Origin of the sequence: Pseudoalteromonas luteoviolacea H33-S, assembly GCF_001625695.1 — a bacterium.
GTDB lineage: Bacteria > Pseudomonadota > Gammaproteobacteria > Enterobacterales > Alteromonadaceae > Pseudoalteromonas > Pseudoalteromonas luteoviolacea_B.
In genome coordinates this window covers 173,015-230,685 of the sequence record NZ_AUXY01000122.1, presented here as the reverse complement: position 1 = coordinate 230,685, position 57,671 = coordinate 173,015, and the positions used below count along the sequence as shown (strand labels likewise).

At 43.1% G+C, this 57,671-nt stretch carries 51 protein-coding genes and 1 other RNA gene (2 of these 52 running past the window's edge); 31 read left to right on the top strand and 21 right to left on the bottom strand.

The features are described 5' to 3' along the window. The 5 genes in view from N477_RS23395 to tldD are tightly spaced (at most 45 nt apart) and all read left to right on the top strand, a layout consistent with a single transcriptional unit that may run on beyond the window. A protein-coding gene (locus N477_RS23395; RefSeq protein WP_063361366.1) for a Maf family protein crosses the window boundary here: on the top strand, positions 1-576 show its 3' portion. 3 nt of this gene lie to the left of the window's left edge; only the last 576 of its 579 coding nucleotides appear in the window; its start codon lies off the left edge, out of view; it ends in the stop codon at positions 574-576. Further along, positions 569-2,041 (top strand): ribonuclease G, encoded by a 1,473-nt coding sequence (rng, locus tag N477_RS23390; protein ID WP_063361367.1) that lies wholly within the window; start codon positions 569-571, stop codon positions 2,039-2,041. Before N477_RS23395 ends, rng begins: the two co-directional genes overlap by 8 nt. A gap of 6 nt (positions 2,042-2,047) precedes the next feature. Continuing rightward, the gene (locus N477_RS23385) at positions 2,048-6,079 is read left to right on the top strand and encodes a YhdP family protein (protein ID WP_063361368.1); all 4,032 of its coding nucleotides are present in this window, start codon (positions 2,048-2,050) and stop codon (positions 6,077-6,079) included. A gap of 45 nt (positions 6,080-6,124) precedes the next feature. Beyond that, positions 6,125-6,952, top strand: a complete 828-nt coding sequence (locus N477_RS23380) for a carbon-nitrogen hydrolase family protein (RefSeq protein WP_063361369.1) — start codon at positions 6,125-6,127, stop codon at positions 6,950-6,952. Continuing rightward, positions 6,949-8,388 (top strand): metalloprotease TldD, encoded by a 1,440-nt coding sequence (gene tldD, locus N477_RS23375; protein WP_063361370.1) that lies wholly within the window; start codon positions 6,949-6,951, stop codon positions 8,386-8,388. Before N477_RS23380 ends, tldD begins: the two co-directional genes overlap by 4 nt. A 43-nt stretch (positions 8,389-8,431) precedes the next feature. Here the strand turns inward: tldD and yjgA are convergent, their stop codons facing one another. Continuing rightward, positions 8,432-8,956 carry a ribosome biogenesis factor YjgA gene (gene yjgA, locus N477_RS23370; RefSeq protein ID WP_063361371.1) on the bottom strand — a complete coding sequence of 175 codons (525 nt, stop codon included), beginning with the start codon at positions 8,954-8,956 and terminating at the stop codon, positions 8,432-8,434. Between the two features lie 148 nt (positions 8,957-9,104). On the opposite strand from yjgA, the gene pmbA reads away from it, so the two are divergent. Further along, positions 9,105-10,454, top strand: coding sequence for a metalloprotease PmbA (gene pmbA, locus N477_RS23365; RefSeq protein ID WP_063361372.1), 1,350 nt, complete (start codon positions 9,105-9,107; stop codon positions 10,452-10,454). Positions 10,455-10,485: 31 nt separating this feature from the next. On the opposite strand, the gene mgtE is transcribed toward pmbA, so the two are convergent. The 12 genes from mgtE to N477_RS23305 form a co-directional block, all read right to left on the bottom strand. Further along, positions 10,486-11,844, bottom strand: a complete 1,359-nt coding sequence (gene mgtE / locus N477_RS23360) for a magnesium transporter (RefSeq protein WP_063361373.1) — start codon at positions 11,842-11,844, stop codon at positions 10,486-10,488. A gap of 300 nt (positions 11,845-12,144) precedes the next feature. After that, positions 12,145-12,423, bottom strand: coding sequence for an HPr family phosphocarrier protein (locus tag N477_RS23355; protein ID WP_063361374.1), 279 nt, complete (start codon positions 12,421-12,423; stop codon positions 12,145-12,147). Then, complete coding sequence (gene rapZ, locus N477_RS23350) at positions 12,423-13,265, bottom strand: RNase adapter RapZ (protein WP_063361375.1); 843 nt, start codon at positions 13,263-13,265, stop codon at positions 12,423-12,425. The genes N477_RS23355 and rapZ overlap by 1 nt, the downstream gene beginning before the upstream one ends. Before the next feature lie 9 nt (positions 13,266-13,274). Further along, complete coding sequence (gene ptsN, locus N477_RS23345) at positions 13,275-13,733, bottom strand: PTS IIA-like nitrogen regulatory protein PtsN (RefSeq protein ID WP_063361376.1); 459 nt, start codon at positions 13,731-13,733, stop codon at positions 13,275-13,277. 2 nt (positions 13,734-13,735) lie between these two features. Next, entirely contained in the window at positions 13,736-14,023 is a 288-nt protein-coding gene (gene hpf / locus N477_RS23340) for a ribosome hibernation promoting factor (protein ID WP_023397244.1), read from the bottom strand. A 26-nt stretch (positions 14,024-14,049) separates the two neighbouring features. After that, entirely contained in the window at positions 14,050-15,561 is a 1,512-nt protein-coding gene (locus tag N477_RS23335) for an RNA polymerase factor sigma-54 (protein ID WP_063361377.1), read from the bottom strand. A 41-nt stretch (positions 15,562-15,602) separates the two neighbouring features. Beyond that, the gene (gene lptB, locus N477_RS23330; protein WP_063361378.1) at positions 15,603-16,328 is read right to left on the bottom strand and encodes an LPS export ABC transporter ATP-binding protein; all 726 of its coding nucleotides are present in this window, start codon (positions 16,326-16,328) and stop codon (positions 15,603-15,605) included. Further along, positions 16,325-16,855, bottom strand: coding sequence for a lipopolysaccharide transport periplasmic protein LptA (lptA, locus tag N477_RS23325; RefSeq protein WP_063361533.1), 531 nt, complete (start codon positions 16,853-16,855; stop codon positions 16,325-16,327). Before lptA ends, lptB begins: the two co-directional genes overlap by 4 nt. Then, positions 16,845-17,399 carry an LPS export ABC transporter periplasmic protein LptC gene (gene lptC, locus N477_RS23320; RefSeq protein WP_063361379.1) on the bottom strand — a complete coding sequence of 185 codons (555 nt, stop codon included), beginning with the start codon at positions 17,397-17,399 and terminating at the stop codon, positions 16,845-16,847. The genes lptA and lptC overlap by 11 nt, the downstream gene beginning before the upstream one ends. Then, on the bottom strand, positions 17,396-17,947 hold the full coding sequence (gene kdsC, locus N477_RS23315; RefSeq protein ID WP_063361380.1) for a 3-deoxy-manno-octulosonate-8-phosphatase KdsC: 552 nt from the start codon (positions 17,945-17,947) through the stop codon (positions 17,396-17,398). The genes lptC and kdsC overlap by 4 nt, the downstream gene beginning before the upstream one ends. Positions 17,948-17,949: 2 nt before the next feature. Further along, complete coding sequence (locus N477_RS23310; protein WP_419555253.1) at positions 17,950-18,807, bottom strand: KpsF/GutQ family sugar-phosphate isomerase; 858 nt, start codon at positions 18,805-18,807, stop codon at positions 17,950-17,952. A 122-nt stretch (positions 18,808-18,929) separates the two neighbouring features. Beyond that, on the bottom strand, positions 18,930-19,892 hold the full coding sequence (locus tag N477_RS23305) for a calcium/sodium antiporter (RefSeq protein ID WP_063361382.1): 963 nt from the start codon (positions 19,890-19,892) through the stop codon (positions 18,930-18,932). 234 nt (positions 19,893-20,126) lie between these two features. On the opposite strand from N477_RS23305, the gene N477_RS23300 reads away from it, so the two are divergent. Genes N477_RS23300 through murA form a run of 7 tightly spaced genes read left to right on the top strand, consistent with a single transcriptional unit; the run spans position 20,127 to position 24,799 of the window. Beyond that, the gene (locus N477_RS23300; protein ID WP_063361383.1) at positions 20,127-20,942 is read left to right on the top strand and encodes an ATP-binding cassette domain-containing protein; all 816 of its coding nucleotides are present in this window, start codon (positions 20,127-20,129) and stop codon (positions 20,940-20,942) included. Between the two features lie 2 nt (positions 20,943-20,944). Further along, on the top strand, positions 20,945-21,721 hold the full coding sequence (mlaE, locus tag N477_RS23295) for a lipid asymmetry maintenance ABC transporter permease subunit MlaE (RefSeq protein WP_063361384.1): 777 nt from the start codon (positions 20,945-20,947) through the stop codon (positions 21,719-21,721). Between the two features lie 12 nt (positions 21,722-21,733). Next, positions 21,734-22,279: an outer membrane lipid asymmetry maintenance protein MlaD gene (mlaD, locus tag N477_RS23290; protein WP_063361385.1), complete on the top strand. Its 546-nt coding sequence runs from the start codon at positions 21,734-21,736 to the stop codon at positions 22,277-22,279. A 6-nt stretch (positions 22,280-22,285) separates the two neighbouring features. Further along, entirely contained in the window at positions 22,286-22,972 is a 687-nt protein-coding gene (locus N477_RS23285) for an MlaC/ttg2D family ABC transporter substrate-binding protein (protein ID WP_063361386.1), read from the top strand. Continuing rightward, positions 22,965-23,258 carry an STAS domain-containing protein gene (locus N477_RS23280; protein WP_063361387.1) on the top strand — a complete coding sequence of 98 codons (294 nt, stop codon included), beginning with the start codon at positions 22,965-22,967 and terminating at the stop codon, positions 23,256-23,258. The genes N477_RS23285 and N477_RS23280 overlap by 8 nt, the downstream gene beginning before the upstream one ends. 5 nt (positions 23,259-23,263) lie before the next feature. Continuing rightward, the gene (locus N477_RS23275; protein WP_046355780.1) at positions 23,264-23,521 is read left to right on the top strand and encodes a BolA family protein; all 258 of its coding nucleotides are present in this window, start codon (positions 23,264-23,266) and stop codon (positions 23,519-23,521) included. Between the two features lie 12 nt (positions 23,522-23,533). Next, positions 23,534-24,799: a UDP-N-acetylglucosamine 1-carboxyvinyltransferase gene (gene murA / locus N477_RS23270; protein WP_063361388.1), complete on the top strand. Its 1,266-nt coding sequence runs from the start codon at positions 23,534-23,536 to the stop codon at positions 24,797-24,799. 39 nt (positions 24,800-24,838) lie between these two features. Here the strand turns inward: murA and N477_RS23265 are convergent, their stop codons facing one another. The 3 genes from N477_RS23265 to N477_RS23255 all read right to left on the bottom strand — a co-directional run bounded on the left by N477_RS23265 (position 24,839) and on the right by N477_RS23255 (position 27,987). Then, positions 24,839-25,912, bottom strand: coding sequence for a trypsin-like peptidase domain-containing protein (locus tag N477_RS23265; protein WP_063361389.1), 1,074 nt, complete (start codon positions 25,910-25,912; stop codon positions 24,839-24,841). A 103-nt stretch (positions 25,913-26,015) separates the two neighbouring features. Continuing rightward, on the bottom strand, positions 26,016-27,368 hold the full coding sequence (locus tag N477_RS23260) for a DegQ family serine endoprotease (protein WP_063361390.1): 1,353 nt from the start codon (positions 27,366-27,368) through the stop codon (positions 26,016-26,018). A 163-nt stretch (positions 27,369-27,531) separates the two neighbouring features. Then, a complete protein-coding gene (locus N477_RS23255) occupies positions 27,532-27,987 on the bottom strand; it encodes a YhcB family protein (protein WP_063361391.1) in 456 nt (151 codons plus the stop codon). Between the two features lie 137 nt (positions 27,988-28,124). On the opposite strand from N477_RS23255, the gene zapE reads away from it, so the two are divergent. The 8 genes from zapE (at position 28,125) to N477_RS23215 (ending at position 34,575) form a co-directional block, all read left to right on the top strand. Then, positions 28,125-29,213: a cell division protein ZapE gene (gene zapE, locus N477_RS23250; protein WP_063361534.1), complete on the top strand. Its 1,089-nt coding sequence runs from the start codon at positions 28,125-28,127 to the stop codon at positions 29,211-29,213. A 222-nt stretch (positions 29,214-29,435) separates the two neighbouring features. Beyond that, complete coding sequence (gene rplM, locus N477_RS23245; RefSeq protein WP_023397225.1) at positions 29,436-29,864, top strand: 50S ribosomal protein L13; 429 nt, start codon at positions 29,436-29,438, stop codon at positions 29,862-29,864. Between the two features lie 8 nt (positions 29,865-29,872). Continuing rightward, positions 29,873-30,265, top strand: a complete 393-nt coding sequence (rpsI, locus tag N477_RS23240) for a 30S ribosomal protein S9 (protein ID WP_155732008.1) — start codon at positions 29,873-29,875, stop codon at positions 30,263-30,265. A 480-nt stretch (positions 30,266-30,745) separates the two neighbouring features. Then, a complete protein-coding gene (petA, locus tag N477_RS23235; protein WP_063361393.1) occupies positions 30,746-31,336 on the top strand; it encodes a ubiquinol-cytochrome c reductase iron-sulfur subunit in 591 nt (196 codons plus the stop codon). A 104-nt stretch (positions 31,337-31,440) separates the two neighbouring features. Further along, complete coding sequence (locus tag N477_RS23230; RefSeq protein WP_063361535.1) at positions 31,441-32,664, top strand: cytochrome b; 1,224 nt, start codon at positions 31,441-31,443, stop codon at positions 32,662-32,664. Further along, complete coding sequence (locus N477_RS23225) at positions 32,661-33,398, top strand: cytochrome c1 (RefSeq protein ID WP_063361394.1); 738 nt, start codon at positions 32,661-32,663, stop codon at positions 33,396-33,398. Before N477_RS23230 ends, N477_RS23225 begins: the two co-directional genes overlap by 4 nt. Before the next feature lie 98 nt (positions 33,399-33,496). Continuing rightward, the gene (sspA, locus tag N477_RS23220; RefSeq protein WP_063361395.1) at positions 33,497-34,120 is read left to right on the top strand and encodes a stringent starvation protein SspA; all 624 of its coding nucleotides are present in this window, start codon (positions 33,497-33,499) and stop codon (positions 34,118-34,120) included. Then, positions 34,120-34,575 carry a ClpXP protease specificity-enhancing factor gene (locus N477_RS23215; protein ID WP_063361396.1) on the top strand — a complete coding sequence of 152 codons (456 nt, stop codon included), beginning with the start codon at positions 34,120-34,122 and terminating at the stop codon, positions 34,573-34,575. Before sspA ends, N477_RS23215 begins: the two co-directional genes overlap by 1 nt. Before the next feature lie 41 nt (positions 34,576-34,616). Here the strand turns inward: N477_RS23215 and dolP are convergent, their stop codons facing one another. From dolP to N477_RS23195, 4 genes are read right to left on the bottom strand one after another with little or no spacing between them, the layout of a single operon-like run. After that, positions 34,617-35,183 (bottom strand): division/outer membrane stress-associated lipid-binding lipoprotein, encoded by a 567-nt coding sequence (gene dolP, locus N477_RS23210; RefSeq protein WP_063361397.1) that lies wholly within the window; start codon positions 35,181-35,183, stop codon positions 34,617-34,619. A gap of 1 nt (position 35,184) precedes the next feature. Further along, complete coding sequence (locus N477_RS23205; protein ID WP_063361398.1) at positions 35,185-35,769, bottom strand: SIS domain-containing protein; 585 nt, start codon at positions 35,767-35,769, stop codon at positions 35,185-35,187. Position 35,770: 1 nt separating this feature from the next. Then, positions 35,771-36,136 carry a YraN family protein gene (locus N477_RS23200; RefSeq protein WP_063361399.1) on the bottom strand — a complete coding sequence of 122 codons (366 nt, stop codon included), beginning with the start codon at positions 36,134-36,136 and terminating at the stop codon, positions 35,771-35,773. Positions 36,137-36,180: 44 nt separating this feature from the next. After that, a complete protein-coding gene (locus N477_RS23195; protein ID WP_063361536.1) occupies positions 36,181-38,055 on the bottom strand; it encodes a penicillin-binding protein activator in 1,875 nt (624 codons plus the stop codon). A gap of 62 nt (positions 38,056-38,117) precedes the next feature. Between N477_RS23195 and rsmI the strand changes: the two genes are divergently transcribed. The 4 genes from rsmI to N477_RS23175 all read left to right on the top strand — a co-directional run bounded on the left by rsmI (position 38,118) and on the right by N477_RS23175 (position 49,090). Further along, positions 38,118-38,978, top strand: coding sequence for a 16S rRNA (cytidine(1402)-2'-O)-methyltransferase (gene rsmI, locus N477_RS23190; RefSeq protein ID WP_063361400.1), 861 nt, complete (start codon positions 38,118-38,120; stop codon positions 38,976-38,978). A gap of 46 nt (positions 38,979-39,024) precedes the next feature. After that, positions 39,025-39,385, top strand: an RNA gene (rnpB, locus tag N477_RS23185) — RNase P RNA component class A. Between the two features lie 359 nt (positions 39,386-39,744). Continuing rightward, positions 39,745-46,911 (top strand): LamG-like jellyroll fold domain-containing protein, encoded by a 7,167-nt coding sequence (locus N477_RS23180; protein ID WP_063361401.1) that lies wholly within the window; start codon positions 39,745-39,747, stop codon positions 46,909-46,911. A 487-nt stretch (positions 46,912-47,398) separates the two neighbouring features. After that, on the top strand, positions 47,399-49,090 hold the full coding sequence (locus tag N477_RS23175; RefSeq protein WP_063361402.1) for an alkaline phosphatase: 1,692 nt from the start codon (positions 47,399-47,401) through the stop codon (positions 49,088-49,090). Between the two features lie 62 nt (positions 49,091-49,152). On the opposite strand, the gene N477_RS23170 is transcribed toward N477_RS23175, so the two are convergent. Then, positions 49,153-52,161 carry an EAL domain-containing protein gene (locus N477_RS23170; protein WP_231098084.1) on the bottom strand — a complete coding sequence of 1,003 codons (3,009 nt, stop codon included), beginning with the start codon at positions 52,159-52,161 and terminating at the stop codon, positions 49,153-49,155. Between the two features lie 440 nt (positions 52,162-52,601). Between N477_RS23170 and mraZ the strand changes: the two genes are divergently transcribed. The 6 genes in view from mraZ to N477_RS23140 are tightly spaced (at most 22 nt apart) and all read left to right on the top strand, a layout consistent with a single transcriptional unit that may run on beyond the window. Then, positions 52,602-53,060 (top strand): division/cell wall cluster transcriptional repressor MraZ, encoded by a 459-nt coding sequence (gene mraZ / locus N477_RS23165; protein WP_063361403.1) that lies wholly within the window; start codon positions 52,602-52,604, stop codon positions 53,058-53,060. A 22-nt stretch (positions 53,061-53,082) separates the two neighbouring features. Next, on the top strand, positions 53,083-54,018 hold the full coding sequence (gene rsmH / locus N477_RS23160; protein ID WP_063361404.1) for a 16S rRNA (cytosine(1402)-N(4))-methyltransferase RsmH: 936 nt from the start codon (positions 53,083-53,085) through the stop codon (positions 54,016-54,018). Next, the gene (gene ftsL, locus N477_RS23155; protein ID WP_063361405.1) at positions 54,019-54,342 is read left to right on the top strand and encodes a cell division protein FtsL; all 324 of its coding nucleotides are present in this window, start codon (positions 54,019-54,021) and stop codon (positions 54,340-54,342) included. Next, positions 54,339-56,153, top strand: a complete 1,815-nt coding sequence (locus N477_RS23150) for a peptidoglycan D,D-transpeptidase FtsI family protein (RefSeq protein WP_063361406.1) — start codon at positions 54,339-54,341, stop codon at positions 56,151-56,153. The genes ftsL and N477_RS23150 overlap by 4 nt, the downstream gene beginning before the upstream one ends. Beyond that, positions 56,146-57,615: a UDP-N-acetylmuramoyl-L-alanyl-D-glutamate--2,6-diaminopimelate ligase gene (gene murE / locus N477_RS23145; RefSeq protein ID WP_063361538.1), complete on the top strand. Its 1,470-nt coding sequence runs from the start codon at positions 56,146-56,148 to the stop codon at positions 57,613-57,615. The genes N477_RS23150 and murE overlap by 8 nt, the downstream gene beginning before the upstream one ends. After that, positions 57,612-57,671: the beginning of a UDP-N-acetylmuramoyl-tripeptide--D-alanyl-D-alanine ligase gene (locus tag N477_RS23140; protein ID WP_063361407.1), read on the top strand. It continues 1,323 nt past the right edge of the window; only the first 60 of its 1,383 coding nucleotides appear in the window; the start codon lies at positions 57,612-57,614; its stop codon lies beyond the right edge, outside the window. The genes murE and N477_RS23140 overlap by 4 nt, the downstream gene beginning before the upstream one ends.

The window sequence follows — 57,671 nt, the reverse complement described above, 5'->3', positions numbered from 1 at the left end:
ACCGTAAAGTTATATTTGGCTTCGGCATCCCCACGCCGCAAAGAGTTATTGAGCCAGCTTGGTTACGATTTTGAGCAATTTTCTGTCGATGCGGATGAGCGAGCTTTGCCAAATGAAGCACCTGAAGCTTTAGTTGAGCGCTTGGCTAGGTTAAAAGCACAAAGTGGCGTTGGTATAGGCAGTGAGAACCGTCCAGTTTTAGGTAGTGATACGATTGTTGTCGCTAATGGAGAAGCGCTCGGTAAGCCTGTGAACAAAGACGACTTTATCTCTATGATGTCTAAGCTATCAGGCAACACGCATCAAGTGATGACTGCGATTGCACTGGCAGATAATCAGACAGTGATGAGTAAAACAATCATCACAGAGGTGACTTTCAAAGTACTTTCAGCTGCGGAAATAGAACAATATTGGTCAAGCCAAGAGCCACAAGATAAAGCAGGTGGATATGGTATACAAGGTCTAGGTGGGCGATTTGTAACACAGCTTAAAGGTAGTTATTTTGCTGTAGTCGGACTACCTTTATATGAAACAGACGAATTAATTCAAGCATTTATGGCGGGTCGAGATGAGTAGCGAATTATTGATCAATGTAACACCAAGTGAAAGTCGAGTCGCACTCATTGAAAATGGTGTGCTGCAAGAAGTACAAGTTGAACGCGTCGGTAACTTAGGCATTGTTGGCAATATTTATTTAGGCAAGGTGAGCCGAGTTCTACCGGGTATGCAAGCCGCATTTGTCGATATTGGCCTAGAAAAAGCTGCTTTTTTACATGCTTCAGACATTGTCAGTAGTGCTTCTATTGAAGAAGCGGTTGATCATCAGCCAATTAAAAAAGTGCAGGATATTAGAGAGCTAGTTAAGCAAGGTCAGTTCATTATGGTACAGGTGGTGAAAGACCCGATCGGTACCAAAGGGGCGCGTTTAACCACGGACATTACTATCCCTTCTCGCTACTTAGTCTTTATGCCAGATGCAACGCACGTTGGTGTTAGTCAAAGAATTGAAACAGAAGAAGAGCGCGATCGTCTTAAACATATTGTTGCCCAATATAATGATGAAAATGGTGGCTTTATTGTTCGTACTGCCGCTGAAGGCGCTGCGGAAGCTGAATTAAAACATGATGCAGAGTTCCTAAAAAAACTTTGGCAAAAAATTGTTAGCAAGCGAAGAAAAACTAGCAAAGCAAGTATCTTGCATGAGGACTTGACGCTGGCGTTCCGTACTCTACGCGATTACGTTGGTGAAGACATGGAGCGTATTCGTGTTGATTCCAAATTAACGTATCAGCAATTGAAGGCGTTTACAGAAGAGTTTGTTCCTCAGCTATCAGAGACGTTGGAGTATTATCCTGGCGAGCGTCCGATCTTTGATCTTTTTGATGTTGAAACAGAGATACAAAAAGCGCTACACCGTAAGGTTGAACTGAAATCAGGTGGCTATTTAATCATAGATCAAACAGAAGCCATGACGACCGTAGATGTGAATACTGGGGCGTTTGTTGGCCATAGAAACTTAGAAGAAACCATTTTCAATACGAATGTCGAGGCAACTTCTGCTATTGCGCGTCAGCTTAGGTTAAGGAACCTAGGCGGTATTATCATTATTGACTTTATTGATATGGTTTCAGATGAACATAAACGCCGAGTACTGCATTCACTTGAAGCGGCATTGGCAAAAGACCGCGCCAAAGCAAATATTAACGGGCTGTCAGCGCTTGGCTTGGTTGAAATGACGAGAAAGCGCACAAGAGAAAGTCTAGAGCACATTTTATGTGATGTATGCCCTTCATGCTCTGGTCGAGGATCTCTGAAAACCGTAGAAACGGTTTGTTATGAGATATTGCGTGAAATTGTCCGAGTAAATCGTGCATATGATGCGGATAAGTTCATGGTGTATGCCTCTGCGGCTGTGAGTGAGGCGTTAGTTAATGATGAATATCATAATTTGGCTGAGCTGGAACTGTTTATCGGAAAGCAAGTGAGTATCCAAACTGAAAACTTGTACAGCCAAGAGCAGTTTGATGTGGTAATGATGTAGGCCGATATGCACCCCAAAACAATTTGCTTTTTTTGTATTCGAAAGGTTTGGCAAGCTTTTGCTGTAACCTTGGTTATGCTTGCGGTATTGGTTTCTCTGTTGAAGCTGAGCTTGCCGTACGCTAACGATTACAAAAATAGCATTGAATCTCTGATTTACCGTCAACTTAACGTTGAGTTGAGTATTGGCTCAATCAGCGCCAGTTGGCAGGGTACTGGGCCTGCCCTTGTGCTTGAAAATGTGAGTTTTGAAGATAATCAAAACGCACCTATCTCTCTTCATATTGACAATACCAGCTTGCAAGTCAACGTTGTTCAGTCTTTGCGGCAGTGGCAGTTAGTTTCCAATTATTTTGTGCTTGATGGTTTTAAAGCAAATATCCACCTCAATAGGCTCAACTTAGATGATAGTGCTAATGCAGGAGAGTTTGAGCAGCAGGCACTTATCGAAGGGTTATTTTTAGGGGAAACTGGGCACTTCTCAGTTCAAAATAGTGAAGTTAATTTATTGGGTGCACATGATTTGCATCATACAATACTGATCCAAGATATGGTTTGGCAAAATAGCGCCAATGCACATCATGGTGAGGGGCGACTTATTTTCCCTAGCTTATCTCAAGGTAGTTTGAATACCCGAGTTAAGCTTTCTGGACAAACTTTACAAGAAATTGAAGGCGATATTTATCTACAAGCCAATGATTTGAATGTATTAGACTTAATCAATGAGCATTTAGACGACAGTTATCGAAATCTGAGTGCTAGCATCAATGGTCAACTCTGGACCCAATTGCAGCATGGAAAATTAACTGACGTTTTGGTGCAAGTTGAACCCAGCTACGTTACCTGGAGTGATAAAAACCAGTTAAATAAATTAGGTCTAGAAAGTGGTCAGGTATTAATTGAACCGTCTGAGAGTGGTTGGTCACTGAACAGCTCTGAGTTTATATTTATCAGCAACGAACATGATTATCAGCCAACGCAATTTCAAGGCCAGTGGTCGAGTACACAGCGCACACTTTGGTTACAGCAGTTTGATTTAGCGCCAATAGCAGAGGCGCTCGCACTGACTCGATACGAGTGGGCGAAAGGCATAGAAAAAAGCCAGTTTCAAGGTGAACTTAATAAAGCCAGAGTAACTTGGCAGGCAGACACTGGCATTAATGTATGGGGTCTTGCAAAAAGTGTAGTGTGGCTTGAAAGTGATGCTGCACCTGGTTTAACAGGGCTAGATCTTGAAATTAACTGGCAGGGGCAGCGTGGTGTTGTCAGCGTGAGCGCACATCAACAACAGCTCATGACTGGAGCGCGCTTTATCAAACCCATTGATATTGAAGAGCTCAACGGCGACATACATTTTTGGCAAGGTGTAAACGGGCATTGGCAAGTGAATTCAGATAACTTGTGGGTGAGTAATGAACACCTTGCTGTGGCGCTAGAATTCCATACTCGTTTATTCTCTCAACCTGAATTAGATTTGTATGCTGAAGTATATGGTCAAGATGCATCGATTGCGGGGCATTACTTTCCATTGGACTTAATGCATAGCAATTTGGTTGAGTATTTAGACAGAGGGATTATTGCTGGTGAAGACGTACGTGCTCAAGTACTGCTGTCAGGGCCATTAAGTGCTTTCCCATATCGCGATAGACAAGGGCAGTTTGAAGTGTTGGCGCATATTGATGGCGCCGAGTTTTTATTTGCACCTGATTGGCAAAGTGTAAAAAATGCCGGCGTTGAACTGCATTTTCACAATGAACGCATGGATATCACAGCGGGCTCAGGCCAGCTGTCTAATCAGGATATTCTCGGGAAGGTTGTGGTGAGCTTGGCTGACCTTGAGCAAGCCGATAATCTCATTGTTAAAATCAACCAGCAAACAGAAGCATCTAGCTTAGGCGCTTTTTTTGCAGATACACCAATCGCCGATCCGTTAGTTAATGTGCTTGATATTGTCCAAGGTAAGGGCACAGCCAATGGGGAGATAGAACTCGATATCGACTTACATAATCTAGATGTTGTTGCGAAAGGAACAGTACAATTAAATGGCAACCATATCTACCTTAGTAAACCGGGTATGCAACTTAATGATGTGCATGGCGAATTAATATTTCATGATGATGAGATTAAACTCCAGAATGCAAAAGCGACTTGGCTAACTATGCCGATTGATTTCTCCGTTATGGGTAATGGTGATCAACAAGGTTATGAAGTAAATATAGAAGCAGCTTTACAGGCCAGTAGTGAAGCCTTATTGCCACATGGTGATGGGCTATTGGATGGTTTTATTGCCGGTAATGCGCTGTTAGGTACTAATATCTCATTAAACTTTACTGAGCAAGGGTTCAATTATTTAGCGAGTTTCAGTTCAGATTTAGCTGGCGCGTCAGTGATGTTACCTCCTCCTTATCATAAAGCTGCGGCCTCTACTGGAAAATTGATTGGTGAAGTGAGAGGTGATGACATTTCTAACCTGATCACAGCCAATGTGAATGATCTACTCTATTTCAATGGTATTTTAGACAATAACAAAGGGCGTTTTGATAAAGCGCACTTGGTAGTCGGGTCACAAAATCGAGGGCTTGATCCGTCAGGCTTTACAGTGACGATCGATCAACCTGACATTCAGTTAGATGCATGGTTTGCTTTTATTGATAGGATTATCGAGAAGAGCACATCATCGTCGCAAAATAACACCAGTTTATTACCAGAACTGAATGAAATAAGAGCGAATTTTGGTGAGCTTCTGGTTGGTAATATCCTGTTTAATGACATTGAAATGCAGATGAAGCCAGAAAGTGATGGCTGGAAAATGCGCTTGAATGGAAAGGAGCTCAGAGCACAGGTTCTGCTGCCTACAGAGGAAACTGCTGCAATTGATATACAGGCAGACTATCTGCGTTTGAATTCACAGCAGTCAGAGGTGCCTGAAGCAGAAGAATCGACAGATTTGAGCTGGTTGACGCGTATTCCAGCCATAGAGTTTGGTTGCGATGATTGCCGTATTAATCAGTATCAACTTGATAGAGTCACTCTTTCAATTGTGGGCAATGGTGAACAACTTACGATTGGCAACCTCAATGTAGATAAAGGCGCCCATGCGCTATCGGCGAAGGGGAGCTGGCGAGACGGTTTGTCCCGCATAAATGGTAATTTAAGTAGCGCCGACTTTGGTGACTTAATGGAAGAGTTTGATATCACGTCAACCGTGAAAGACTCTCAAGCTAATATCGATTTTAATTTGAGCTGGCAAGCAGCGCCTTATGACTTCCAATGGGAAACATTGGCTGGAGATATTCAGTGGCAACTGGGCGAAGGTCATTTGACAGATATTAGCGATCAAGGTGCACGTGTTTTTTCTTTGCTGAGTTTGGACTCTTTGGTACGTAAGTTGAAGCTTGATTTTAGGGATGTTTTTGCGAAAGGGTTTTTCTACAATCAAATGGAAGGCAGCTTGCAGATCGATAATGGTGTTGCGTTTACTCAAGATACTAAAATGGATGGTGTGCCAGCTGATCTGAGTATTTCTGGGTACGCGAACTTAAAGACGCACGAGATTAACTATGATTTAGCGATTGCGCCACAGGTCACGTCGAGTTTACCTGTGATAGTGGGTTGGATGGTTAATCCGGTGACTGGACTGGCAGCGCTTGCAATTGACAAGGTTATTCATTCGGCACGTGTGATATCAGAAATTAATTTTAAGGTGACAGGCACAATGCAAGAGCCTGTTGTGACCGAAGTAGAGCGTAAGAGTCGCGAGGTTACGTTACCTGGCGTGAAGCCGCCAGAGTCACCATCACCTGAAATCCCAAATGACGCACCCATGCCTAAAGATGTTGAAGGAAATGAGTCAGAGTCAGGTCAGCCGATAGTGTTAAGCACGGAGCGTGTGCAATCGAGCACCGAGCAAACGGTGACACCAAAGCAGAACAAATCAGTGCCGATAAAGCCAAAGCAAACTGAGTTAGAAATGGGTCAAACTCAGCCGTCAGAGCAGGAAAAGCCGATAAATGACGAGTCCCAAGGGAATGGACGCTAGACCTTGGAAAAGTGCTGTGTGTTTAAAAGAGTGGTATAAAGCATTATGAAATCTGACTACGCCAATATTGTCGTGATCCCAATGTGCTCGGCTGTGGCACCTGAAGAGAATTTTAAATATCTCACTCAACAATTAGAGACTTTGACATTGACGCCGCCCAGTTTGGTGTGTTTGCCAGAAGCCTGGCTGGCATTTTGTGCAAATGGTTTAGACTCGCTTTCAATTGCAAAGCGCAGCGACGAGTGGATAGAAAAAATTGCACAACTTTGCAAAGCTAAAGGTATATGGCTGAGCGCAGGTACCATGCCAATTTCGGCGACGGGCGATAAATATTTCGCTGCAAGTTGCCTGTTTGACGATAGCGGTAAGCTTGTAGCTCAGTATAACAAAATCCATTTATTTGATGCAGATGTCAGCGACAAAGCAAAGCGCTACCGAGAATCCGAGTTTACAGCAGCGGGTGATCAAGTTGTTGTTGTAGATAGTCCCTTTGGTAAGCTAGGCTTAAGTGTGTGTTATGACATGCGCTTTGCAGGGTTGTATCAGGCTCAACGTGAGCAAGGGGCCAATATACTCCTAATTCCAAGTGCGTTTACCACGGTAACAGGTCAGGCTCATTGGCTGCCATTACTACAAGCAAGAGCCATAGAAACACAAAGTTTTGTGGTTGCTGCAGCGCAAGTTGGGCAACATCAAAACGGGCGAGAAACATACGGACATAGCGTTATTATTTCCCCATGGGGAGAAGTGCTAGATAACAGTGCGTTATCTTTAGAGCCGATACAAAGACGGTTAGATTTAACCGAGCTACACAGTACAAGGCAAGCAATGCCTGTATTGCAGCACAACCGATTTAAGAGCAATATGATATGAATCAAGTTGAAAAAAGCTTGTTAGCTGACAGCCAGTTAACTAGAGAGCAACTGGAAAAAACACTTAATTATATTCATCAGTACAATGTTGATTATTCCGATCTTTATTTTCAGTCTAGTTACAATGAAACATGGGTTCTCGAAGATGGCAAGGTAAAGGAGGGCAGCTACAACATCGAACGAGGTGTTGGTGTGAGGGCCGTCAGTGGTGAGCAGACTGGTTTTAGTTACTCTGATGCAATTAACTTAGAAGCGATTAATCAGGCTGCACAAGCGGCGCGTTCCATTGCGCAGCAAGGTGAGTCTAAGCGTGTGCAAGTGTTTACTGATGTAAAAGCACCTGTTCAGTTCCAGCCTGTACAGCCATTGCTGAGCATGACGGATGAAGAAAAGATCACGTTACTTAAAGAAGTCGATGCCGCAATCAGAGATTTAGCGCCAGATGCTCAGCAAGTTGTCTGCTCGATTGCTGCAGTGTATGAAGAAGTGCTCATTGCTGCAAGCGATGGCACGTTTGCAACTGATATCCGCCCACTAGTTCGTTTAAATTGCTCTGTATTATTAGAGAGTAATGGGCGAAGAGAGCGTGGTAGTGCGGGTGGTGGTGCGCGCTTGGACTACGGGTATTTTAAAGAATTAGAAAATGGTCAACCACGCTGGATGACCTATGCAAAAGAAGCGGTGAGACAAGCACGTGTAAACTTAACTGCTATTGATGCTCCTGCAGGCACAATGCCGGTTGTGTTGGGTTCTGGCTGGCCAGGCGTTCTTCTGCACGAGGCGGTTGGGCATGGCTTAGAGGGCGACTTTAACCGTAAAGGGGCGTCAGCTTTTAGTGGCCGTGTAGGCGAACAAGTGGCTTCATCACTATGTACTGTGGTTGATGATGGTACGATGGCCAATCGTCGTGGTTCTTTAAATATCGATGATGAGGGGACACCCGCCGGATATAACGTTCTAATTGAAAATGGCATCTTAAAAGGCTACATGCAAGACAAGACCAATGCTCGCTTAATGGACACTCAGCCGACAGGTAATGCACGTAGAGAGTCATTTGCGCATCTGCCCATGCCGAGAATGACAAATACTTATATGTTGGCTGGACAAAGCACCCAACAAGAGATCATCAGCTCAGTGAAAAAAGGTATATTTGCCAGCAACTTTGGCGGTGGTCAAGTGGATATTACTTCAGGTAAATTTGTATTTTCTGCATCAGAAGCCTATTTAATTGAAGACGGTAAAGTAACGCAGCCCATTAAAGGTGCAACGCTGATTGGTAATGGCCCAGAAGCCATGCAGCAGATCTCTATGGTTGGCAATGATTTATCGCTAGATAGAGGGGTTGGTGTGTGCGGTAAAGATGGCCAAAGTGTGCCGGTTGGTGTCGGTCAACCTAGCCTTAAGATTGATCAATTGACGGTGGGTGGTACCGCTTAATTTACCAATCATGAGTGGGGGGAGCGGGCTCCCCTCAAAAAAATTAAGGTAAGATCGCTTCTTTTAAGTATTGAAACAACTCTTTATATCCTTTGGCAGGCTTTTCTGCTTTAAGTTCTTTGTTTGCTTGGCGAACTAACTGACGCAGTTTTTGGCGTTCCATTGTTGGATGTGCTTCAATTAATTCGTTAATTTTGCTATCCCCAAGCTTAAGCACTTCATCACGCACTCTTTCTACTTGGCCAAGTAGCACTTCTGCTTGATTATTTTTATTGAGTAACATGTCCAAAGCGAGCTGCAATTGTTCAACATTCTCTGTCGTACGAAGTACTTTAGCAATGTAATTCATGTGGCGACGATACGCGTCATGTTTGCCACGGATCTTATCTGCAAGTGCCATCGCCTCGATAAGTTCATTTGTCAACGGCAGTTTGTCCCGTTGCTTTTTGCCAAGTTCAGCGATATCAATACCAAGCTGCTGATATTGTTGAGCATCTCGTTTAAGCTCGCTTTTGGATACATAGATGATTTCTTCATCATCAACATTGTGATCTGGTTTTTTTGCCATAATAAAGGCCACTTAATATTACAATTATATTGATTATACCAAGAAGCGCAGAAAAATATTGTAATAGTGAGGTCATTTACGATTATCACGGCGAAATGCTCACTCCTGTGTTAGGATTGTAGAGTTTACAAGTATTTGGAAAAGCAACATGAATGATAACCAAGCGGGTTCTGTATACCAACAAATCGACGAAGTAAAAGAGGCGGTATCTGAGGTTTTGACGATGGCGTCAAAGTTAGGGGCTACGTCTGCTGAAGCGGCGATGAGTCGCACCTCTGGACTGTCAGTGAGCACGCGAATGGGCGAAGTCGATACCATCGAATTTAATCAAGATGGTAGCTTGGGGATCAGTGTTTATGTTGGTAATCACAAAGGCTCAGCTTCAACTGCTGACTTGAGCGAGCAAGCGTTACGTTCAGTTGTGCAAAAAGCCATTGAAATTGCCAAGTATACGGCGGACGATGAATGCAATGGCTTGGCTGACAAGGCCTTAATGGCACAAGATATTCCTGAACTTGATTTATATCACCCGTGGGAATTATCTCCACAAGAGGCGATTGAATCTTGTATCGAAGCAGAAAAATCTGCGCTTGAATTCGATAGTAGAATTGTAAATTCGGATGGTGCAAGTATTGCTTCACACCAAGGCCTTAGGGTGTATGGTAATAGCCATGGCTTTTTAGCAGGTTTCCCTCGAACACGTCACACTTTGAGCACTATGGTGATCGGCCAAGAAGGCGATATGATGCAAAGGGACTCCGCATTTAGTATCTCGAGAAAGCATGATTTATTAAAAGCGCCGCAAGCGGTTGGCATAGAGGCTGCTGAGTCGACACTGGCTAAGCTGAATAGTCAGAAGCTTGCGACAATGAAGGTGCCGGTGGTATTTAGAGCTGACATTGCAAATAGCTTGTTTGGACACCTTGTTTCAGCAATCGGTGGTGGTGCTTTATATCGTAAATCTAGTTTTTTATTGGATACGCTTGGTAAGCAGGTTTTTAATTCTTGTGTCAATATCCATGAAAAGCCACATTTGTTGCAAGGTTTAGCCTCCAGCCCGTTCGATAGTGAAGGGGTATATACACAGGATAGAGATATTATCGTTGGTGGTGAGCTGCAAACCTATTTAATGGCAAGCTATGCTGCGAGAAAAATGGGCATGCAGGCTACAGGCCATGCTGGTGGGATACACAATTGGTTAGTTCAAAAGACCCATGAAGATCTGGCTGCCATTTTAAAAGAAATGGGGACGGGATTATTGGTGACTGAATTGATGGGGCAAGGTGTGAACACTGTCACGGGTGATTACTCTCGTGGCGCTGCTGGTTTTTGGGTCGAAAATGGAGAAATACAATACCCTGTGAGTGAGATAACCATTGCAGGTAACTTAAAAGAGATGTTCCACAATATTCAGGCAATCGGCGGAGATGTTGAATTACGTGGTGCAGTGCAAACTGGCTCTGTATTAATTGATAGCATGCAAGTGGCTGGTCAATAGAGCTGATTAATTTGCTTACTCTGAGCTAGGCTCAGAGTAAAAACCAAGTAGCAGTACCTAAAAACGCGAAAATACCAACTATATCTGTTACGGTTGTGAGTACTACGCTACCAGCTAGTGCTGGGTCTATCTTCATACGCTTTAGGATCAAAGGTATGCTTGCCCCTGCTATCCCTGCTGCAACCAAGTTCATGAACATAGCAAATGCGATAACTGCGCCAAGTTTAAAGTCCCATTGCCAAACCGCGACAACACCAGCTATTAACAGAGACCAGAGAACGCCATTGAGTGCGCCAATTGCAAGCTCTTTACCGAGTAAGAACTTTTGGTTGGTTTGATTGACATGCCCAAGTGCAATACCCCTGATAACCAAGGTCAATGTCTGACTGCCAGCAACGCCTCCCATGCTAGGCACAATGCCATTGAGGACCGCTAAAATAGGGAGGATATCGAGCGTACTTTCGAAAAAGCTTGCGACAAAGGCAGCGAGTAGAGCAGTGAGCAAGTTGATCCCAAGCCAAATTGAGCGCCGCTGGCTACTTTTCATGACTGGTGCAAAGGTATCTTCTTCATCTTCAAGACCTGCCATACTCATTAGACTATGCTCAGCGTCTTCTCTGATCACATCAACAATATCATCAATGGTTATACGCCCCAATAATTGCGTTTGATCGTCAACTACGGGTGCTGATATCCAGTTATGTCGCTCAAAAAGCTGGGCTACTTCGCTTTCCGGCATACCGACTGGGATCGTTTCCCTGTCTTCATTCATTAGCTCTTGAACAAGTTTGTCAGGGGGGTTAGTTAATAAGATCCCTATAGGCAAAGATCCTAAAAAGCGGTTTTCTTTGTCTACGACATAGAGATCATCTGTGCCTTGCGGTAGTTCCTCTTTTAGACGTAAGTATCTTAATACCACATCTAGACTGACATCGGGACGAATGGTGATGGTGTCGCCATTCATTAATGCCCCTGCAGAGTCTTCATTATAAGATAAAGCAAGCGTGGCCCTTGCTCTGTCTTGGCTGTCCATGGCACTGATAACATCTTGGTAGACAGGCACAGGTAAGCTTCTGAGTACCTCACCCAAGTCGTCATCGTCCATATCCTCAGTCGCAGCGGCGATTAACTCAGGCTCCATTTTGGCAATGATGCTTAAACGAACATCTTCAGAGAGCTCTTCAAGAACATCACCTTGGATATCTGGATCGACCAATTGCCAAAGTGTAGTTCTTATTTTATGAGGGGAAGACTCAAGTAACAGTGCGGTATCGCACGGAGGTATCTCAGCTAATGTCTGTCTTACTTGAACAAACTGCCCACTGTTTATTGCTTTGGTTACTTGTTGTAATTGTTCCAGTGTATAGTCTTGCTCAAAAACGTCAGGCATAGGCTTCCAAATTTTAGATTAAGAAAAGGCAATTATATGTTTTGAATAGTCATTTTAATAATTTAATCGCATTTTTTTGTAGCACGAAAATTGCTCTCTAAGCTGTTATGTACAGAATAAAGCTCATAAATTCGAGCTAAGATATATGCACAAAACACATTATCAATGTGACTTATCATATTGTAATAGATAAAATAATATTTGATTATAGCTGCTTAAAATAAAAATACGCTATTGCAGTATTATGACAAGTACAGAAGTAGTAAGTTATCTTACGAAAGAGATTAAATAAAAACCAAGTTACTCCGTTTCATGAAACTTGTCTTCAATAAGGTCGCCAATAGCAATTAAGGCATTCTTTGCGTCAGGGCCTGTACAACTCACTTTGACTTCTTTGCCCTGGCTGCTCTCCAACAGGAGCAATGCTAACACACTATCTCCAGGTGCGCTTTTATCACCCTGATAAAGCGTTATTTCTGCATCAAATTGAGTTGAGAGTTGCGCCAATATAGTTGCTGCTCGGGCATGCAAACCCAATTTGTTTTTTATTAGAAAAACGCCTTGGTATTGCTGTTGCATCACTCTTGTTCTCGGTGGCGAATTTTGACGTTAGAGTGTGTTCTTTGAAAGCGCTCACCGAGTGTTTGAGCTAAGTATACTGAACGGTGCTGGCCACCGGTACAACCAATAGCGATAGTTAAATAGCTGCGATTATTACGCTCCAAGTGTGGCAGCCAAGTTTGCATAAAGGTTTGTATTTGCCATACAAACTTTTGCACTATGCTGTGACTCGATAAGTAATCGATAACCGGTTGGTCTAAGCCTGTTAGGGGTTTTAATTCTGGTTCCCAGTGTGGGTTTGGTAAAAATCGCGCGTCAAATACGTAATCTGCTTCTTTGGGAATTCCATGTTTAAAGCCAAACGATTCAAAGGTAATTATTAGCTGTTTATCTTTTTGACCTAAGATTTTCTCCCGAACGCTTTCTGCTAATTGATGGACGCTCAAGTCTGTTGTGTCAATGGTGATATCAGCACGACGTATCAAGACGTCTAATAAAGTTCTTTCTTGTTTTATCGCCAAGTCTAGCGGTAAGTCATTGAGTGAAAGTGGATGCAACCGTCGTGTTTCTGAAAAGCGTTTGATTAGTGTTTGGTCATCACAATCAAGATAAAATACTTTTGGTTTAGCAAAGCCTGGTAAGTACTCTAAAATATCATGAAACTCTTGCTGTTCTTTTGGCAGGTTTCTCACATCGATACTGACGGCAATTTTATTATAGCTGTCTGAAACACTGCGTACTAAAGCCGGTAATAAGTTGACTGGAATATTATCAGCGCAGTAATAGCCTAAGTCTTCCAATACTCTTAATGCGACGGATTTACCTGAGCCAGAGCGGCCACTGATAATTATGAGCTCCACGATTGATTCCTATTGTTTATCAAACTCAACAAGGACTTGGTAAAGCTCATTATCGTTACTTGCTTGTCTAAGTCTCTTGCAAAAATGCTTATCATTAAGTTTACCAGCGATACTCGCTAAGGTCTCTAAATGTTGCTTATTTTCATCTTCTGGTACGATGAGTGCAACAAAAATATCTACATTGCGATCGTCAACAGCATCAAATGGAATAGGCTGTTGATTTACAAGCAAGATGGCAACGATATTATCTAATCCTGCCAATCTCCCATGTGGAATAGCGATACCCTTTCCAATACCTGTACTGCCTAGTTTTTCGCGACTTAACAGTGCTTCGAGAATATCGTGTTGATTGGCGTTTGGAATTTTTACTTGTGCCAATTCACTGATGTATTGGAGTATTCTTTTTTTACTATTAAAAAGGACCGCAGCCTTGCTGCAGTCCTCAGGGATCAGTGTGCTAAGTTTCATGGTTAATGTCGAGTTAGCTTCTCTTTATGTTTAATGACTTGCCTGTCTAGCTTATCGATCAAACCATCGATAGCAGCATACATGTCTTTGTGTTCTGTTGAAGCGAATAGCTCGCCGCCATTTACATGCAATGTGGCTTCGGCTTTTTGAATGAGTTTTTCGACATCTAGGATTACATGAACGTTGTTGATGTGATCAAAATGCCTTTCTAGCTTCGCAAACTTACTTGTTACGTAGTCTCTTAATGAATCGGTAATTTCTACATGGCGACCAGTTAAATTTAGTTGCATAAGCATTTTTCCTTCTTTTGTTACGCCTAGATCAAGCTTTTACGCTGATTAGACGGTGGAATAGCCAAAGACTCTCGGTATTTGGCAATAGTACGTCTTGCCACCTTAATACCTTGATCAGCTAATACATCTGCAATTTTGCTATCACTTAAAGGCTTAGCTGAGTTTTCTGCAGCAATTAACTTTTTGATGAGTGCTCTGATTGCTGTTGAAGAGCATTCCCCACCGTTCTCGGTACTAACATGGCTCGAGAAGAAGTATTTCAATTCATAAATGCCGCGAGGCGTGTGCATAAATTTTTGTGTTGTTACCCGAGATATTGTCGACTCGTGCATATCAACCATTTCAGCAACATCATTGAGGACCATTGGTCTCATTGCCTCAGGGCCATGTTCAAAGAATGCCTGTTGTTGTTGAACAATGCAATTGGTAACTTTCAATAAAGTTTCATTTCTGCTTTCTAAACTTTTAATAAACCACTTCGCCTCTTGTAAATGCGAGCGAATAAACTGACTGTCACTGCTTGATTTAACTGAGCGTGACATGGCAGCATAATGGTCATTAACTCTAATTTTGGGCATTGAGTCAGGATTGAGTTCAACGACCCAACGTCCTTTTATCTTTTTGACAGAGACATCTGGGATAACATAATCAGCTTCTTCTTGAACGATACTTGCAGCAGGCTTGGGATTCAAACTGTGGATTAGCGTCATCACTTCTTTGAGCTCGCCTTCTTTGAGCTTCGTTTTCTTCATGATAGTACGATAATCACGATTTGCTAATAGGTCTATGTGCTCCTCAATTACATGTTTTGTTTGTTCAAGCCAAGGTGTATCTATAGCAAATTGATTTAGTTGCACAATTAAGCATTCTTGCAGACTGCGTGCCGCAATACCAACAGGGTCAAATAATTGAATACGTTTTAAGACGGCTTCAACCTCATCTAATTCAACCAGCTCTTGGTCATTATCTTTATTCAAGCTATCGACAATATCTTCGCAAGATACTGTGAGGATCCCTGAATCATCAACCCCTTCAACGATTGACAGTGCAATTAGTCTATCTGTTGCGCTAAAAGGAGTGAGCTCCAATTGCCACATCAGGTATTCTTGAAGACTTTCAGTCGTTTGGCCTTGATAGATACTTTCATCCTCAGGCATTGGACCGGAAGAGCTGACCGGTGCGGCACTGATATATTCATCCCAAGTGACATCCATCGCCATCTCATCGCTGAGCGTTTCTTTATTGAGCGCTGTATCCGTATCTTGCTCATAGTCACTTAGCTGTGTTTCAGCTGTGTCTTCAACACTAGATTCTGTTTTGTCTGCGGCCTGAGCTTGTTCATGGGTTTTATCTAGACCGTTATCAATAGACTCTTGTTCATTTTCTTCTACTTCCAATAAAGGATTGCTATCCAGCGCTTCTTGAATTTCTTGCTGGAGGTCTAATGTGCTCAGCTGCAGTAGGCGTATTGCTTGCTGCAGTTGCGGTGTCATTGTTAATTGCTGCCCCATGCGCAGCTGTAGCGATTGCCTCATGTATCTCTAACAATCCTTTTCGTTGTTACGCTTATTCTTAACTATAGCCTGAATTGCTCGCCTAAGTAGACATCTCGGACGGTTTGATCCGCTAAAACATGTTCAGGTGTGCCTGATGCAATTAATTCACCATGGGAAACAATATACGCCTTTTCACATACATCTAAGGTTTCGCGAACATTATGATCTGTGATCAATACGCCGATCCCACGGTTTTTTAAATGCTCGATAATTTTCTTTATATCTAACACTGAAATCGGATCAACGCCAGCAAAAGGCTCATCTAAAAGAATAAATTTAGGATTTGCGGCTAAAGCGCGAGCAATTTCTACTCGACGACGCTCTCCACCAGAAAGTGCCATTCCCAAACTTGAGCGAATATGCTGAATATTAAATTCATCAAGTAAGTCGTTTAATACCGTTTCTCGTTGGGCTTTATTGAGATCTTTTCTGGTCTCAAGAATCGCCATTAGATTGTCATAAACGGTTAGCTTTCTAAATATCGAAGATTCTTGTGGTAAATACCCAATACCTAACCGGGCTCGGCTGTGCATCGGTAACAAAGTAATGTCTTGTGAATCAATATGAATACTGCCCTTGTCGCTTGGTACTAGGCCAACAATCATATAAAAAGTGGTGGTTTTACCTGCGCCATTTGGACCGAGTAGACCTACAATGCTGCCTGCTTCAACGCTTAGTTCAACATTTTTTACAACCTGTCTGCCTTTATAACTCTTAGCCAGTGCCGTCGCTTTTAGTGTGCTCACTGTGGCTCCTTGTTACCATCTTGCTCTTTATCTACAGGGAGTAAAACAGTTCTCACTCGTTTACCTTCATCATTGGCTTTTTGCGCGCTAATAAGTTGTTTTTCCATATCATATAGGATCTCTTGGGCAGAAATCTTTTGACCTGCTTGGCTTATTTCGGCATTGCCTTTAATTGTGAGCAAGCGATTTGCAACGTCATAGCGTACTTCTTGGGCTGAGGCTTTTAATAAGCTGCCATCGGTCTGCTGCTCTTGGAAAATTGCAGGAGATCCCGTTGCAACTAATAATTGCTTATTTTCACCTAAATCTTCTCTGCGGTGGACTTCGAGTCGATCTGCGAATATTTTGCGTTGGCCATGAATAATCTCAACGTTTTCTTCAAAAACCCCTATATTTGTTTGTAATTGCGCCTGCTGCTTACCTGAACTGATGATCACCTGCTCAGACGTGTTATTGGCAAGGGCACTTTGTGGCAAAAGTGCGATAGCACATGTAAATAATAGGGTTGCACTTAATTTATTGCTTATCATAAATCGTTTCAGTGTGGTTAATGAGTTCAATAACCTCAATATTGAGGTCGGCGATTAGCCCTTTACCTGTAATGGTTAAGCTCGGGCCTGTAATGATCACTGGTTGTTCTGAACGCATTGTTCGATTACTGATTTCTAGTCGAAGGTTATCTGCGTCAATCTCTGTGATCATGGCATTGTCGTTCAAGTTTGTCGCTTTTACGTTGCCTTCTAAAATCAGCGTGTCGTTTTCATACAAGGTGGCCTCGTTTGCAGTGAGCTGCCAATTATGTTGCCCGTTATGTAAAACAAAAATGGGTAATTCAAAGTGACTAAACCCCAACTCTTGATATAACTCCATTCTCTGTGCCGTAATTTGATAACTTAATTGTCCATTTTCAGCAAATGAAGTCTGTTTTAAATCAATAGCAACGTAGTCTGGCTGAGCGATTGTTTCCTGTTCTTGCTGCGATGACTGTTCTGTTTGCGTCAAAAAGGGGTACCAAAGCCATAGCATGGCAGCACCGAAAACTACGAGTAAAATAACTCGTAAATTGGTCATGTACTGCTCCCCTTAGAGAGTAACTCATTACCCTGGCTTAGCATTAATAAGTCGGTTAGCTCTCTGACAGCGCCAAACCCACCTGGTAACATGGTGGTATAATGGGCTAAGCTTTTTACCAATGGGTGTGCGTCAGCAACTGCAACAGCAAACCCAACTTTCTGCATGACAGGTATATCTGGACCATCATCGCCAATATACGCAATTTGGTTATCTGATAAATTTAATTGGCTTTTCAATTCTTCGTAAGCTTTAACTTTATCTTCTTGACCTTGGTAAATGTGCTTTACGTTTAAGCTAGTCATACGTTGCTTAACTATTTCTGAATGTCGTCCAGTAATGACGGCAACTTCAACACCGGTTTCAATTAAGGCTTTGATCCCGAAACCATCTTTGGTGTTGAATGCTTTTAATTCTTCACCTTGGTTACCCAGATAAATACGACCATCTGAAAATACACCATCAATATCGCAAATTAGCAGCTTGATAGATTTCGCTTTGTCACTTGTCTGTACAGAGATTGCTTGATAAAGCTCACTAAATTGCATGTTTATAGTACTCCTGCTCGCAGTAAATCTTGAGTATTGAGTGCCCCGATAGGGTGTTTATTTTCATCAATGACGATTAGGCCATTAATGCGCTTTTTTTCCATGATATTAAGGGCTTCAGCAGCCAGCATATCAGGCGATGCCGTAGTACAACAAATAGTCATCACTGAATCAATAGTATCATTATGCAAATCGGCTTTTTGTTCGATAACACGGCGCAAATCGCCATCAGTAAATATACCGCATAGCTGCTTTTGCTCATTTACGATAGCAGTCATGCCTAGGCCTTTAGCTGACATGTCAAATAATGCATCTTTGATAGAGCTCCCCAGCGGAGTCATTGGCACATCACTGCCGCTATGCATGATGTCTTGTAGCGTTAATAATAGTCTTTTACCTAAGCTGCCACCTGGATGAGAGAGTGCAAAATCATCCGCGGTAAAGCCTCTTGCTTCAAGTAAAGCAACCGCCAATGCATCTCCCATTACCAGCGTCGCGGTGGTACTAGCTGTAGGGGCTAGACCGAGTGGGCAGGCTTCTTTTGAAACTTTAATACACAGGTGAATATCTGCTTGCTGTGCCATTGTGGAGTTTGCGTTGCCAGTCATGCTGATCACGCGTGCGCCAATTCTTTTTATGACAGGAATAATGCCGACAACTTCTCCAGTTTCACCTGAATTGGAAATAAGCAAAACGACGTCTTCAGCGGTGATCATACCTAAATCCCCGTGGCTCGCTTCACCTGGGTGAACAAAGAAAGAAGGAGTGCCTGTACTGGCTAGGGTCGCAGCAACTTTGTTGCCAATGTGACCTGATTTTCCCATACCGATGACAATCACACGGCCAGTGCAATTAAGCATCAGCTCACAAGCTGAGATAAAACTGTTGTCTATATACTGATTGAGCTCGCTAATCGCTTGTTGCTCAATATCTAGTACGCGTTTTGCGGACTCAATAAATACGTGTTTATCCATACTTACTCCTAGATAATTGCATACATGTAGCCAACAAACGCGGCAAGCAGTACGCCGCCTTCAACGCGGTTAATTTGTCGTTTACCTCTGAGGTTAACACTCATGATAATGAGCGCAGCAGTTGCACCTAACATGACGTAAATATCGCGTTGGGAAATATTCATATCCAGTTGAGCCGGGTTTAATATGCCCGCGATTGATAATACTGCGAGGATATTGAAAATATTGGAACCTATGATGTTACCCAGAGCAAGGTCATCTTCATTTTTTAATACGCCGGCTACACAGGCCGCAAGCTCAGGTAAGCTGGTGCCGATTGCAATGATTGTCAAACCAATTAATAAGTCGCTCATACCAAAGAATTTTGCAATATCGACAGCAGAGTCAACCAATAAGTCTGCACTGACAGGCAGTACTATCATGCCAACAACGAGCCACAACAGGGCATTTTTGGTCGGGACATTATCTGGTACTTCGTCACATGCCTCTGAAACGAGGGGGTCATCTTCTTGGTCTTTACCGCTATTTTTGGTGATATAAATCAGGCCAAGAATGAAACTTGCAAAGCCAGCTAATAAAACAAAGCCTTCAGTAGCACTAAAGTAGTTATCGCTGATGATATACCAAGCGCCTAGTGACACGATGATAAGCAGTGGCATTTCTCGGCGTAAAATGCCAGAACCAACAGCAAGGGGGCGAAGCAGAGCAGTGATACCTAAAACAAGTAAAATGTTGGCAATATTGGAGCCAACGGCATTACCGACGGCGGTGTCTGTTTTATCTGATAAAGCAGCTTGTGCTGCGACCATCATTTCGGGAGCTGAAGAGCCCATAGCAACAATCGTTAGGCCGACAATTAAAGTGGGGACGCCGAAGTTTTTCGCCAAGGCGGCTGCGCCAAACACAAACCTATCCGCGCTCCAAACCAGTGCAATAAAACCTAAGATGAGAATGACAAAAGATAAAACCATGAAACCTATGCCGAGCAACTAAATTACAGTGCGGTAAATATTACCAAATGCGTTGTCAAATGTATAAATAATCTGACCTAGTTACTGGGTCTGTCCCCGATTAAATTACATTCTATTACCAAGAATGATGACAAATAACTTTTTTTAACTATGCCTATTACAAAATTTTACCAATTTGCATTTTCCATCTTGGTTGAAAAAAACGTATTATTCACCCATTGGTGAAATCGATATATGGAGAGCGACTTGTCGCAGTCAATCGTTGAAGTCAAGGATGTAACCTTTTCTCGCGGTGAAAGAGTCATATATAAAAATATGAGCTTTTCAGTGCCGAGGGGTAAAATTACAGCCATCATGGGGCCGAGTGGGATTGGTAAAACCACCATGTTGCGCTTAATAGGTGGTCAACTTCGTCCAGACAGTGGTGATATTACATTTATGGGCTCAAGTGTGCCCGCCATGACTCGAACGGAGTTATATCAAGCACGAAAGCAAATGAGTATGTTGTTTCAAAGCGGTGCATTATTTACTGACATGTCAGTGTTTGACAATGTTGCTTTCCCGCTGCGCGAACATACGCAATTAAGCGAAGATCTCATTCGTTTGATTGTTTTAATGAAACTACAAGCTGTAGGCCTTCGAGGCGCAAAAGATCTGATGCCTGCCGAGTTATCTGGTGGTATGGCGAGACGCGCTGCCTTAGCGCGAGCTATTGCTCTAGACCCAGAACTTATCATGTATGATGAGCCGTTTGCTGGTCAAGACCCTATTTCAATGGGGGTTTTGGTAAGGATGATAAAGTCACTTAATGAAGTGTTAGGTTTGTCATCCTTGATTGTTACGCACGATGTCACCGAAGTGCTCAGTATTGCTGACCACGTGGTCATTATCGCTGAGCAAGGTGTAATTGGCAGTGGTACTCCTGAGCAAATGTTGGCTCATAGTTCGCCACTTGTGCAGCAGTTTTTGCAGGGGTTATCAGATGGTCCAGTACCATTTCATTTCAATGCAGCACCTTACGATGAGGAATTATTGGATGGAGGCGTGTAAGCGTGGACTTTTTACAAAAGCTAGGACATAAAACGCTCAACCGCTTTGCATCAATCGGGCGAGCTACGCGCATGTTATTAGGTGCATTGCTAAATATGCCCAATATCCGTCAAGGAACACCATTGCTGATCAAGCAGCTTTACATGGTTGGTCATCAATCTCTTTTGATTATCATGGTATCTGGGTTGTTCATCGGTATGGTTTTGGCACTACAAGGCTACACTGTATTAGTTGGTTATGGCGCCGAAGACAGCTTGGGCCCGCTCGTTGCTTTGAGCTTATTGCGAGAATTGGGGCCCGTGGTGACTGCGCTCTTATTTGCAGGTCGAGCGGGAAGTGCACTAACCGCCGAAATAGGCTTGATGAAAGCGACAGAGCAGCTATCTAGTTTAGAAATGATGGCGGTTGATCCGTTAAAACGTGTTGTTGCGCCTCGCTTTTGGGCGGGTTTTATAAGTATGCCTTTGCTTGCACTGATATTTTCAGCAGTGGCAATATTAGGTGCGCATTTAGTCGGCGTTGACTGGCTTGGAGTCGACTCTGGCAGTTTCTGGTCAATCATGCAATCTCAGGTTTCTTTACAGCAAGATATCATGAATGGTCTGATCAAAAGTTTTGTTTTTGCGTTAATTGTGACGTGGATAGCACTGTATAAAGGTTATGATTGTGTCCCGACCTCAGAGGGGATCAGCAAAGCAACAACGGAAACCGTTGTGCATTCTTCATTGGCTGTTTTAGGTTTTGACTTTGTACTAACAGCAGTGATGTTTTCGAGTTAAGGGTTAGGAAAAATGAATACACGGAAAATAGAAATTTTGGTTGGCTTATTTGTCGCTCTAGGCGTCGCTGCATTTGTGATGTTAGCCATGAAAGTAGCCAATGCGGGGATCAGCGGCAATGGTGAAACATATCAATTAGACGCTAAATTTGACAATATCGGCTCATTGAAAACTCGTGCGCCAATCAAAGTAGGTGGTGTTGTGATTGGTCGCGTCGATGGCATTCGCATTCATCCGCAAGAGTTTGTGCCAGTAGTGAGCATGAGCATTGATAAGACGTATGAATGTCAGTTTTCGGATACAACGTCTGTTGCCATCTTAACTTCAGGTATTTTAGGTGAGCAATATTTAGGTATTTCACCTGTCATCGCGTCTGAGTCTGCCAAGCAAACATGTTTAGGTAATGAAGTATCTACGCAAGATGAGGTAGATTTAGATGACTTATTTGGCGTTGAGAGTCTCGCGCTCAAAGACGGTGACACGATTACAGATACTAAATCTGCACTGGTACTAGAAGAGTTGATTGGCCAGTTCCTATTTAATCAAAGCAGCGAGTAAGTCACCATGCTAAAGAATTATTTCGTTATCGCTATCAGTGTGTTAACACTGGCATTATTTAGTGCAGTTGCTAATGCCGCACAGGTTGATTTGAAAGACCCTTATAAGATGGTTCAACAAGTTGCGGACAATACGTTTAAGCGCGTGGCAAAAGACCAGAGCATCATTGCAAAAGATAAAGAGCATTTACGAGTTATCGTAGAGCAGGAGCTACTGCCATATATTGATTATAAATATGCTGCTTATCGCGTGTTAGGCAGCTATATACAAAAAGTGCGTAATATCAAAGATAAGCAAGAAAAGGCGCAAGCAGTCAAAAACATTCGCGCATTTATCGAGGTATTTAAATCATATTTGGTGGCGACATATGCTGGTGTATTTACCCAATATACCGACCAGAAAGTGGAGTTTGAAGCATCGCGTCCTTTTGCAGATGTTAATGTCGCGACTGTGAGAACCAAGATTGTTGAAGCAGGTAAACCAGACATTAAGATTGACTTTAAAGTACGTCAAAACAAGCAAGGTGAGTGGCGCGCTTTTGATATGATGGCTGAGGGGATCAGTTTGTTAGATGCTAAGCAAAGTGAATTACACGGTATTTTGCGTCAGCAAGGCATTGAGCATGTTATTTCTCTGTTAGAGAAGAAAAGCCAGCTGCCAGTGCAGTTCAGAGGGGATGATGGAAATGCCTAATCTGCACTTCAACAAAGTTGCTGATGACACGGTGGCGGTGAAAGGGGAATTGACCCGTGACACCTTAATAAATGAATCACTTCTTAACCAATTGTTAGAAAATGCGCAGTCAGTGCTGTATTTTGACCTTTGTGAGGTCTCAAGGGTTGACACCGCGGGCTTAGCTTGGTTAATTCACTCTTTAGGCAAATTAAAACGACAAGGCGTGCGCCTTGAGTTGCAGAATAGACCTGAGCAATTGCAAAATTTGATGGAATTGGGGCAGGTCACAACCTTATTTGAGTGAGTCCGATGGAAACAAATCAAGTCGAAACTGTTTTACAGCAAACTTTGACCTTAGAAGAAGTAAAAGTAAAAGCAAATGGCAGTCACTATGAAGTGATTGCTGTTGGCGAGTGTTTTGATGGACTAAGACGCGTAAAAAGAGAGCAAATGGTGTACGGCCCATTAATGGAAGTGATCAAAGACGGGACAATCCATGCTGTAAGCATTAAAGCTTTCACACCTACCGAGTGGCAACGCGAGCAAAAGTTTATCTTGCCACAATAATTAGGAGCCACAATGGATCAGTTTGTTATCCAAGGTGGCACCACTTTAAACGGTGAAGTCACTATCTCTGGAGCCAAAAATGCGGCTCTACCTATCTTATTTGCAGCATTGCTTGCTGATGGCAAAAGCATTTTCAGCAATGTGCCTCAATTACGCGATATTGTTACCACTGAAGCTTTACTACGCACACTCGGTGCTGAGGTAACATGGCGCGGCGACTTACTTGAAGTAGATGGTCGCTGTGTTGATAAAGTGCTGGCACCCTATGAGCTTGTGAAGCAAATGCGCGCGTCTGTACTCGCACTAGGACCTCTGCTTGCTCGCTTTGGTCAGGCACAAGTATCTTTGCCAGGTGGATGTGCAATTGGCGCAAGACCGGTGGATTTACACATCTCGGGCCTTGAGAAAATGGGCGCTCAAATTACAGTTGAAAATGGCTATATCAATGCGCAGACACCTCAAGGTAAGCGTTTGCAGGGCGCAGAAATTTTCATGGAAACTGTGTCAGTTGGTGCAACAGAAAACCTACTTATGGCTGCAACGCTCGCAGAGGGGACTACGGTATTAGAAAATGCCGCGCGCGAACCTGAAATTATCAACCTTGCTGAGTGTTTAACGGCGATGGGTGCGAATATTCAAGGGGCGGGCTCTAGTCGTATTGAAGTGCAAGGTGTTGAGAAGCTAAACGGTTGTGAGCATAAAATTCTTCCGGATCGTATTGAAACAGGCACTTTTTTGGTGGCTGCAGCAATGAGCAAAGGTGAAGTATTGTGTCGTAACACAGATCATACGAGTTTGGAGCCTGTGCTTGAAAAGCTTCGTCAAGCCAATGTCGCTGTTGAAGTGAATGACGACAGCATATTCGTCAGCATGAAAAACCGAGATTTAAAGGCGGTTAATATCAAGACCATGCCTCATCCTGGTTTTCCAACTGATATGCAAGCGCAGTTTACAGCGCTTAACGTTGTTGCCAATGGCAGCGCGACTATCACAGAGACTATATTTGAAAATCGCTTTATGCATGTGCCAGAGTTACAGCGAATGGGCGCAAATATTCGTTTGGAAGGCAACACAGCGATCTGTGATGAGACTCTGCGCCTATCTGGTGCTCAGGTAATGGCGACAGATCTTCGTGCTTCGGCAAGTTTGATCTTAACGGGGATTATTGCCGAAGGTGAAACTGTGGTGGACCGTATTTACCATGTGGATAGAGGTTATCAAAAAATAGAAGATAAGCTCAGTCGACTGGGTGCGAACATTCGCAGAAAACACAATTAAAAAAAGCGAGCTTAGCTCGCTTTTTTATTTAAAAGAGGCCTAGTAAATAGGGGTCTCTAATTCCATGACTTCGACCATAAATGATAAGCGCTGTCCATTTCGGTTTACTTCAAACTCCAATACTGTACCAGGTTCTGTATTACCTATGGTGCGAAGCGTTTGCTGTGGGTTAGTTATGGCTTTACCTGCCACTTTAGTGACTATATCCCCGTCTTTCATGCCTACTTGCCAAGCAGGACCAAGTGGGTCTAAGTCTCTGATGCGAAGTCCCATTATGGGGGTGTACACGTCTGTGATTATTTGGCCTTTGTTATCAACCGCGGTGCCTTTAAAACCGAGGTAGCCTCGAATGACGCGGCCATCTTCTATGATTTTAGTCATTACATCTTTGGCTAATCGATAAGGAACAGCAAAAGAGATCCCCTCAATATCGATATTATAGCGGGTGGTAAATTGTGCTGACGTGATCCCCACTAAGGTACCATTTGAATTGACCAATGCACCGCCTGAATTACCCACATTCACAGCGGCATCAGTTTGCAATAAGCTGTTGTATTGGCTCTCAGTCAGCGCTTGCTTTCCGGTTGCACTGATGATCCCTTGGGTAATGGTTTGCCCCAAGTTAAGTGGGTTGCCAATAGCGAGTACAACATCACCGATACGCGGCAATAGGTTATCATCCATGGGGATGACTGGGAGGTGGTTGTCTTCCACTTTAATAACTGCAAGATCCGTAATGGTATCAAAGCCGATAAGTATGCCGTAATATTGTCTACCGTCAGGTAATAACACGATAATTTGGTCTGCGCTGTTAATGACATGGTAGTTCGTTAAAATATAGCCATCCGTACTCATAATCACGCCTGAGCCGAGCTCTTGGATGCGATTTTGCCTTTTAAAGCGGGGGACGGAGCTAAAGCTTTCGGAAAAAATAGTGACCACGGCAGGTGCTGCGCGACTAACGCCATTGGCAAAGCTCATTTGCTCTACCGTATAAGGTACATTGAGGTTGGCAGCTCTTTCTTTTAATTCTGGCTTTAACCAGAGAATTAAAAACGCGATACCAAGCCCAATCAAGACTGGGGCAAGGATAAATCTAATAAATTGCAACACGGTTTATTATTATACATAGTTTATTTTGCGATAAATCTATGATGACACAAAACAACGCAGCGGCAAGAGCCGCTGCGTAATTCTGAGGCTTTTTTTGTGTTATTTATTGAATTAAATAGAAAACAGAATCTCTGCCTCGTTTAATACCTAGCACTATATTACCTTGAATGTCGTCGATTAGTCGCTTCATATCACGTACTGTGGTGACGCGTTGGCGATTCACCTGCATGATCACATCACCTTCTTGCAGTCCGACACGGGCTGCAGGTGAGCGCTCTTCTACGCTGACGACCACGATACCTTGATTACCGTTTCGCTCGTTACTTTCAAGTACGGCGCCTTGCAAGCTTGGGTGAATACGGTCAGCTTGTGCTTGTCGCTCGTTTTGACCTTGCAGCTTTACATCAAGGGTACGCTTTTTACCATCACGGTAAATGCCGACTTCAATTTCTCGTCCTTCACCGAGCGTCGCAATTTTCCCTCGTAATTCGTCAATGCTTTCCACATTGTCGCCATCAATACTGATGATAACATCGTTCGCCTTTACGCCTGCCTTTGCTGCCGCTGAGTCTTTAGTCACCTCTTGGATAAACACACCTTGCTTAACATCAAAGCCCTGTGCCTCAGCGAGTCCAGCGTTAAGTGTACGGCCAACGACGCCAAGAGAACCACGCCTTACTTGCCCGTACTCAATAATTTGATCAACGAGGTTCTTCATCATATTGGACGGGATAGCGAAGCCGATCCCAACATTACCGCCAGACGCTCCCAAAATGGCCGTATTGATGCCAATCAGTTCACCTTTTAAGTTGACCAGCGCGCCACCTGAATTACCTTGGTTGATGGCCGCATCTGTTTGAATAAAGTCTTCGTAGCCTTCGATATTTAAACCACTACGCCCCAGCGCGCTGACAATGCCAGAGGTGACGGTATGACTTAAGCCAAATGGGTTGCCTATGGCAACAGAGAAATCACCAACACGTAATTTATCAGAATTGGCGAGTTTCACTTCTGTGAGGTTGTCATTGTCGATTTGTAATAATGCAATGTCAGACTCTTTATCAGCACCGATCAGCTTTGCTTTAAACTCTCTACCATCTTCTAGTGTGACAAGGATATTGTCAGCTTCATCTATTACATGGTTATTTGTGACCACATAGCCTTCATCGGCATCAATGATCACCCCTGAACCTAACCCACTGAAAGGGCGTTTTTGAGTACGTGGTGGGGGATTGCCAAAGAAAAAATCAAATGGGTCAACACGGCGGCGCACTTCTTTAGCGCCAGAAACTTGAATGCTCACGACCCCCGGGGTTACGCGTTCTAACATTGGAGCCAGTGTGGGGAGTTGTTGACCATCAACCGCAACGGGTAGCCTTGCTTCTGCACTTTGTGGTGCTAAAAGTAAGCTTGAAGAAAAAAGCGCTGCGGATAATAAAGTTAATTTTAATTTCATAGTCTGGAAATTCTCCTAAATAACAGCGTTAAACACATCATTTTGGTCAACTCAAAACAGTTGTTTTCGTTCAAAATGACATGAGTTAGTTTTGTGAGCGGGGAGTACCCGCTCAGTTATTTGGTAGTTATTTCTAAAGACTATGGGGTCAAAAAAAAGTTCATCAAGAAGTTTTTAATTGCTCACTTTTTGCTCGCTCATCATTGAATAAACCGCTTTCTCCTTCTGCATAATCGGCAGGAGGTGCATTGTGTACAGATTCTGAATTCCGTCTTTTTTCAGGTCTTGCGCGCAAAGAAGCTTGAAGCTGCTCTGTGGTTTCTTTTGAGAAGAAAGGTTCATTTGATTGACTGCGCTTTTCTTCTAGTAACAGTTGATTTGTATCTTCAACATGCTGAAGCAGTTGGCTGTAATTGTCGTGCATTTTACCCACTAGCTTTTTAGTATTGGCTAAGTGGTCTGCCACATCTTGCCGGTATTGCTCCAAGTTTTGCTCTGCTTGTTGTGCTTGCTGTTCTAACTCTTCATGCTTGAACTGCTTTTTGGTAAAGAGTGAACCTAAGAAGAATGCACTGATCGCTACGATGATTAATAAGCCCAACCATGCAATTGTTGTCATATTTACTCCTGTGTAAGGTGAGTGACACCTGTTACTTTTACTAAAATACTCTCAATCGATAGGTTAAATATACGCTGAGAATGGATGCGTGTTAATATATTGGGCAAAGAAAACTGCTCAGTTTAATAAAAAATATGATGACGCCTTGGGAAAAGTATCAAGAAGACCTTAAAAGAGATGACTTTCAGTACGACAGTGCACAAGAAAACGCGGTCAAGCACTTGCAGCGTTTATATGATGATTTAATCGCACAACCTCCTGAGCCCAAAGGCTTCTTTGCAAAGCTGTTTGCAAAGAAGCAAGTAGAGCCGGTGAAAGGACTCTATTTTTGGGGCGGAGTAGGTCGTGGAAAAACGTATTTAGTGGATACTTTTTACGAGGCGTTGCCGAGCGATAGAAAAATGCGCGTACACTTTCACCGCTTTATGCATCGGGTTCATGATGAGCTCAAAAAGCTTAAAGAAGTGAAAAACCCTCTGAATGTGGTCGCAGATATTTTTAAAGCTGAAACGGATATCATCTGCTTCGATGAATTTTTTGTCCAAGACATTACGGATGCCATGCTACTTGGCGGATTAATGGAAGCCTTGTTTGAGCGCGGGATTGTGTTAGTTGCAACATCTAACATTGTGCCTGATGAATTATATCGAAATGGTTTGCAGCGCGCACGCTTCTTGCCAGCGATTGCATTGGTGAAAGCGAACACTGAAATTGTAAATGTTGACTCGGGTATTGATTATCGTCTGCGTACACTAGAATCAGCAGAAATCTTTCATAGTCCACTTGATACACAAGCGGATGCTAACTTGTTTGAGTACTTTGATAAGCTGTCACCAGAGCCGGGTGTACTTGATGCTGAGATAGAGATCGAAGGACGAATGATTAAAACTCGCAAGGTATCTGATTGCATTGCGATGTTTGATTTTACTCAATTATGTGAAACGGCCCGCTCACAAGTGGACTATATGGAAATTAGCCGTTTATATAACACGGTTATCTTATCGAATGTGAAGCAAATGGGACAATCTAACGACGATGCGGCAAGACGATTTATCGCTTTAGTTGATGAGTTTTATGAGCGTAATGTCACCTTGATCATATCTTCTGAAGCGCCTATCGACGAAATCTATACTGAGGGGACATTAAACTTCGAATTTAGACGTTGTATCAGTCGTTTACAAGAGATGCAGTCATTAGAGTATCTATCCAGAGAACACTTAGCTTAGTAAAATCACATTTCTGGCGGAAAAATCGGCCATACGCTGGTTTTTCCCAACTACCCTTGCTATAATCCGCGGCCTGCCACGTTGCGTTCTATAGCCCTCGTCGGCTTAGCCACCGACTTGAGGGGCAAAAAAGTCTTAAACTCGAAGGGGTTGAAGCACCATTAGTAGAGCGGTAGTCCTCTGACTACCTGTGGTTTTAACTGAAAACTTTGGATTTTATAAATGAAAACGTTTGTTGCTAAACCAGAAACTGTAAAACGTGACTGGTACGTAGTTGACGCTGAAGGTAAAACTTTAGGTCGTATTGCTACTGAAATCGCTGCTCGCCTACGCGGTAAGCACAAGGCTGAGTACACTCCACATGTTGACACTGGTGATTACATCATCGTTATCAACGCTGAAAAAGTTACTGTAACTGGTAACAAAGCTCAGCAAAAAATGTACTACGCTCACTCTGGTTACCCAGGTGGTCTTAAGTCTGTTAACTTCGAAAAACTTCAAGCTAAAAAGCCTGAAATGATCATCGAAAAAGCAGTTAAAGGCATGTTACCTCGCGGTCCTCTAGGTCGTGAAATGTTCCGTAAACTTAAAGTTTACGCTGGTAACGAGCACAACCATGCGGCACAACAGCCTCAGGTTCTAGACATTTAAGGAGCACTATCATGGCAAATCAATACTACGGTACAGGTCGTCGTAAAAGTTCAAGTGCTCGCGTATTCTTACGCCCAGGCACTGGCAACATCGTAATTAACCAACGTTCTATCGAAGAATACTTCGGTCGCGAAACTTCTCGCATGGTTGTTCGTCAGCCACTAGAGCTAGTTGAGCTATCTGAGAAGTTTGACCTTTACATCACTGTTGAAGGTGGTGGTATGACTGGTCAAGCTGGCGCAATCCGCCACGGTATCACTCGTGCACTAATGGAGTTTGACGAGTCACTACGTCCTACTCTACGTAAAGCTGGCTTCGTTACTCGTGACGCTCGTCGCGTTGAACGTAAGAAAGTTGGTCTTAAGAAAGCACGTAAGAAGACACAGTTCTCAAAACGTTAATTTATTACGTTTCAGAATGTCAAAAACCCAGCCTTGTGCTGGGTTTTTTGTTTGTTGTGCCTGTTATGTATATCTCTATTAAAACATCTTGAAATACGCCAATCTCACATTCAGTAACTTTCAGTAAACTCTAAAAGTTGTTCACTTTGTACGCTTATTGACCATTTCTTTTGCTACACTTGCAGGGCAAGTAAATTATTCGCGATATCGTCTGATTAAATTTTCATTCATCTGGACAGAGGTTGATCTTGGTCAGGAAATCATTGCGAAAGACGTCATATCATAACCTGTCGTTTCTAGTATTGGCTGTTTATTGAAGCGCTTAGCACTTTATATGGTCATAATTAGAATAGTAATAACCGTGTTTTTTACATGGTTTTTGCTAATGATCGCGTCTATTTTGAAATATCTTAAAATTAACCTGCTGTAACTGATGTTCTCAATATAGCAAGTGTTGAGGATCATAGTGGAGATAAGTGGATGAGCAATGCGCCTGTTGACAACAGCCGACGCCGTTTTTTAACTATCGCTACCTCTGTCGTAGGTGGTGTTGGTGCGGCTGGAGCTGCTGTTCCTTTTATTGCGTCTTGGAATCCGAGTGAGCGTGCTAAATCTGCAGGGGCTCCTGTAGAAGTGGACATAAGCAAACTTGAGCCTGGACAATTAATTCGTGTTGAGTGGCGAGGTAAACCTGTATGGGTTATCTATCGTACACCAAAAATGTTAGAACAAATGAAGCAACACGAAGATCAACTTCGTGACCCCAATTCTGACGAAGCACAGCAGCTGGGATCAGCGAAAAATAGCTATCGCTCTCAGCGAGAAGAGATTTTTGTTGCTGTTGGGATTTGTACCCACCTTGGTTGCTCTCCAACATTCATGAATGGTGGATTCGGTGAAAAAGTGGAAGGGACCGCAGATGGATTCTTCTGCCCGTGCCATGGCTCCAAATTTGATATGGCGGGTCGCGTTTTTCAAAATGTACCCGCACCTTTGAATTTGGAAGTGCCGCCATACACTTTCCTAGATGAGACCACGATTTTAGTGGGTGAAGAAGAGGAGATGGCATAATGGCGACTAATTACGAACAATCTAATCAAACTGCAGACGAGACGAATAAGCGCTCTGGCGGTGCTATTAGCTCAGTCGTCGACTGGATCAATGATCGCATTCCGATGACGCGCGTTTGGAATATGCATATTGCGCAATATCCAGCGCCGAAAAACTTCAACTTCTGGTATCTATTTGGCTCTTTAGCTATTTTGGTATTGGTTAATCAAATTGTGACGGGTATTTGGTTAACGATGAATTTTGTTCCTTCTGCTGAGGGGGCATTTGCTTCTGTTGAATACATCATGCGTGATGTTGAGTATGGTTGGTTATTAAGATATCTCCATTCGACAGGCGCATCAGCATTCTTTGTGGTTGTTTATCTGCATATGTTCAGAGGCATGATCTATGGCTCATATCAAAAGCCCAGAGAATTACTGTGGCTATTTGGTATGTTGATATTCTTGGCCCTGATGGCTGAAGCATTTATGGGCTACTTGCTACCTTGGGGGCAAATGTCGTTCTGGGGGGCGCAGGTAATCATTTCCTTATTTGGCGCTATTCCTGTTATCGGAGAAGACTTAACACTTTGGATCCGAGGTGACTATGTTATTTCAGGCGCTACGCTGAATCGTTTCTTTGCGTTGCATGTCATCGCATTGCCATTGGTGTTAGTGATCCTGGTGTTTTTACATATTGTTGCACTGCATGAAGTGGGCTCTAACAACCCTGATGGTATTGAAATTAAACGTAAAAAAGGCTCTGTGGCTGAAGAGGACAAGCCTAACTTTAAATTCCATGAATACTACACCAGTAAAAAAGATGTTGTGGATGCCATTCCTTTCCATCCTTATTACACAGTAAAAGACATTTTAGGTGTGGCAGGGTTCTTAATTTTATTCTGTTGGGTGGTGTTCTTTATGCCCGAGATGAATGGTTTCTTCTTAGAAGCCCCTAATTTTGAAGCTGCTAATCCGCTTAAAACACCTGAACATATATTCCCTGTTTGGTATTTTACGCCTTTCTATGCGATTTTACGCGCTATTCCTGATAAACTAGCGGGCGTAGTGGCTATGGGTGCCTCGATAGTCGTTCTGGCATTATTGCCATGGCTTGACCGAGGAAAAGTGCGCTCAATTCGTTATCGTAGCAAATGGCATAAGTTGAATATTGCACAATTTGTGGTTACCTTCTTGATCTTAGGTTGGGCTGGGGCGACTCCACAAACGGTATTTTCAACCATTTTGTCGCAGATTTGTACCGTGACGTATTTCATGTTCTTTGTGTTGTTGTATGTTTATTCAAAGAATGAAGTGACCAAGCCACTACCTACGAGGTTGACGAAATGATGAAAAAGCTATTAATCGGTTTATTCGCATTGTTGCCAACCTTAACAATGGCAGCAGGTCCATCAGTGCCACTAATGGACGCTAATATTGACTTGAGGGATAATGCATCGTTGCAGCGTGGCGCTAAATTGTTCATGAATTACTGTTTAGGTTGTCACCAGATGCAATACCAACGTTATGAACGTACTTTTCGTGACATTGGGATCCCTGTTGAAATAGGTAAAGAGACACTCATCTTTGATGACTCAAAAGTAGGCTCGCATATCTTAAACTCTATGTCGAAAGAGGATGCAGCTAAGTGGTTTGGTGCGGCACCGCCAGATTTAACCTTGATATCTAGAGTTAAATCACCAGATTATATATACACATACTTAAAGTCATTTTATAAAGATGAATCTCGTCCTTTTGGTGTGAACAATATCGTATTCCCATTGGTGGGGATGCCTCATGTTCTTCAAGAACTACAGGGCTTGCCAATGCCAATTACCGAAGACGTAGTTGAAAATGGCGAGACGGTAACCAAAATTGTGGGTGTCGAAACTGACGGCTCCGGTGAGATGAGTGACGATGAATATGACCAAGCGGCAAGAGATCTCACTAACTTTTTAGCGTATGTGGGTGAACCTTCTCGATTAGAATCTGAGGCAATAGGTATCAAAGTGCTCGGATTCTTGGTAATCTTCTTCATCTTAGCTTTCTTGTTGAAGAAAGAGTACTGGAGAGACGTTCATTAATTTGAACACTCAATGGTGATTATAGGTAATAGGGGCGCATGCCCCTATTGCTGTTTAAAGTGATTTGATTACTTTGTGATTAATTTATGGAGGTAGGCATGGCCGTAGCTGCCAATAAGCGCCCAGTTATGACTCTTTTTTCTGGTGCAAACTGTATGTATAGCCATCAGGTTCGTATCGTTTTAGCAGAAAAAGGTGTAAGTGTTGATATTCATCTGGCTGAAAAGGATAACTTGCCAGAAGCGCTACACGAAATTAACCCATATGGTACAGTTCCGACGTTAATCGATCGTGAGCTTGGCTTATATCAAGCTAATATCATTATGGAATATTTGGATGAGCGTTTCCCGCATCCACCACTGATGCCAGTTTACCCAGTTATGCGTGGACGCAGCCGCTTGATGATGCACCGCATTGAAAGCGATTGGTATAGCCTTGCTGAGAAAATCATTTCAGGCAATGACGTTGATAATGCGCGTAAAGAGTTAACTGAAGCACTTCTTGCTGTGGCACCTATCTTTGGTGAAGCGCCTTACTTCATGAGTGAAGAGTTTAGCTTGGTTGATTGCTTTATGGCTCCGCTATTGTGGCGTTTGCCTCAATTAGGTATTGAGCTGTCAGGCAGCGGTGCAAGTGAGCTGAAAGATTACATGTTACGTTTATTCGAGCGTGAGTCTTTCCAAGCGTCTTTGACTGATATTGAGCGCGAGATCCGCAGCTAATGACATCTAATCGACCTTATTTACTAAGGGCGTTCTATGAGTGGATCGTGGACAATCAGTGCACGCCACACATAGTTGTCAATGCCAACTTCCCTCACGTACAAGTGCCAGTCCAGTTTGTACAAGACGGTCAGATTGTCTTGAATGTGAGCCCAAGTGCGGCAAATAACTTCACTATGGATAATGATGCATTGAGCTTCAGTGCACGTTTTTCTGGCCAGCCAATGCAGGTTTATGTGCCTGTTGACGCAGTACTGGCGATTTATGCTAGAGAAAATGGTGAAGGGACAATTTTCTCTGAATCGACTATCGAAGAGGATTACGAAGAAGAATCGTATGATGCTGATGATGAGTTGGCCCCAGAGGTTGAACAGCAGCCTGATAGCGCTGCAGAGCAAACACCTTCACAAGAGGGTAAGCCTAAAAAAGGCGCTCATTTACGCGTTATCAAGTAAAAAAAAACCTGCATCAGCAGGTTTTTTTATGTTTGAGCTCACTATAGGTATTCAAAAGCCTTAATGACTTTTTCCACACCGTGAATGTTGCGTGCGATCTCTACTGCTTTTTCTGCTTCAGCAGGGGCGACCATCCCCATTAAAAAGACTTCTGCGTTTTCTGTCACAACCTTAATATTGGTGCCATTGACGTTATCATCTGCCAGTAGCTGTGTTTTCACTTTCGAAGTCAGCCATGTATCATGACCTTTGGTCGACAGGCCTATATTGCTGCCAATGCGGATTTGATTGAAGAGCTTTTTGACACCAATAACCGATTTCACCGCGTTATGCGCTTGTGTTTTCATCTCTATATTGGCTACTTGTCCTGTCAATAAAACCGTGCCATTGACACTCACAACATTGATGTTGGCATGCTTTGCCAATCTTTGGATTTTTTTAAGCTCAATAGTCGCTTTAATTTCTATGCTATTGTCGTCTATTTGTGAGCCGATAGTGCGTCGGTCATTTGCTGCCGATACCGCGCCTGCAGTCCCGGCGACGACCGCTGCTGCACAGCCTTGAAGTAGAGACAAAACAGCAATTAACAAGATGGGTTTTAACAGCATATTAGGCATCCTGAGGAAATAAAATATTGTCTATAAGTTGGCTCAAGCAATGTACTGTGAACATGTGAGACTCTAAAATTCGACTGGCGCGTTTACTAGGCACCCTGATCTCAACATCATTTGGCCCTAACAAACCGGTTAACTCCCCGCCATCGTTACCTGTCAGCGCGATGACTTTAAGATCTTTGGTCAATGCAGATTCAACAGCGCTTATGACTTCTTTTTCATTGCCGTTAAGTGCAATGGCAAAAAGTAAATCACCTTCTTGGGCGATTGCTCTTATCTGACGGGCAAATAACTCAGTTTGCGTACTTGTTGATTGGCCGCTGAGGTTAATGCTGGCTTGACTCAACGTCAGTGCTGGCAAACATGGTCGCTCAGTTTCATAAAAATTGATAAGTAAACTGGCAAAGTGTTCAGCAAGCATATGACTGCTTGGCTCACCACAGCAGATCAACTTATTACCATTGATCAATGTTTGAGAGATAACATAGGCAGCTGTCTCCAGCTGCTCAGGCAATGCCTCTCCCGCTGCTATTTGCGCTTGAATACTTTCGGTAAAGATGGCTTTGATTGATTCTTGCATATTAAAAAACGTTCTTTATCCAATGTATCGCATGTGGGGAATTCCCCTGTATTGCAACAAAGTCTACGCGCAGCGCTACATTATGCAAGGTAAAATCTTGCATGTATTGATATATGCTACGCCTTAAACGTTGCTGTTTTTGTTGTGAAAGTGTATTGAGTGCGCCGCCAAATTTAAGACTTTTACGGTATTTCACTTCAACAAATACCCAAGTGTGGGCATCTTTCATGATTAAATCAATTTCTCCATGTCGACACAAGTAATTACGAGCTATTGGCGTCAACCCTTGTTTTTGCAGATAGCGCTCAGCAACCTCTTCAAAATAAGACCCTTTTTCCCTGGTGTTGTTAAAAATCCCTTTTAGCATACTGTTATCCTTACAGGCTAAGTGTGTGATGTGATTGCTTGTATTTACTCTATTTGTTGCATAAATAACGGCGTAGGCGGTCTCTCATCTAGACTCACTAGTCGAATGCTGTTTTTATGGTATTGACCCCAGCTTAGCTTTCTATGTATCTGATTGGCTTCTTTAATGCTGAGTGCGCCGGTTAATCCATCAAACTCTTTGCCCGGTATTCTACTTAATTGTTTGAGCTCAGGTATTAAGTTGAGGGCATCATGGGCCATGGCAAACAAGCGTTGCTCGATATCAGCTTGCTCGGGCCAGAGTCTCGAATATGTGTCTCGCAGGTTTCGTTGATTCACAACGTCGGGGAGCATCCAGGGTAGCTCTGTAAAGTAGAGCCCTTCTAAATCTCCCTTGTCTGTTTTATCTATTTGCTTACTATAACTCCGTGAGCTTGCGTAAAGCGGGATCCGTTCTGCAAATGTACTGACGTTGACATCTAAATAGGGTTTGAGTAGTCGTGTCTCAATGGCGTCCCCAAGTATGTAGATCGCATCGATATCTCGTCTTGATCGTGTTTCACTTTCTACTTCACTGCGGAATAGGCTTTTGACTTCTTTTATTCGGGCTTTAGAGCGATCCACTTCTAGTAGCTCAGTGATCACCTCGACCATATCTTCGCTATTACTATAAAACCCAGCTTCAGGTTGGGTTTTGCTGAAGTTTTGCCATTGAGTATTGAAATGCGCAATTAATCGCTGCCCTGAGGGGGTATTGGGCGCGAGCAACATGGGTTTTTGGAAGCCTTTTGCTAAAAAGTGCACCATGGCTTGCTCAACTTCATGCTCAGGGTTTAGCGCGAAGTAATAGTGTTCAGTATGGACCCGTTGTGCTTCATCTGGGTTTACCTCATTGAGAAAAATAGCTGCAGACTGAGCGATAAACGGACTTGATTTAACCTTAACAATGTTGCTTTTTAAGAGTGGGCCTATGACAAAATCTGCTTGGCTTTTTTGTAACTCTCGCTCGATAAGTTCTGCGCTGTCCATTTCGTCAATAAAGTAAATTTCTTCAATTTGACTTTTATCCATGGCGGCTAAAAAGCCATTTTTTAATGCCGAGCCTAGACGTTCACTATTTCCTGATTGAGGCAGTAAAATGGCTAATTTGGTTGCTTGGTAAGGCGCTAGGTTGATGGCAGATTTCACCTCATTGGGGATAATAAAACTGCCGGGGTGATTTTTATAGCGTCTTTGCCAGTTGTTCATTGCTTGGTGTAATTGCACCGTGGAGCCTAAATATACTTGATGATACTTAGCGAGCTTTACCCAACCTTGTTGAATGACTGAACCACGATCAAAACGCTCTAGAGCGTAGGACGACAGTTGCTGTAAAGCTGTCCATATATCTTGATTTAAGCCAGTGATGTTGAGTTTGTTTTGTTGCGCGGTATCCGCGCTTTTAAAGTAATGAACGAGGGATTTTTTAGGTAACTTCTGAGAGGCAAAAATACTGCCTTTGAGGTATTGATGCCACCCTTTGTGCTCCGCAAGGGTAAGCTGATCACTGATATTCGTTAAAATAGTGTGTGCGCTTTCATACTTTCCTTGCTCTTTTTGTGCAAAGGCAATATAGAGCTTATTTTGTACATGATCGACGCTGGCTTTTGATTCTAACTCAAAGCAGATCTGCTCCAGCATAGGCCAATTGCGCTCTTTGATCGCAGCTTCTCGTGCACCGTAAAGCACTTGTATTCTATTTGCGCCTTGCTTTGAGAGTGCAAGTGCATACAGTGAACTCGCATCCATATTCTCAGTCGATTGCACGGTTGGTGCTTGAGTCTCTGGATTTGTTGCTGGTTGTACGTTTTTAGGGGTTGTGCCACAGGCCGATAAACCGGACAATACAGCCACTATTAGACTTATTTTTTTCAGTTGCACGCGTATACCTTCACTCATCACCTTGTATGTGAATATCTTACTGACTGATCTTGGAGAGCTCAATGACAAAAGCTGACACCTTAGACAAAATTGGCACCCTGCACATCGTTGCTACACCAATTGGCAATTTAGATGACATTAGTGAACGGGCGCTGAAAACCTTAGCTGACGTAGATCTTATTGCAGCAGAAGATACACGCCATACAGGCAAACTATTGAGTCACTTTAATATTAAAGCAAAAACCTTTGCTTTGCATGATCATAATGAAAAACAAAAAGCCCAACAAATATTAGATTGGTTGAATGAAGGTAAAGATATTGCGTTGGTCTCTGATGCGGGCACTCCTTTGATCAGCGACCCTGGTTATGCCGTGGTGAATTTGTGCCGAGAAGCTGGCGCGAAAGTGACACCGGTCCCAGGCGCCTGTGCTGCTATTGCTGCGGTGAGCTGCTCAGGGTTACCCACAGATAAGTTTCAATTTATTGGCTTTACGCCAGCAAAAAGCCAAGCGAGACAACAATTTTTTGTAGAGGCGTTTGAGTCTGGGATCACCAGCATTATGTATGAAAGCACGCATCGTATTATGGCGAGTCTGGATGATCTTGCCAGCGCGCTTGGAGAACAGCAGCAAGTGGTATTTGCCAAAGAGCTTACTAAAACGTATGAAACGTTTTTTAGCGGTGAAGTATCCGAGTTAATTACCTTTCTAACAGATGAACCTGAACGCCAGCGCGGTGAATTGGTACTGATATTACCGGGAAAAGGCAAAGAAACGGCCGCAATCACGCCTGAAGCACAAAAATTAATTTCGCTTTTGGAAGATGAAATGCCGCTTAAAAAAGCCTGCGGTGTGGCTGCAGAGTATTTTGGTCTTAAAAAGAATGCTTTATACAAAGCGATTATTGCACAAAGAGAAGAATAGCAAAAAATCCGCTGTGCTTTAGGCTAGAAACAGGTATAATGCGCCGCGAGTTGGCCGGATAATCGCTGCTTGTGACGAAAATGATCAAGGGGAGGAAAGTCCGGGCTCCACAGGGCAGGGTGCCAGCTAACGGCTGGGGGGTGAAAGCCCACGACAAGTGCAGCAGAGAGAAGACCGCCAACTTCGGTTGGTAAGGGTGAAAGGGTGCGGTAAGAGCGCACCGGGCCGCTGGTAACAGTCGGTTGCAAGGTAAACTCCACCCGGAGCAAGACCAAATAGGGTTCCTTATGGTGTGGCCCACATCGGAACCGGGTAGGTTGCTTGAGCCTAAGAGCGATTTTAGGCCTAGACGAATGATTATCACCTCGCAAGAGGAACAGAACCCGGCTTATAGGCCGACTCACATATTTTAGTAGCCGCTTGAGTCTTCAAGCGGCTTTCTAATCTTAAAAGCACAACTTTTCATCGCTGCGTACACTGCTGCACTCAAATTCCACTTTATAAATACCACGCTTGCAATCAATTCATTCCAACCTTGAGTTTTTGCTTTTACGCTCTTCTTGTTTGTTTTTTAGATACTTAAAGGTGTTGCCTCATCTTGTCATTAAGGTATTTAGCTGTTGTGCTTCTCATATTTTAATTGTTGTTTTGTTGTAAATAATGCCGTTTTGCGCATATTTTAATCCATTCCATATTCTTGGCACAATTGCATGTCATAAACCCTAAATTGAACTGTATCTGTCAATTAATAGGGGGTATTAATATTATGATGCGGACTAAACTGTGCCTAGCCTTGCTGACTTTAGGGGCGGCTGTCCCCAATAGTGCGCAGGCTGTCATGGCACCATTAACAATCCATGTTGATGAAAATACCAAAACGAACACCACCATAGGTCGGGTGAGTTTTGTTGATGGCGTATCTGATAAAACGGTGCGCTTGGAAGTCGGTAAAACGGACATTAAAAACTGGGTAACCAATGGTGAAGCATTTGAGCCCATCTCATTTGCCTCAAGTTTTACGCAAGCGCCGATTGTTTTTGGTCAGATCCAATCCAATAGTGACTATGCAATAGAGTATGAAGTAAGCACCTATTCTTATTCTGGCCTAACGAGCAAAAACAACAATAGATTATTGATGCGCCACCGCTTAGATAACGTTAGTGCGTTGGGCTTTGAGGCCGTACTTGAATCTGAGCTAGATAAAAAAGGCACCAGTGTCATTCAAAGCTTTACCAATACCGGTGAGGGTGAAACGCTTGGCTGGATAGCATTTGCTGAGCCCATCTCAGCACTTTGGAATGACAAGCCATTTGAAGTTTCAAGTACAGGTACTGCGGTGACACATCAGGTGTATGGTCACGCATTTAGTGCGCCGATGACAGAAACCCCAACGATTTTAACCTCCTTAGCATCCTACAATGGCACATCTCAAAGCGGTGTGGCGATTGATGAAGTCTCTGCAAACCGTGTGAAAGTGCATATTGATAACATTGATGATGACGCTCATGCGGCTGAAAACATCAATGTCTTCGCACTACAAGGCTCTGGTTTTTTATTTACAGAAAGCTTGGCAATTGTGGGGGAAACGGGCGTCATCAAAGTCGCTGATTCAGGCAGTGATGCGCCATTTTCTATCACTTTTTCGAAATCTTATAACAACCCTGTTGTATTCGTTCAAGCGGTCGGGATCGACAAAGACATTGTTGATGCGGCGGTACGCTTCAATTTCGTTGCGCCTATGATGCTGCAAGGATATTTGCATGGCGATAACGAAAGTGTGGTACCAAATCGCTTTGGTGAGTTTGAGCTGCATTATCAAATCTTTGAGGCGGGTCGTTGGGATATACCACTGGAACATTATAGCTATGAAATCGTCTCTGGTAACGATGCGGGTGTGTTCTCAATTGATGCAATCAAAGGCGACATTAAAGTTGCTGACCAAACGCAATTAGACTTTGAGTTGGGCAATAATCAGTACGTATTAACGGTTCGTGTGAAAGATGGAGCGGGCAATATGTATGATTCAACAGTCACGATTAATGTAAACGACATTAATGATTCTTTGAACAACAATGCGCAATCCATTGATGGTCTAGCAGCGGATGACTGGGCTGGTTGGTCAGTAGCCCCAGCAGGGGATGTAAACGGTGACGGTTTCGACGATATCATTGTAGGCTCTCCTCAAGCAGATGTTTATCGAAATGATGGCACCTTTATGTACGAAGATAATGGTGCAGCTTACGTTCTTTTCAGTGATGCAACGGGCACATTCCCATCCCTAACAGAAGTGATCGGTGGTACTCGTGGTTTTGGGATCATGGGAGCTGAGTCTGGCGACAACGCAGGTTTTGCTGTTGCTGGAGGTGTTGATATTAACGGCGACGGATTATCAGATGTAGTAGTTGGTGCGCCTTATGCCGGTACTAACGGTAAGAATTCAGGTTCAACCTACGTTGTATTCGGTAAAACTGGTACTAACTATGTTCCATTGTCTGATATGAATGCTGGCGGGAGCGATTACGGTTTTGCTATTCATGGTGCTTACACTGAAGACTATGTTGGTGGTACGTTAGTTGTTGGCGATGTGAATGGTGATGGTCTCGGTGACATTGTTATCGGTGAAACGGTTACGCGTTTTTTAGCTGGGACTGGTTCATTTGAATTAAGGGACTTGCTAGAAGATGGTACCGCAGATCCTAACTTAGCCTATGTTGTTTACGGTAAAAAAGACAATAACGTGGTTCAGTTAGCCAATGTTGCGACAGACTACAACACGCAAGGTTTTGCGATCACTCGCCCAAGCCGAAGGTTATTCAGTGGGTGGCACTACGGTGCACAAGTATTACCCACCGGTGATTTTAACAGTGACGGCTTAACGGACTTTATCGTAAGCCACGGTTTATATGTTGATACATCTGGTACCAGTTATGTGGCGTATGGCCGTATTGGTGGTGAATCAATAAAGTACAACAGCATCAAGTCGAGTGGAAATGGCATTAAAATCATCCCTGAAGCCAGCGGCAACTATGGTTTTAACTTTGGCCGTGCAAGTTTAAATACACTGCCTTCATTTACCACTTCTCACGTTGGTGACGTGAATGCTGATGGTGTTGACGACATTGCCTTGTTACTGACCGATACAGGGTGCTGCTCTGCCATTGACCACCCGCGTGCGTATATTTTATTTGGTGGTGTAAATGTTGCCGATGAAATTAACTTAGCGGATATTGCACAAGGCAACGGCGGTTTTGTCATTCATAATGATGCGTCCAACATTGATCACAGTGATTTGCAGGTTATTTTGGGCTCCATAGGTGGGGCAGGCGACTTAAATGGTGATGGTTTTGACGATATCATTATTGGCGACCCGTTTGCAGAAGATAACAAAGGTCGTGTGTATGCCGTGTATGGGCGTGCAGGCACAGATCCTGTTTACCTAAGCGAAATCATTGAGACAAAACAAGGTTTCTACTCTGAAGGTAACGGGGGCGAGCAGTTAGGTCAGTTCATCGCCAGCGCCGGTGACATCAATGGCGACGGTATCAAAGATATTCAATTTGGTACGCCTTCTGCTGATAAAAACAATTTAGGCAATACCGGTGCAGTGTATGTATTAAACGGCGACGGTAATTTGGTGACACTTTGGGGCACTGTGGGTGACGATACAGTCGCAGGTGCAGCAACGGCAGATAATATCGCAACTGGAACCGGTGATGATGTTATTCGCACCAATGGGGGGGCTGATGCGGTGTATGCAGGTCCCGGTGAAGATACCATTTATATTTCTGATAATACGTTTACCCGTATCGACGGGGGCGGTAATACAGATACGTTGATCTTTGATGGGGCAGGTATTAACCTCAATCTCGCAGCGCAAGCATCTCGTGTTCGTAACGTAGAAGTGTTTGATATACGAGGCTCAGGTGCAAACTCAATCACATTGAATAAAAGTGTCAGCAGCAACTCAAACTTGCGCATTTTAGGTGATGATGATGACTACATTGGTGCGGCGAACAACCAGTGGGTTGATTCAGGCACAACGCAAGTTATCGACAATATCACTTATAAAGTGTTTACAGTCGGTGCTGCAACCATGTTAGTGCAAGACGGTGTGAGTATTGCCGTGAACAATGCGCCCACCATTGAAGCGCAATCTTTCACTGTGAGCGAAGCTTCTTCAAGTGGTACTGAAATTGGCACTATTTTGGCTGACCCTAATGATGTCGGTGACTTTGTTACTTTCCAAATTCTAAGTGGCAACACAGATGGTGACTTAGTGCTAGATGCACAAACGGGTGTATTGAGCATCAGCCCTGACATTTCTCGTTTAGACTTTGAGAACACCGCTACGTATAACTTAGAAGTCATCGTTTATGATCAATATAACACCACAGATGTGGCAAACATTACCGTTGATGTATTAGACATGGAAGCCATGACCATTAGCTTTTCCGGTGACGCAAGTGGTGAGGGCAGTTATTGGGGTAACAATACCGTGCTTGAATTACTCGGTATGAGTTCACCTGATTGGGCGTCAACTGAAACCAAGATGACGTGGGATATTCCTGAAACAGGGACTCCTGCTGAGGCAACTATCTTCAGAGTGTTAGCGCACGGTAAAATCCATTACGTCGGTGGTTTAGATTTATTTGGCGGTTGGGTTGAAGCTGATATTCCACTCACAATGGACTTGAAGTACCCTGATGAGATTCAAGTGGGTCAACCAGTTAATCTAACTACGCAATTTAAAGTAGATTCAAACGCTAACTTCATGGCGTCATCGCCTGGGGTGCAAGTTTCTGCGGAATTAATTATTGAAGATCTATTAGTACAATATCAATCAGATGTTTTTGAAAAGCTAAACGATAAAACTGAAATAGAGTACGGCTCATATGAAAAAACTGTTGGTTCAGAGTCATTTGGTATTTATGGTGACAACTGTGCCAATGCGCTTAATCGAGCTGCGTGCTACGAATTAGAAGACGGTGTTGAAGTTTACGATTTAACTCGTGAGCTGACGGATGACGAAATTGCTACCCTCATTGCAGAACACCACTATGAGTTATCGCTAGCAACGACTATTGCGCACGCAAGACAAGTGAGTTCAAACCTGACGTACGACACCAGCATGGTTGACGGCGACTACCTTGTAGATGTGGTTTATGCTCACCTAGGTGCGACTGATGGGTTTGAAATCATCAGCACAGATCACTCAGATCCTTTAGCATCGATCACACCTTTCATTCGTGCTGAAACGACAGACGAAGAGATTGCGCTGTATATCAAAAACCTAACTCGCGATACGTTAGCTGCGGACATAAAGTCCACCGCTAGAAAAGCCGTTGAGAAAGCCATTAACTTAGAAGTAGATAAACTACGCTTCCTTGCTGGTCATGACTTAATAGATTGGGTATCTGAAGAAGTATACTGGGGGTCAAACTGGACCAAATGGCATGCTAAAGCTGGCATGGAAGCGGTCGAGGGGACCTCTGAACAATGTATTGACGATTTTTATGCTCCAGTGGGCGAAGATTTATATCGTAGTTATAAGTTCAGCACCTTAGATACTTTTGTGAGTATTACGTTGGATTTATTCCAAGACTTTGAGTTGAACGTTGAACCTTCAGCAATTTTAGTGTTAGAAGATGGCACAGAAATTTATTTTGACCCAGAAGAAGACATCGTATTCACGCCTGAGCTTACGCATGACGTTAATAACGATGGCATGATCGACGCGACATTAACGGTGGATGTTGAATCTAAGTTTGTGAACAACAGTAAGATGAAAGCATCATATAAAATGCCGTTTAAATTCTTAGAGTTTTCTTACAACGTGCAAGAAGCTGTATGTACTGATGCACAAACTTACTTCATGGGTAAGCAAGGCATACAATACGAGAAAGGCTCTTATGGTCCAATGATGGACAGTGAGTGGGTGTTTGAGTTCTCTGATACGGATTTTGGTGGTCCAACTGAAGTTACCCTTGCAGACAATTCATATACAACACACCTGTCGTTTGACTTATGTAATACCAATGGCGTGTGCGGCGAGCCGGTATTGTCTTACAACAATAATGTGCCTGTTGCCTCGGATGTCACAGTAACGGGTGAGTTTATTGGTAAGTCGACAGTATCTGCGACTTATGCTTACTCAGATCCAGATGGAGATATCGAAGAAGCGACGCGTTTCCAATGGTATCGCTCTGCAACTGGTAATGAGACTGACGCACAAGTGATTGAGGGTGAGCTTTACCAATCATATACCTTGTCGTTAGACGATATTGATAACTACGTGGCATTTTGTGTGACACCTGATGATGGCACAGATCTTGGCAGCCCTGTATGTTCTGAGTGGACATATGTAGAAAGCCCGTTCCACAAAGATCTATCAATTATGAACGGTTTCGGTCAATCTATTGTCTTTGACGGCACGGATCAGAGCATGCTTCAAACTCTGAACTCAGGTTTTAATCCGAATAGCTCTTATACAATTGAAGCATGGGTGAAAGTGAATGCATTGAACCCCGATGACAATTCAAACTTAATAACCTTTACCGAAAGCGACAACAAGTCAAAAGCTGCAATCAGAATATTCTCTGATGGTCGCTTACGTATCAAAGCAACGAATACCACATTTAAATCGACAGAAACAATTAACGTTGGTCAATGGCAACACTATGCCATCAGTTATGATCAGCCGACACAGCAGCTATCTGTGTATTTAGATGGTGAATTGATCATCTCTGAAGTGGACGCTGCTGACTCAAGTAATGTGTATTTTGTATGGGGTTCAGGCAACGATGGTGTAAGCAAGAAGCTAAATGGTCAAATTGATGAGATCCGCATTTGGAACCAAGCATTGTCTCAAGCGCGTATCGTAGCCCAAAGATCATTGGGTGCATCGTTAAATGATCCTGCACTTATGTCTTATTACACCTTCGATACGATGGTCAGCAGTGATGTAGTCGATCTTGTCGGTCAAAGTACCATGACGTTAGTTAACGAGCCAACGTTAGAAAAATACGACTCGTACTTAACACTTGATGGAAATGGAGATTATATCGAGATTGCTGATGCAAGTGACGGTTCGATAGACTTTGCTGGTGACAACTTTACAGCCTCAGCTTGGATTTATTTAGAGCCAGGTTCAAATGGGTCAAACCGGAATATTTTTGCGAAAAAAATATCTGCAGCCCCGGGATATAAAGGCTGGAGCTTAAGTGTTAACAGCGCTAATAAATTGCAATATCACCATGATGCTGTCAATGACGGCAAGAAGACCTATGCGGCAGGCACGTTTAAAACGGGTCGTTGGTATCATGTTGCAGTGGTCGCCGATTGGGAAGGTGGCAAGGTGAGGTTGTATATTAACGGCAATGAAGTCGCCAGTTCTGGTAACGGCTTAGGTAATAAACGTAACTTGAGCAACCATAAACCACTTCGTATAGGAGCATATAGCCATACAAATACGACTTCAAACACCTTTAAAGGTCACATTGACGATGTCGCTATATGGACGCGAGCATTGTCTGAGGATGAGTTGAATGTATGTAAAGATGACATGGTGTTGGGCTGTGAACAAGACCTATTAATCTATTATGACTTTGAACAGGAAGCCCGTAAGAATAAAGCAGTTGATAGATACAACGGCACTATTTTTGGTGCGGCCGAAGTCAATCATGGTCTGAATGTTAAGTTTACGACCACTGAGTATGTTTCGTTTGTAGGCAAGCTTCCAGGTGGATCAGGTATCACGTTTGGACTCGCTGATGCGCCAGCTTATGGTGAGGTGGTCATCAATGAGTATTCAGGCGAATTTACCTATACGCCAAACGGTAGCGCAAATGGCGCAAGTGATTCATTTAGCTATGTCGTTTACGATAACAACAATGGATATAGTCTCAAGCAGATTGTGACCATTGAGTTTGAATAAGTTTTCTGGCACTTAACAAGTTTAAAGCCGTGATACCAAAAGGTGTCGCGGCTTTTTTATTTTGATAAATTACCTAATGTATTACACAACTTGGTTTTCTGGTTCTCATAATCGATAGATCTTTTTAGCTGCGCTCATACCTTTAATTAATAGTCTATTCAATGTTAAATCTCTACATCACACGGTCTTTAGTCAGTATGTTGAATATAAGTTTGGCTTAGAGTGTATTTGAATCATGCTAGCTAGAGTTGCAAGGCCGTCGTTAACTAAACAGCGCTTAACTTTATAGTATGTAGTCTTAATAAATATATTGATGAGAGAGCAGCGTGAAGCAGAAGGTTTAAAAACCTAGCTATATAATTCCTTTTAATACAATCATGTAAGAATAGAAGTGTAATCCCCGTGACATATTCCTTAAATAAAAAAGTCATTTTTTGTACGTACACTTGCGCGTGCTCACAATTGATTACGTTTTAGGAACATTCGAATGAAGATGAAATTTGTTGCACTCGCAGTGTCTGCGGCTTTGCTTACGGGTTGTAATGATGACACTCAAACTGTTGAGGTCATTAAGGAAGTTGAGGTTGCGAAAGAAATTGAAGTGGTAAAGGAAGTAGTTAAAGAAGTGGTTAAAGAAGTTCCTCCTACGCCAGTCACTTCGGTTAAAAATATCATTTTAATGATCGGTGATGGCATGGGTCCTCAGCAAGTCGGTTTACTTGAGGAGTATGCTCAGCGCGCACCTAACTCAGTATACAAAAGTAAAAATAACCAAACCGCGCTGTCTAAGTTTGCCAATGCAGGCCACTTGGGCTTATCACTGAACGCTCCACATGGACCAACAGGCAGTCTAGTTACAGACTCCGCGTGCTCTGCAACACAACTAGCAACAGGTATTTCAGCAGGCTCTGAAATGATAGGCTTAGATACTCAGGGCAATAAAGTTGCGACTATCTTAGAAAAAGCGAAAGCGATGGGTAAAGCGACAGGTTTAGTTTCGGATACTCGTATTACTCATGCGACACCTGCTGCTTTTGCTTCACACCAACCGCACCGCTCTTATGAAGACAAAATTGCTGAAGAGCTTATTTCATCTGGTAATGTAGACGTGATGCTTTCGGGTGGAGCGCGTGTTTTCTTACCGCAAGATGTTGCTTCAAACGAAGAAGTTCAGAAGCAACTAGCCGAGCTTGGGATGCCCAGCGGCGTTTATAAAAAGTCTAAGCGTAGTGACAACGAGAACCTAGTTGTTGAAGCAAAAGATCAACATGGCTATGCATTGGCATTTGATAAAACCCAATTGATGGATGTAGAAGGCGATAAGTTATTGGGTTTATTTGCAAACTCGGGTATGGCTGATGGTATTGCATACAAAAAGTGTCAGCAGGACAACAGCTGTACACAGCCTTCATTAAAAGAGATGACAATCAAAGCGCTTGATGTGTTATCTAAAGATGAAGATGGCTTCTTCTTGATGATCGAAGGGGGTCAAATTGACTGGGCAGGCCACGCGAATGATGCTGGCTGGATGTTAAATGAACTACTTAAATTTGATGAAGCAGTTGAAGCTGTTCATGAGTGGGTTAAAGACCGCAACGATACGTTAGTTGTTGTAACCGCTGACCACGAGACGGGTAGCTTTGGTTTTAGTTATTCAAATTACAATACGCCAGAGGCGGTTCCATTACCAGGTGATGGCATGGGTGATGCTTTGTATAAACCAAAATTTAATTTTGGTGCATTAAGTCTACTCGATACGCTTTACAATCAGGAAGGCACGTTCTACGACATCATGGGTGATGTAGATGGCAGTTACAACTTTGCAAATAGCAGTGCAGAGCAGTGGCAAACGGCCATTACTAAGCATACGCCATATACTGTAACGCTTGAGCAAGCCGCAACGATTCACGAGTCTCATGAAACAAATGACGATGGTCATCCGTTGCCGCATTTCGAAGATTTTTCTGATTTCTATGTATACGGTACGGAAGACTTCACAGGTAAGATTGCACGCGTTGTTGCAACACAGCAAAATGTAGTTTGGGGCACTGGTACTCACACCGCTGCGCCAGTACCTGTATATGCATTTGGACCAGAGGGTATTACAAAGCAATTCTCAACATTGCAGCATCACGTCGATATCGCCAATAAAATGATGGCGGCTCTGGGTGTTAACTAATAAATAAGAAACAGTTCAATCCAAACAAAAAAAGCCATTCTTCTGAATGGCTTTTTTACTTTTTAATGTTGCGTGTCTTGAGCTGTTAAAAAGGTGATGAAGCTTTCCATCGGTAGTGGCTTGCTGTAAAAATAACCTTGTCCAAAATCACATCCAGCTTGTTTGAGCAGCTCATGCTGCGTGGCCGTTTCAATCCCCTCGGCGATGACTTTGAGCCCCAATTGATGAGCCATTAAAATCATTGTTTCGCACAGAACCAAGTCGTCTTGATTATGCTCTATGCCATCCACAAAGCGTTTATCGATCTTGATAAACTCCGTATCCATTTGCTTGAGATAAGCAAGCGAAGAATAGCCAGTTCCAAAGTCGTCTAGCGCAATCGAAAACCCTTGCTGAATAAGCTTGGTTAGGCGTTTTTGACTGCGTCCTTCCCCTTGCATCATTAAGCCTTCGGTGATTTCGAGCACTAACATATCTGGCGTCAATTGGTGTTTTGCAAGTTGCTGTTGCCATGCCAGTAAAGTGGTGTGCTTGGCACTAAATTGAATGGGTGAGACGTTGATACTAAGCTGTATTGGTTGATTTAAATCTCGAGTTTGCTGAAGTACATGCACTGCTTGATCAAAAGCTAGCTCACCTAGCTGGTGGATCAGCTGGGTTTCTTCTGCCAAAGGAATAAACTCAGCAGGGCTTATCATACCTTTATCCGGATGCTGCCAACGGATCAGCGCTTCCGCTTTGGTGATTTGTTTTGTTTGCATCGAGACAATCGGTTGAAAATACATTTCAAATTGATTTTGCGTTAATGCATGGCGCATGTCCTTGAGTAACAATATACGTTGCTCAGCTTGCTCTCGAAGTTCGGTATTAAACAGCGTAAAGCCATTTCTACCCAATTGCTTGGCTTTATACATGGCTTGATCGGCCGCTTTAAGCAATTGCTCGGTGTTTTCACCATCTTCAGGTGCCAAGGCAATGCCAATGCTGGCGGCAATATGACACACCTCACCTTCTAACGTAAAAGGGTCTTTAAGTGTATCAAGCACTTGCTGTGCAAAGTGCGTGGCAGTATGGCGATCTGCGCAGCGATCGTAAATCAAGACAAATTCATCACCGCCAATACGGGTCAATCGCGCGCTTGCTTCTATTTGTTTTTTTAGACGCTTGGCAATTTGCTTTAGCAGTAAATCGCCATAATAGTGGCCTAATGTATCGTTGATATCTTTAAAATGATCTATGTCTAGCAATAAAACGGCGAACGCGTGATTGGTTAAACCAAATAATGTATTTAGTTGTTTCTTCAAACTAGTACGATTAGGTAAGTCTGTCAGCTCATCAAAATGACTTTGTCGCCAAAGCTGCTCATCCTTTTGTTTTTTGTCTGTGATGTCTGCAAAGATCCCCACACGACGATACGGCTCTTCATGTTCGTCATAAACCGTATCTATGGTGAGCCACTCGGTATACAACTCGCCATTTTTACGTTTATTGATGATCTCACCCTGCCACTTACCCGTGGTGATAATTGATTGCCACAGTTGATCGTAAAAACTGGCATCGTGTTTACCTGAACTGAGTACTGAGGTCGTTTTACCAATGACTTCATGTTGCTCAAATCCGGTCACTTTGGTGAATGCCGGGTTGGTATCTAAAATATAACCTTGGGCATCGGTAATGACCATGCATTCACTGCTGTTGTTATAAGTCATGGCTGCAAGGTTTAGTGCTTCTTCTTGCTGTTTCTTTTGGCTAATGTCACGCATGATGAGTATGGCTTCACCATTATGCTCAATACGTTTGATGCGGATCTCATAGACTTTTTGTTGGTTATTGTCTTTGTGAATATACTCAAAGTAAGTACTTGGTTGAGCTGGCAACATGGCCAATGCTGCTTTGATGCGAATATTAATATGCGTTGGGAAAATGTCTTGCAGCTTGTCTTTGTCATTGACTCTATCACCATGCTTATCCAAAATTTGCGCACTTTTGTTAAGCCTAAGATAGTTGTCAGGAAGAGCTTGGATAAGGGTACTTAGTTCTGCGTGTTTATTGTGTGCGTTTGTTTCTGCGTGAAGTCTTACAGCTGCCATTTGGTCAAAGTGCGCAGCAAGCTCTGCAAGTTCTTTGGGCATGTCAGTGGCTTCTAATTTTTCAACCTTACCATTTGCGAGCGCACCAATGGCACGACTAAAATTTCTTAAAGGAACAAGCAAGGTGCGGTTTAATTGTGTTCGGGCAAGCCAGCTCAGCATTAATATTGTCAATAAGAAAAGCAGGGTGACCATGAAAAATTGGCTGTTTACTTCATGCAGCGCATCATCAAATGGAAAGTCAAAATAAATGTTGAGCTCTGATTGTGGAGATTGTAAAGGGAGCCTGAAATAGACATGGTGGAGGCCATTTTCATCTGTAAGGGTTTGCACTGTATGAAGCTGAAGATCATTTGGCCAGTCATCACTTACTGAACGCCCTAATGGCTTTTTTGAGTACGGGTATTCGGCAACGATTTGCGCATAATTGTCAGCGACCATCACACGAGTACCAATCGGCAAAGGTAGGTGAGACAGTGATTCACTCCAGTTAGTTAATCTACGCACGGCAAAAATCACCATGTCTAATTGATCATTTTTATAAACGGGTTGTGCAAAATTGAGTGTTTCAGTGTATACACTTCTATCTTGTTGATATTCACCAATACTAAATGCGCCCGTCGTAATTGCTTGTAAAAAGTAAGCGCGATCAGCAATGCTAATTGGCGCTTTCAGTGGGTGCAAGGAGCAAAACACTTCTCCACTTGGTGTCGCTAAGCCAAAATTGGCGAATTCTTGATTAATTAATAGCGCATGTTTTAGTAACGTGGGGCACCCTTGTTGTTGCGTATCTAACAGTGCTTGATTTTTAGCCAGGCTTTGGAGCAATTGCTGAGCAGCAGTAATATTTACCCGCTGTAAAGTCGCGATTTGGTTCGCAAAAAATAGCGCATCTTGCTCTTTGCTATGTAGAATATCTGAACGTTGAACGACCAGCAGTGCGAGTACAGCGAGAAGCCCTGGTATAGACAGCACGAGCATCAGTCTAAAAAAACGTTGTTTTATTGATGAATAAAGAATAATAACGTCTCAATTTGTAAATACATGCATATGATAACCGCGACTTTGTAAATCACCAAATATCAGTGTGACTTATCTATTTTAAGCTGCGATTAATATCTATTTTGCGTACTTTTCTTTGAGTTTTTGGCTTGGTATTTTTCATTCTTAGTATGCTGATTTTGGGAAAATTTAATATTAATTTTTACTCTATTCCACACTACTCCCACTTTTTACCACTGAATTTTAAAACTTCTTTGAAACCCTGATTTTTTCTGGATTTTAGCGTGCTTTCTGAAGGTGTCATAGCTTGACAAAACAGCTTGTCAAGCCCTAGACTTGTCAATTGTGGTAGAATGTGGGTGAAAGTGGATCAAATTGGATCAAAATGTACATTTCTTAGCTTGTGAGGAAGCAGCGATATGTTTCGCGGCGCGAACCTAATAAGCCTCGATGATAAAGGGCGCTTTTCGATACCCACTAAGTATCGAGAATGCTTGCTGTCTGAAGAAATGGGCACCGTTATTTGTACCATTGCGATAAACGAACCTTGTCTTTGGGTATATCCATTATCTGAATGGCAGGACATTGAGGCCCGATTACAAAAATTATCAAATACAAATCCTCGAGTGAGACGGTGGCAAAGAATGCTATTAGGGCACGCTACCGAATATCAATTGGATAAAAACGGTCGCATTTTATTAGCACCTGCATTACGCAGTTATGCAAATTTAGGCAAGAAGCTAATGCTTGTTGGCCTACTAAATAAGTTTGAGATCTGGGATGAAGCACGTTGGAATGAGCAAATGCGTCTCGATACAGAGATTGAGCGCAGTGGCGACGTGGAAGAAAGCTCAGATCTTGATGGTTTTTCTTTATAGAGTACAGGTGTAGCTCACAATTATGAGTTCAGAATTAGAACATATTTCAGTGTTAATGGATGAAACGCTTGATGCACTGGATATCAAGTCCAATGGTATTTATATTGATGGCACTTTTGGCCGAGGTGGTCACTCGGGCCAAATTCTGAAGCGCTTGGGAGAGTCAGGGCGATTACAAGCCATTGATCAAGATCCACAAGCGATCAAAGCTGCGCAAAAGTTTGCTCAAGATAGTCGATTTTCAATTGCACATAATCGTTTTTCTAATATCGCGCAAGTCGCTCAAGAGGCCGATCTAACAGGCAAGGTTGATGGTATTTTACTTGATATTGGCGTCTCATCACCACAGTTGGATGATGCAGGTCGTGGCTTTAGCTTTATGAAAGATGGTCCGTTAGATATGCGGATGAACCCTGAAGCAGGACGCAGTGCTGCACAGTGGTTAGCTGAGGCTGAACTAGAAGACATGGTTTTTGTGATTAAAAAGTATGGCGAAGAGAAATTCGCTAGACGCATAGCGCACAAAATCATTGAGACGCGTACTGAAACTGACATCACAACGACGAAACAACTTGCAGATCTTATTGATGAAGCTGTGCCAGTTAAAGATAAACACAAGCACCCAGCTACTCGCACATTTCAAGCCATTCGCATTTATATCAATAGCGAGTTAGAAGAAATTCAAACTGCTTTGTCAGCTTCTTTAGATGTCCTTAAGCCGGGCGGTCGTCTCGTTGTCATTTCCTTCCACTCACTTGAAGATAGGATTGTTAAGCAATTTATTAAAAAGCAAAGTAAGGGAGAGGCTATTCCGAGAGGCTTGCCACTAACGGACGATCAAATAAATAAAGATTTAACCTTAAAAGCCATTGGCAAAGCGATTAAGCCTAGTGATGACGAAATTAAACGTAACCCTAGAGCACGAAGCTCTGTATTGCGTATAGCTGAGAAACTCTAAATGGCAAAGCCTGCGCAACGTCAACCTCAGCTTTTTTTGGAAATTTGCCAAGTACTCTTGGCAAATAAGTTGACGTTTTTATTGTTGGTGAGTGTATTTGTGTCGGCGCTGATTGTTGTCCAAATTACGCACTCAACAAGACAGCAATTAATTTTGCAGGATAAGTTATTACAACAAAGAGATGAGCTAGACCTAGAGTGGCGCTATCTATTGGTAGAAGAAGAGTTTTACTCACAACACGCAAGAATTGAAGAAATCGCAAAAACACAGCTAAAAATGTTGCGTCCTACTAGTAAAGAAGAGCAGGTTATTGAGTTGCCATGAAGAACAAAAATAAACCATCGCAAAATTTAATCGCGTGGCGCTTTGTCCTTGTATGCGTGATGTTGGTGTCTGTGTTTGTCGCTTTAATTGCCAGAGCCGCCTACCTACAGGTGATTGAGCCTGATAAAGCCCGAGAGGAAAATGCTAAGCGCACGGTTCGCAAAGAAACGCTGCATGTTCAGCGTGGCATGATCTACGATCGCAATGGCAAAGAGCTCGCCGTGAGTGTCCCTGTTGTGAGCGTTTATGCGGATCCTTATGCATTAGAAAAAGCATTGAAGAAGCGAGTTTTGCGGCAAGCGAGAAAAAATCGCGAAGATCATGTTGCACTTGCAGATAATGAAACTGTGCTTAAAGCGCGCACTCAAGCGCTTTATCAAGCGCAGGCGCGTTGGCGTGAATTGTCTGATGTATTGCAATTGCCTACTGAGCAAGTGAATAGCAAATTGCGCGGCAATGCTAAACGTAGATTTGTTTATTTGAAGCGGCAAGTAACGCCAGCTGTTGCAAAATATATTCGCCAAATGCGCTTACCTGGGATCCACTTGCTTGATGAGTCGAAACGGTTTTACCCAAGTGGTGAGATTGCTGCCCATGTGTTGGGTGTAACAAATATTGATGGCATTGGTATTGAAGGTATCGAGAAACGCTTTGACTCTGCATTAACGGGGACAGAAGGTTTGCGAACAATACGTAAAGATGCGCAGGGGCGTGAGGTACAGGTTCTTTCAGAAGAAGAGCGTGTTGAACCGGAAGATATTCATCTCAGTATTGATCACCGTATTCAAACCATCGCTTATGTCGCTTTAAAATCTGCAGTATTAACATATCAAGCCACCTCAGGCTCAGCAATGGTGGTGGATGTGCATACTGGTGAAATTCTCGCAATGGTGAATAGTCCAAGCTTTAACCCAAATGACATGAGTACAGCGGCGCCTTATAAGCGCAGAAATCGCGCGATCACTGATTTATTTGAGCCGGGCTCAACGCTCAAGCCGCTGGCAATTTTGGCAGGGCTTGAATATGGCGCGATAACAGCGGATGAAACGATTGATACATTCCCTGGTTGGATGCGACTCGGCGGTAGCCTAGTCAAAGATACGCGCAATCATGGCGAAATGTCACTACGTGAAATCCTCAAAGTATCAAGCAATATGGGTGTTGCAAAGATCAGCCAAAAGCTACCGAAAGATTACTTTGTTGGCATGTACCAAAAAGCAGGATTTGGTGAAGACACCGGCACCATGATGATTGGTGAAAGCTCAGGCTTGTTTTATCCAAACAGACGCTGGTCTGACTTTGAGATAGCCACCTTGTCATACGGCTATGCGGTGTCAGCTAGTACCGCTCAGATTGCGAGGCTATATGCAACCATTGGTGCAGGTGGTATTTCTAGACCACTTACAATACTGAAGCAAGACGAGCCCCAGCCGGGTGAGCGTATCTTCAAAGAGGAAGATACAAAAGCAGTGATTGCCATGATGGAGTCTATTTTTGAAAAAGGCGGCACGGCATCGATGATTAAGGTGGATGGTTATCGTGCTGCGGGCAAAACGGGTACATCAGAAAAGGCCATTGCTGGTGGATATGGCGATGAATATGTCGGTTATTTTGCTGGAGTTGCGCCTGTGAGTGATCCGCGTTTGGCTGTGGTTGTAATGGTGAATGAACCCGGTGGTGATGTCTATTATGGTGGACAAACTGCAGGTCCGGTATTCGCTGAAATCGTCTCTAATTCATTACGTATGTTAAATGTCGCACCTGATAAAGATCGTGTGGCGTATGTCTCAGGAAAAAATGATGATGCGTGACTTAACTGAAGTACTCAAAAATTTTGGGGTAGTGAGTCCACAAATATTTGTAAACGCATTGCGTTTAGATAGTCGAGAGGTGTCCAAAGGAGATTGTTTTATTGCAATTTCAGGGCATCAGTTAGATGGCACGAAATTTATATCAATGGCCGTCGAGCAAGGCGCAGCCTGTGTGTTAGTTGATGAGCAAGCCGCTGCTGATATAACAGAGGTGTCAGTACCTATCATACGTATTACGCAGTTGAAGAAAAACCTAGCTCGTATTGCCGCGCAGTTTTACCAAATGCCAAGTGCGACTATGTCAGTTGTCGGGGTAACAGGCACGAATGGCAAGTCGACGACGACGGCAATGATCGCAAGTTTAGCAGCACATTGTGGTACACCCAGTGCTGTGATAGGCACCTTGGGTTATGGCGCGCCAGATGCATTAACGCCGTTGAATAATACGACCCCTTCAGCAGTGTTATTGCAACAAATATTTAGCGAGTTACAGGCTGATTTTAATCAAGTTGCGATGGAAGTATCCTCTCACGGGATTGTCCAAGGTAGAACTGAACAGGTCGATTTTGACGTCGCGGTGTTTACTAACCTAAGCCGTGATCATTTAGATTATCACGGTGACATGGACAGTTATGCGAAGGCGAAAAAACGTCTTTTTACGGAGAGTTCTGCAAAATATAAAGTGCTCAATATCGATGATATATACGCTCAGCAATGGTTGGAAGAGCTAGAGTTAGATGAGTGTGTGGCATATGGGCATAAGCCTGAGTCACATACTTATCAGCACTATGTTTTTTTTCACCAAGTGGTGTGCGACCAAAATGGTATTTCTCTAAAGCTTGATACTTCTTGGGGCGATGCAGAGATCACTACAAACTTGTACGGGCTATTTAATGTTTACAATTTAGCTGCTGCAATTGCCGCGTTATTGGTACAAGACTACCAACTGGCGCAACTGCAAACAGCTGCGGCAAAGTTAGAACCTGTGGATGGTCGCATGCAAGCTTTCAGATCATCAGGGTTTCCAACTTGTATTGTAGACTATGCACATACCCCGGAAGCGTTAGAGCTGGCACTTAAAGCACTACAACAACATGTACCCGGTAAAGTAAGCTGTGTGTTTGGTTGTGGTGGCGACCGTGATAAAGGCAAAAGGCCTTTGATGGCAAAAGCTGCAGAGCAATTTGCTGACACCCTAGTTATAACCAGTGATAACCCCCGCAGTGAAGATCCAAACACAATAATAGATGACATTAAGGCTGGGCTCAGTGAACCTGAGTATGCTGTGTCACAACCTGATAGGGAGCAAGCCATTCGATATGCGATCAAGCACGCTGATCAAAACAGCGTAGTATTGATTGCCGGTAAAGGGCATGAAGACTATCAAATTATAGGAAATCAAACATTGAGCTTTTGTGATAGAAGCTTGGTGAAATCAATTTTACAGGGGGAAAGTGCATGATCAAGATGAATTTTTCTTGGCTTGCAGAAGTACTTGAGGCCCCTTTTAGTGGGCAG

Bases quoted from the DNA above. Each gene is read 5' to 3' on its own strand.
- sspA (WP_063361395.1), top strand. From the start codon at position 33,497: ATGGCCGTAGCTGCCAATAAGCGCCCAGTTATGACTCTTTTTTCTGGT.
- N477_RS23310 (WP_419555253.1), bottom strand. From the start codon at position 18,807: ATGCTTAATTGCACTGGCCGTGTGATTGTCATCGGTATGGGAAAATCA.
- mgtE (WP_063361373.1), bottom strand. From the start codon at position 11,844: ATGCCTGACGTTTTTGAGCAAGACTATACACTGGAACAATTACAACAA.
- zapE (WP_063361534.1), top strand. From the start codon at position 28,125: ATGACGCCTTGGGAAAAGTATCAAGAAGACCTTAAAAGAGATGACTTT.
- mraZ (WP_063361403.1), top strand. From the start codon at position 52,602: ATGTTTCGCGGCGCGAACCTAATAAGCCTCGATGATAAAGGGCGCTTT.
- N477_RS23255 (WP_063361391.1), bottom strand. From the start codon at position 27,987: ATGACAACAATTGCATGGTTGGGCTTATTAATCATCGTAGCGATCAGT.
- dolP (WP_063361397.1), bottom strand. From the start codon at position 35,183: ATGCTGTTAAAACCCATCTTGTTAATTGCTGTTTTGTCTCTACTTCAA.
- N477_RS23300 (WP_063361383.1), top strand. From the start codon at position 20,127: ATGGAGAGCGACTTGTCGCAGTCAATCGTTGAAGTCAAGGATGTAACC.
- N477_RS23170 (WP_231098084.1), bottom strand. From the start codon at position 52,161: ATGCTCGTGCTGTCTATACCAGGGCTTCTCGCTGTACTCGCACTGCTG.
- ptsN (WP_063361376.1), bottom strand. From the start codon at position 13,733: ATGAAACTTAGCACACTGATCCCTGAGGACTGCAGCAAGGCTGCGGTC.
- N477_RS23355 (WP_063361374.1), bottom strand. From the start codon at position 12,423: ATGCAACAGCAATACCAAGGCGTTTTTCTAATAAAAAACAAATTGGGT.
- yjgA (WP_063361371.1), bottom strand. From the start codon at position 8,956: ATGGCAAAAAAACCAGATCACAATGTTGATGATGAAGAAATCATCTAT.
- N477_RS23225 (WP_063361394.1), top strand. From the start codon at position 32,661: ATGATGAAAAAGCTATTAATCGGTTTATTCGCATTGTTGCCAACCTTA.
- N477_RS23230 (WP_063361535.1), top strand. From the start codon at position 31,441: ATGACGCGCGTTTGGAATATGCATATTGCGCAATATCCAGCGCCGAAA.
- N477_RS23275 (WP_046355780.1), top strand. From the start codon at position 23,264: ATGGAAACAAATCAAGTCGAAACTGTTTTACAGCAAACTTTGACCTTA.
- N477_RS23175 (WP_063361402.1), top strand. From the start codon at position 47,399: ATGAAGATGAAATTTGTTGCACTCGCAGTGTCTGCGGCTTTGCTTACG.
- murA (WP_063361388.1), top strand. From the start codon at position 23,534: ATGGATCAGTTTGTTATCCAAGGTGGCACCACTTTAAACGGTGAAGTC.
- N477_RS23285 (WP_063361386.1), top strand. From the start codon at position 22,286: ATGCTAAAGAATTATTTCGTTATCGCTATCAGTGTGTTAACACTGGCA.
- rsmH (WP_063361404.1), top strand. From the start codon at position 53,083: ATGAGTTCAGAATTAGAACATATTTCAGTGTTAATGGATGAAACGCTT.
- N477_RS23215 (WP_063361396.1), top strand. From the start codon at position 34,120: ATGACATCTAATCGACCTTATTTACTAAGGGCGTTCTATGAGTGGATC.
- N477_RS23180 (WP_063361401.1), top strand. From the start codon at position 39,745: ATGATGCGGACTAAACTGTGCCTAGCCTTGCTGACTTTAGGGGCGGCT.
- rplM (WP_023397225.1), top strand. From the start codon at position 29,436: ATGAAAACGTTTGTTGCTAAACCAGAAACTGTAAAACGTGACTGGTAC.
- lptC (WP_063361379.1), bottom strand. From the start codon at position 17,399: ATGACCAATTTACGAGTTATTTTACTCGTAGTTTTCGGTGCTGCCATG.
- N477_RS23280 (WP_063361387.1), top strand. From the start codon at position 22,965: ATGCCTAATCTGCACTTCAACAAAGTTGCTGATGACACGGTGGCGGTG.
- ftsL (WP_063361405.1), top strand. From the start codon at position 54,019: ATGGCAAAGCCTGCGCAACGTCAACCTCAGCTTTTTTTGGAAATTTGC.
- rsmI (WP_063361400.1), top strand. From the start codon at position 38,118: ATGACAAAAGCTGACACCTTAGACAAAATTGGCACCCTGCACATCGTT.
- rng (WP_063361367.1), top strand. From the start codon at position 569: ATGAGTAGCGAATTATTGATCAATGTAACACCAAGTGAAAGTCGAGTC.
- murE (WP_063361538.1), top strand. From the start codon at position 56,146: ATGCGTGACTTAACTGAAGTACTCAAAAATTTTGGGGTAGTGAGTCCA.
- petA (WP_063361393.1), top strand. From the start codon at position 30,746: ATGAGCAATGCGCCTGTTGACAACAGCCGACGCCGTTTTTTAACTATC.
- hpf (WP_023397244.1), bottom strand. From the start codon at position 14,023: ATGCAACTAAATTTAACTGGTCGCCATGTAGAAATTACCGATTCATTA.
- N477_RS23305 (WP_063361382.1), bottom strand. From the start codon at position 19,892: ATGGTTTTATCTTTTGTCATTCTCATCTTAGGTTTTATTGCACTGGTT.
- N477_RS23200 (WP_063361399.1), bottom strand. From the start codon at position 36,136: ATGCTAAAAGGGATTTTTAACAACACCAGGGAAAAAGGGTCTTATTTT.
- N477_RS23335 (WP_063361377.1), bottom strand. From the start codon at position 15,561: ATGAGGCAATCGCTACAGCTGCGCATGGGGCAGCAATTAACAATGACA.
- N477_RS23380 (WP_063361369.1), top strand. From the start codon at position 6,125: ATGAAATCTGACTACGCCAATATTGTCGTGATCCCAATGTGCTCGGCT.
- kdsC (WP_063361380.1), bottom strand. From the start codon at position 17,947: ATGCAATTTAGTGAGCTTTATCAAGCAATCTCTGTACAGACAAGTGAC.
- mlaD (WP_063361385.1), top strand. From the start codon at position 21,734: ATGAATACACGGAAAATAGAAATTTTGGTTGGCTTATTTGTCGCTCTA.
- N477_RS23260 (WP_063361390.1), bottom strand. From the start codon at position 27,368: ATGAAATTAAAATTAACTTTATTATCCGCAGCGCTTTTTTCTTCAAGC.
- pmbA (WP_063361372.1), top strand. From the start codon at position 9,105: ATGAATGATAACCAAGCGGGTTCTGTATACCAACAAATCGACGAAGTA.
- tldD (WP_063361370.1), top strand. From the start codon at position 6,949: ATGAATCAAGTTGAAAAAAGCTTGTTAGCTGACAGCCAGTTAACTAGA.
- N477_RS23150 (WP_063361406.1), top strand. From the start codon at position 54,339: ATGAAGAACAAAAATAAACCATCGCAAAATTTAATCGCGTGGCGCTTT.
- N477_RS23385 (WP_063361368.1), top strand. From the start codon at position 2,048: ATGCACCCCAAAACAATTTGCTTTTTTTGTATTCGAAAGGTTTGGCAA.
- N477_RS23205 (WP_063361398.1), bottom strand. From the start codon at position 35,769: ATGCAAGAATCAATCAAAGCCATCTTTACCGAAAGTATTCAAGCGCAA.